Annotated in this window: 52 protein-coding genes, 1 pseudogene and 1 riboswitch; of the genes and pseudogenes, 50 read left to right on the forward strand and 3 right to left on the reverse strand. The window is 31.7% G+C overall.

Features of this window, described 5'->3' with window-relative positions; genetic code table 11:
• Together KA878_RS11685 and holA are read left to right on the forward strand one after the other, a co-directional pair.
• A partial coding sequence (locus KA878_RS11685; RefSeq protein WP_194378037.1) for a ComEC/Rec2 family competence protein occupies window positions 1–1,015 on the forward strand: 1,015 nt, incomplete at its 5' end.
• A gap of 69 nt (window positions 1,016–1,084) precedes the next feature.
• Window positions 1,085–2,059, forward strand: coding sequence for a DNA polymerase III subunit delta (gene holA / locus KA878_RS11690; protein WP_075108373.1), 975 nt, complete (start codon window positions 1,085–1,087; stop codon window positions 2,057–2,059).
• Window positions 2,060–2,132: 73 nt separating this feature from the next.
• On the opposite strand, the gene rpsT is transcribed toward holA, so the two are convergent.
• Window positions 2,133–2,384 (reverse strand): 30S ribosomal protein S20, encoded by a 252-nt coding sequence (rpsT, locus tag KA878_RS11695; RefSeq protein ID WP_053029533.1) that lies wholly within the window; start codon window positions 2,382–2,384, stop codon window positions 2,133–2,135.
• Window positions 2,385–2,719: 335 nt separating this feature from the next.
• On the opposite strand from rpsT, the gene lepA reads away from it, so the two are divergent.
• From lepA to recO, 19 genes are all read left to right on the forward strand, one after another.
• On the forward strand, window positions 2,720–4,543 hold the full coding sequence (lepA, locus tag KA878_RS11700; RefSeq protein WP_070854947.1) for a translation elongation factor 4: 1,824 nt from the start codon (window positions 2,720–2,722) through the stop codon (window positions 4,541–4,543).
• A gap of 132 nt (window positions 4,544–4,675) precedes the next feature.
• Window positions 4,676–5,797 (forward strand): radical SAM family heme chaperone HemW, encoded by a 1,122-nt coding sequence (hemW, locus tag KA878_RS11705; RefSeq protein ID WP_193839276.1) that lies wholly within the window; start codon window positions 4,676–4,678, stop codon window positions 5,795–5,797.
• A gap of 101 nt (window positions 5,798–5,898) precedes the next feature.
• On the forward strand, window positions 5,899–6,876 hold the full coding sequence (gene hrcA, locus KA878_RS11710) for a heat-inducible transcriptional repressor HrcA (protein ID WP_075108699.1): 978 nt from the start codon (window positions 5,899–5,901) through the stop codon (window positions 6,874–6,876).
• A gap of 31 nt (window positions 6,877–6,907) precedes the next feature.
• The gene (gene grpE, locus KA878_RS11715; RefSeq protein WP_053029529.1) at window positions 6,908–7,534 is read left to right on the forward strand and encodes a nucleotide exchange factor GrpE; all 627 of its coding nucleotides are present in this window, start codon (window positions 6,908–6,910) and stop codon (window positions 7,532–7,534) included.
• A gap of 50 nt (window positions 7,535–7,584) precedes the next feature.
• Window positions 7,585–9,420, forward strand: a complete 1,836-nt coding sequence (dnaK, locus tag KA878_RS11720; protein ID WP_053029528.1) for a molecular chaperone DnaK — start codon at window positions 7,585–7,587, stop codon at window positions 9,418–9,420.
• 151 nt (window positions 9,421–9,571) lie between these two features.
• Complete coding sequence (gene dnaJ, locus KA878_RS11725; RefSeq protein WP_193839277.1) at window positions 9,572–10,705, forward strand: molecular chaperone DnaJ; 1,134 nt, start codon at window positions 9,572–9,574, stop codon at window positions 10,703–10,705.
• Between the two features lie 4 nt (window positions 10,706–10,709).
• Window positions 10,710–11,648 carry a 50S ribosomal protein L11 methyltransferase gene (prmA, locus tag KA878_RS11730; protein ID WP_193839278.1) on the forward strand — a complete coding sequence of 313 codons (939 nt, stop codon included), beginning with the start codon at window positions 10,710–10,712 and terminating at the stop codon, window positions 11,646–11,648.
• A 1-nt stretch (window position 11,649) separates the two neighbouring features.
• On the forward strand, window positions 11,650–12,402 hold the full coding sequence (locus KA878_RS11735) for a 16S rRNA (uracil(1498)-N(3))-methyltransferase (RefSeq protein ID WP_053029525.1): 753 nt from the start codon (window positions 11,650–11,652) through the stop codon (window positions 12,400–12,402).
• 5 nt (window positions 12,403–12,407) lie between these two features.
• Entirely contained in the window at window positions 12,408–13,754 is a 1,347-nt protein-coding gene (mtaB, locus tag KA878_RS11740; RefSeq protein WP_193839279.1) for a tRNA (N(6)-L-threonylcarbamoyladenosine(37)-C(2))-methylthiotransferase MtaB, read from the forward strand.
• A gap of 129 nt (window positions 13,755–13,883) precedes the next feature.
• Window positions 13,884–14,060 carry a 30S ribosomal protein S21 gene (gene rpsU, locus KA878_RS11745; protein ID WP_000048060.1) on the forward strand — a complete coding sequence of 59 codons (177 nt, stop codon included), beginning with the start codon at window positions 13,884–13,886 and terminating at the stop codon, window positions 14,058–14,060.
• Between the two features lie 196 nt (window positions 14,061–14,256).
• Window positions 14,257–14,928 (forward strand): NfeD family protein, encoded by a 672-nt coding sequence (locus KA878_RS11750; RefSeq protein ID WP_398577052.1) that lies wholly within the window; start codon window positions 14,257–14,259, stop codon window positions 14,926–14,928.
• A 12-nt stretch (window positions 14,929–14,940) separates the two neighbouring features.
• A complete protein-coding gene (gene floA, locus KA878_RS11755) occupies window positions 14,941–15,927 on the forward strand; it encodes a flotillin-like protein FloA (protein ID WP_053029522.1) in 987 nt (328 codons plus the stop codon).
• An 18-nt stretch (window positions 15,928–15,945) separates the two neighbouring features.
• Window positions 15,946–16,635, forward strand: a complete 690-nt coding sequence (locus KA878_RS11760; protein ID WP_075108705.1) for a hypothetical protein — start codon at window positions 15,946–15,948, stop codon at window positions 16,633–16,635.
• A 278-nt stretch (window positions 16,636–16,913) separates the two neighbouring features.
• Complete coding sequence (locus KA878_RS11765) at window positions 16,914–17,861, forward strand: PhoH family protein (RefSeq protein ID WP_193839281.1); 948 nt, start codon at window positions 16,914–16,916, stop codon at window positions 17,859–17,861.
• On the forward strand, window positions 17,862–18,323 hold the full coding sequence (gene ybeY / locus KA878_RS11770; protein ID WP_070854954.1) for an rRNA maturation RNase YbeY: 462 nt from the start codon (window positions 17,862–17,864) through the stop codon (window positions 18,321–18,323).
• Entirely contained in the window at window positions 18,319–18,663 is a 345-nt protein-coding gene (locus tag KA878_RS11775) for a diacylglycerol kinase family protein (protein WP_053029518.1), read from the forward strand. The genes ybeY and KA878_RS11775 overlap by 5 nt, the downstream gene beginning before the upstream one ends.
• Window positions 18,664–18,682: 19 nt before the next feature.
• Window positions 18,683–19,087 carry a cytidine deaminase gene (gene cdd, locus KA878_RS11780; protein WP_070854955.1) on the forward strand — a complete coding sequence of 135 codons (405 nt, stop codon included), beginning with the start codon at window positions 18,683–18,685 and terminating at the stop codon, window positions 19,085–19,087.
• Window positions 19,088–19,987, forward strand: coding sequence for a GTPase Era (gene era, locus KA878_RS11785; RefSeq protein WP_193839282.1), 900 nt, complete (start codon window positions 19,088–19,090; stop codon window positions 19,985–19,987).
• Between the two features lie 29 nt (window positions 19,988–20,016).
• Window positions 20,017–20,769, forward strand: a complete 753-nt coding sequence (recO, locus tag KA878_RS11790) for a DNA repair protein RecO (protein ID WP_075108708.1) — start codon at window positions 20,017–20,019, stop codon at window positions 20,767–20,769.
• Between the two features lie 78 nt (window positions 20,770–20,847).
• Here recO and KA878_RS11795 read toward each other — a convergent pair whose 3' ends face one another.
• Window positions 20,848–22,239: a glycine--tRNA ligase gene (locus KA878_RS11795; protein WP_193839283.1), complete on the reverse strand. Its 1,392-nt coding sequence runs from the start codon at window positions 22,237–22,239 to the stop codon at window positions 20,848–20,850.
• A gap of 338 nt (window positions 22,240–22,577) precedes the next feature.
• Here KA878_RS11795 and ccpN point away from each other — a divergent pair, with 338 nt between their 5' ends.
• The 28 genes and pseudogenes from ccpN (at window position 22,578) to gcvPB (ending at window position 49,922) form a co-directional block, all read left to right on the forward strand.
• Window positions 22,578–23,201, forward strand: a complete 624-nt coding sequence (gene ccpN / locus KA878_RS11800) for a transcriptional regulator CcpN (protein ID WP_193839968.1) — start codon at window positions 22,578–22,580, stop codon at window positions 23,199–23,201.
• Between the two features lie 11 nt (window positions 23,202–23,212).
• Window positions 23,213–24,028: a pyruvate, water dikinase regulatory protein gene (locus tag KA878_RS11805; protein ID WP_193839284.1), complete on the forward strand. Its 816-nt coding sequence runs from the start codon at window positions 23,213–23,215 to the stop codon at window positions 24,026–24,028.
• 59 nt (window positions 24,029–24,087) lie between these two features.
• Window positions 24,088–25,893 carry a DNA primase gene (gene dnaG, locus KA878_RS11810; RefSeq protein WP_193839285.1) on the forward strand — a complete coding sequence of 602 codons (1,806 nt, stop codon included), beginning with the start codon at window positions 24,088–24,090 and terminating at the stop codon, window positions 25,891–25,893.
• 307 nt (window positions 25,894–26,200) lie between these two features.
• On the forward strand, window positions 26,201–27,307 hold the full coding sequence (gene rpoD, locus KA878_RS11815; protein ID WP_053029511.1) for an RNA polymerase sigma factor RpoD: 1,107 nt from the start codon (window positions 26,201–26,203) through the stop codon (window positions 27,305–27,307).
• Window positions 27,308–27,495: 188 nt separating this feature from the next.
• On the forward strand, window positions 27,496–28,185 hold the full coding sequence (locus KA878_RS11820; protein WP_193839286.1) for a tRNA (adenine(22)-N(1))-methyltransferase: 690 nt from the start codon (window positions 27,496–27,498) through the stop codon (window positions 28,183–28,185).
• Window positions 28,175–29,275: a Nif3-like dinuclear metal center hexameric protein gene (locus KA878_RS11825; protein WP_075108713.1), complete on the forward strand. Its 1,101-nt coding sequence runs from the start codon at window positions 28,175–28,177 to the stop codon at window positions 29,273–29,275. Before KA878_RS11820 ends, KA878_RS11825 begins: the two co-directional genes overlap by 11 nt.
• A gap of 47 nt (window positions 29,276–29,322) precedes the next feature.
• Window positions 29,323–30,669 carry a DEAD/DEAH box helicase gene (locus tag KA878_RS11830; RefSeq protein ID WP_193839287.1) on the forward strand — a complete coding sequence of 449 codons (1,347 nt, stop codon included), beginning with the start codon at window positions 29,323–29,325 and terminating at the stop codon, window positions 30,667–30,669.
• A 9-nt stretch (window positions 30,670–30,678) separates the two neighbouring features.
• Window positions 30,679–31,569 (forward strand): deoxyribonuclease IV, encoded by an 891-nt coding sequence (locus tag KA878_RS11835; protein WP_053029507.1) that lies wholly within the window; start codon window positions 30,679–30,681, stop codon window positions 31,567–31,569.
• Between the two features lie 231 nt (window positions 31,570–31,800).
• On the forward strand, window positions 31,801–32,577 hold the full coding sequence (locus KA878_RS11840) for a metal ABC transporter ATP-binding protein (protein WP_053029506.1): 777 nt from the start codon (window positions 31,801–31,803) through the stop codon (window positions 32,575–32,577).
• Between the two features lie 62 nt (window positions 32,578–32,639).
• A pseudogene (locus tag KA878_RS11845) lies at window positions 32,640–33,502 on the forward strand (metal ABC transporter permease).
• Window positions 33,489–33,905: a Fur family transcriptional regulator gene (locus tag KA878_RS11850; protein ID WP_075108718.1), complete on the forward strand. Its 417-nt coding sequence runs from the start codon at window positions 33,489–33,491 to the stop codon at window positions 33,903–33,905. Before KA878_RS11845 ends, KA878_RS11850 begins: the two are co-directional and overlap by 14 nt.
• 308 nt (window positions 33,906–34,213) lie before the next feature.
• Window positions 34,214–34,813 (forward strand): superoxide dismutase, encoded by a 600-nt coding sequence (locus KA878_RS11855; protein ID WP_193839288.1) that lies wholly within the window; start codon window positions 34,214–34,216, stop codon window positions 34,811–34,813.
• 127 nt (window positions 34,814–34,940) lie between these two features.
• Entirely contained in the window at window positions 34,941–36,986 is a 2,046-nt protein-coding gene (locus KA878_RS11860; RefSeq protein ID WP_075108719.1) for a peptidoglycan D,D-transpeptidase FtsI family protein, read from the forward strand.
• 116 nt (window positions 36,987–37,102) lie between these two features.
• Window positions 37,103–37,252, forward strand: coding sequence for a 50S ribosomal protein L33 (rpmG, locus tag KA878_RS11865; RefSeq protein ID WP_011275661.1), 150 nt, complete (start codon window positions 37,103–37,105; stop codon window positions 37,250–37,252).
• A gap of 226 nt (window positions 37,253–37,478) precedes the next feature.
• Window positions 37,479–38,015 (forward strand): 5-formyltetrahydrofolate cyclo-ligase, encoded by a 537-nt coding sequence (locus KA878_RS11870; RefSeq protein WP_193839289.1) that lies wholly within the window; start codon window positions 37,479–37,481, stop codon window positions 38,013–38,015.
• An 18-nt stretch (window positions 38,016–38,033) separates the two neighbouring features.
• Window positions 38,034–39,491, forward strand: a complete 1,458-nt coding sequence (locus tag KA878_RS11875; RefSeq protein WP_193839290.1) for a rhomboid family protein — start codon at window positions 38,034–38,036, stop codon at window positions 39,489–39,491.
• A complete protein-coding gene (locus KA878_RS11880) occupies window positions 39,475–39,678 on the forward strand; it encodes a YqgQ family protein (RefSeq protein ID WP_053029500.1) in 204 nt (67 codons plus the stop codon). Before KA878_RS11875 ends, KA878_RS11880 begins: the two co-directional genes overlap by 17 nt.
• Window positions 39,675–40,661, forward strand: a complete 987-nt coding sequence (locus KA878_RS11885) for an ROK family glucokinase (RefSeq protein ID WP_075108722.1) — start codon at window positions 39,675–39,677, stop codon at window positions 40,659–40,661. Before KA878_RS11880 ends, KA878_RS11885 begins: the two co-directional genes overlap by 4 nt.
• The gene (locus KA878_RS11890; RefSeq protein WP_193839291.1) at window positions 40,661–40,984 is read left to right on the forward strand and encodes an MTH1187 family thiamine-binding protein; all 324 of its coding nucleotides are present in this window, start codon (window positions 40,661–40,663) and stop codon (window positions 40,982–40,984) included. Before KA878_RS11885 ends, KA878_RS11890 begins: the two co-directional genes overlap by 1 nt.
• Before the next feature lies 1 nt (window position 40,985).
• Entirely contained in the window at window positions 40,986–41,612 is a 627-nt protein-coding gene (locus KA878_RS11895) for an MBL fold metallo-hydrolase (protein ID WP_193839292.1), read from the forward strand.
• A 51-nt stretch (window positions 41,613–41,663) separates the two neighbouring features.
• A complete protein-coding gene (comGA, locus tag KA878_RS11900) occupies window positions 41,664–42,638 on the forward strand; it encodes a competence type IV pilus ATPase ComGA (protein WP_193839293.1) in 975 nt (324 codons plus the stop codon).
• Window positions 42,610–43,674: a competence type IV pilus assembly protein ComGB gene (gene comGB, locus KA878_RS11905; RefSeq protein WP_070854969.1), complete on the forward strand. Its 1,065-nt coding sequence runs from the start codon at window positions 42,610–42,612 to the stop codon at window positions 43,672–43,674. The genes comGA and comGB overlap by 29 nt, the downstream gene beginning before the upstream one ends.
• Before the next feature lie 13 nt (window positions 43,675–43,687).
• Entirely contained in the window at window positions 43,688–44,008 is a 321-nt protein-coding gene (gene comGC, locus KA878_RS11910) for a competence type IV pilus major pilin ComGC (RefSeq protein ID WP_193839294.1), read from the forward strand.
• Complete coding sequence (gene comGD / locus KA878_RS11915) at window positions 43,989–44,441, forward strand: competence type IV pilus minor pilin ComGD (protein WP_247878265.1); 453 nt, start codon at window positions 43,989–43,991, stop codon at window positions 44,439–44,441. Before comGC ends, comGD begins: the two co-directional genes overlap by 20 nt.
• Before the next feature lie 893 nt (window positions 44,442–45,334).
• Window positions 45,335–45,808 carry a shikimate kinase gene (locus KA878_RS11920; protein ID WP_075108732.1) on the forward strand — a complete coding sequence of 158 codons (474 nt, stop codon included), beginning with the start codon at window positions 45,335–45,337 and terminating at the stop codon, window positions 45,806–45,808.
• A riboswitch (glycine riboswitch) is annotated at window positions 45,805–45,920 on the forward strand. It overlaps the preceding gene by 4 nt.
• A 76-nt stretch (window positions 45,921–45,996) precedes the next feature.
• Entirely contained in the window at window positions 45,997–47,088 is a 1,092-nt protein-coding gene (gene gcvT, locus KA878_RS11925) for a glycine cleavage system aminomethyltransferase GcvT (protein WP_075108730.1), read from the forward strand.
• Between the two features lie 16 nt (window positions 47,089–47,104).
• The gene (gene gcvPA, locus KA878_RS11930; RefSeq protein ID WP_193839296.1) at window positions 47,105–48,457 is read left to right on the forward strand and encodes an aminomethyl-transferring glycine dehydrogenase subunit GcvPA; all 1,353 of its coding nucleotides are present in this window, start codon (window positions 47,105–47,107) and stop codon (window positions 48,455–48,457) included.
• Entirely contained in the window at window positions 48,444–49,922 is a 1,479-nt protein-coding gene (gene gcvPB / locus KA878_RS11935) for an aminomethyl-transferring glycine dehydrogenase subunit GcvPB (protein ID WP_053029489.1), read from the forward strand. Before gcvPA ends, gcvPB begins: the two co-directional genes overlap by 14 nt.
• 194 nt (window positions 49,923–50,116) lie before the next feature.
• Here the strand turns inward: gcvPB and KA878_RS11940 are convergent, their stop codons facing one another.
• A complete protein-coding gene (locus KA878_RS11940; protein ID WP_011275678.1) occupies window positions 50,117–50,503 on the reverse strand; it encodes a rhodanese-like domain-containing protein in 387 nt (128 codons plus the stop codon).
• Between the two features lie 150 nt (window positions 50,504–50,653).
• Here KA878_RS11940 and KA878_RS11945 point away from each other — a divergent pair, with 150 nt between their 5' ends.
• Complete coding sequence (locus KA878_RS11945; RefSeq protein ID WP_053029488.1) at window positions 50,654–51,484, forward strand: lipoate--protein ligase family protein; 831 nt, start codon at window positions 50,654–50,656, stop codon at window positions 51,482–51,484.
• Window positions 51,485–51,711 lie beyond the last annotated feature (227 nt).

Consider the following 51,711-nt stretch of genomic DNA (forward strand, 5'->3'; position numbering starts at 1 on the left):
ACAATTATACGGACTTTATCCGATAATCGATAATCTCTTAGAATTATTTTTGAAATTTAAATTTTATCAAGTTTTTATTGCACCAAAATCATCTTTTGAATATGTGCTTTTTGTAGTATTGATAATACTAATATTCATCTTTTTATGCCATAAAAAAATAAAATCACTCGTATTACTATGTGTCTTGTTTATATCTTTATGCGTTTTTAATATCCAACCTAACACGAGTACAATTACTTTTTTTAATGTTGGGCAAGGGGATAGTTTAATATTTCAAACAAGCATGAAAGAAACTGTTATGGTTGATACTGGTGGCAAGGAAATTAGAGACGGTACGATAGATAATCATAATATAGCCAAATATCATATTTTACCTACATTAAAACGTAAAAGGATTACCTCAATAGATCATTTAATTATTACGCATCCACATGCAGACCATATTGGCGAGCTTCCTTACATCGTTCAACACATAAGAATCAAAAAGTTATATATTCATGTATATAGCTATTCAAAAGTAGAACTAACAAGACTCATACGTTTGTGTAAAAATAACAATATCCAATTAGTAGATGCTAAAGAAATAGATTCTATCCAATTCAATAACGGTAAAATTTCATTCCTTCACGGAGATATTTCTTCAAGTGATGATAAAAATGAGCATAGCATTATCTTACTTATTGAATATCAAAACTACAAAATGATTTTATTGGGTGACGCTACGAAAAATAATGAAGCTAAATTGATGAAATTATATCAACTTCCCACCGTTGATATATTGAAAGTAGGACATCACGGAAGTAAAACAAGTAGTTCGGAAGTATTTATAAAGTCTATTAAACCGACTATTAGTATTATTTCAAGTGGTAAAAACAATAAATATCATTTGCCAAATAAAGAAACGTTGCAGACGTTAACATCGGTAAACAGTAAAATTTTGAACACTCAAGACCTTGGAGAAATAACAATAGATTTGGATCACAATATGAATATTACATCTAATCAAATTGATTGAACTGGTGACGCTTTACCCAAGCATGATATAATTATCAATGTTTGATATTTTAAAAGGGAGTTCACAATTATGACAAACAATATTATGGCTATATATGGTGAAGTGCCTGAATTAGTAGAAAAGAAAAGTAATGAACTGACAAATGCATTCTTAAATGAGGACAGAGATGACTTTAATTTTATAAAATTTAACCTTTATGAAACAAATATTTCGACAATTATTGAAGAAGCCTTAACAATGCCATTTATATCTGAAAAGAAAGCAATTGTTGTTAAAAATTCATTTATATTTACTGGCGAAAAAGTTAATAAAGATTTACAGCCGAACAATGAGCAAGTTATAGAATTTTTAGAGAAGTATGATGGTGATAATTTAGTCATTTTTGAAATCTATAGTAATAAATTAGATGAAAGAAAGAAATTAACTAAATCATTAAAAAAGACCAGTAAGCTAACCAAAGTAGAACAAATGTCAGAACAAGAAATTAAATCCTGGATTCAAAATCAACTACATGAGAATTTCAAAGATATAAAGCAAGATGCGCTAAACCTATTTATTGAATTAACTGGTGTGAATTTCAATATCGTTTCTCAAGAGCTAGATAAACTCATTTTATTCTTAGGTGATAGATCTACTATTAATAAAAATGATGTAGGTTTAATTATTAACAGAAGCTTAGAACAAAATGTTTTTCTATTAACAGAATATATTCAAAAAAATGAAAAAGACAAAGCTATACAACTTGTAAAAGATTTAATCGTTATGAAAGAGGAACCCATTAAATTACTTGCACTTATTACAAGTAATTATAGATTGTATTACCAATGTAAAATATTAGCTCAAAAAGGGTATAGTGGGCAACAGATTGCTAAAACAATTAATGTGCATCCATATAGAGTTAAGTTAGCATTAAACCAAGTCCGTTATTATGAGTTAAAAGAATTATTAAATATAATAGATAACTGCGCAGAAACAGATTACAAACTAAAGTCGTCATATATGGACAAACAACTAATACTTGAGTTATTTATTCTATCCCTTTAAATTTGTAATCAATCCCTAGTTATATATTTAAATGCAAAAAAGCACGGAACATAGTTCCGCGCTTTTTTACACATTATTTACTTGATGACATTAATTGTGATTTAATGCGATCAGCTTTGTTTGAGTGAATTAAGTTACTTTGTGAAGCTTTATCAACTGATTTGATTGCGAAGTTAACTAATTCAGCTTTGTTATCAGCGTTATTGTTGATTGCTGTTTTAGCATTTTTCACAGCAGTACGCATAGCGTTTTTTTGTGAAATATTACGAGCTTCTGCGTTTTCAGTTGTTTTAACACGTTTAATAGCAGATTTAATATTTGGCATTACTGTCACCTCCTAAAAGTGATCTTAAGCATATCAAATTTTATTTTGATTACAACAAGAAATATTTTATCAAAACTAACATACTTGTGCAATCATTAATTAAATATAGCATAATTAAAATCTCAATTAAATCATAATTACTGTTGGAATGCGCACTTTAACACTTTATAATTAGGATATATTCTATAATTATATACGAATAACGCAAGTGATTTTATAATCACGTTTTAACATTTAATAGTAAGGATACGTTTGCAATTAATCATTAAAAACGATATCATATCAAAGATGTATACATATACGGGCTAATTTTATGAAAGCGAGAATGATAGGCTATGGATATGCAAGAACGCTATAACAGAAGAGAAAATATACGAAATTTTTCTATTATTGCTCATATTGATCATGGTAAATCAACATTAGCAGATAGAATATTAGAAAATACTAAATCTGTAGAAACAAGAGAAATGCAAGATCAATTATTAGATTCAATGGATCTTGAAAGAGAACGTGGTATTACAATCAAATTAAATGCCGTACGATTAAAATATGAAGCTAGTGATGGACAAACTTATACTTTCCATTTAATTGATACACCTGGACACGTAGACTTTTCATATGAGGTCTCTAGATCCCTAGCTGCATGTGAAGGTGCAATTTTAGTAGTAGATGCAGCACAAGGTATTGAAGCACAAACATTGGCAAATGTGTATCTAGCACTTGATAACGATTTAGAATTATTACCAGTCGTTAACAAAATCGATCTCCCTGCTGCTGAACCTGAAAGGGTTAAACAAGAATTAGAAGATGTGATTGGTTTAGATCAAGATGATGTCGTACTTGCTAGTGCTAAATCAAATATTGGTATCGAAGATATTTTAGAGAAAATTGTAGAAGTAGTGCCACCACCTGAAGGTGATCCTAGTGCCCCATTAAAAGCTTTAATTTTCGATTCTGAATATGATCCTTATAGAGGCGTTATTTCATCAATTCGCGTGATGGAAGGCGTTGTTAAAGCTGGAGATAGAATTAAGATGATGGCAACAGGTAAAGAATTTGAAGTTAGTGAGGTAGGTATTAATACACCTAAACAATTACCTATTGAAGAACTAACTGTAGGTGATGTTGGTTATATTATTGCAAGTATCAAAAATGTCGATGATTCACGTGTAGGTGATACGATAACACATGCAAACAGACCAGCTGAAGCACCGCTAAAAGGATATAAAAAAATGAACCCAATGGTTTATTGCGGTTTGTTCCCAATTGAAAATAAAGACTATAATGATTTAAGAGAAGCTCTTGAAAAGTTACAATTAAATGATGCGTCATTAGAGTTTGAACCAGAATCTTCTCAAGCACTCGGTTTTGGTTTTAGAACTGGATTTTTAGGCATGCTTCACATGGAAATCATTCAAGAGCGCATTGAAAGAGAATTTGGCATTGAATTAATTGCTACTGCGCCATCAGTTATTTATCAATGTGTAATGAAAGATGGTTCAGAAGTCACAGTAGATAATCCCGCACAAATGCCAGAAAGAGACAAAATTGATGCGATTTATGAACCTTATGTGAAAGCAACCATGATGGTTCCAAATGACTATGTAGGAGCAGTAATGGAATTGTGTCAACGTAAACGTGGTCAATTTATTAATATGGATTATTTAGATGATATTCGAGTGAATATCGTTTATGAAATACCACTTTCTGAAGTTGTTTTTGATTTCTTTGATCAACTTAAATCTAATACTAAAGGATACGCTTCGTTTGATTATGAGTTTATTGAAAATAAAGAAAGTAATTTAGTGAAGATGGATATTTTATTAAATGGTGATAAAGTAGATGCATTAAGCTTTATCGTTCATAAAGATTTCGCTTATGAACGAGGCAAAGCATTAGTTGAAAAATTAAAAACGCTTATTCCGCGTCAACAATTTGAAGTTCCAGTCCAAGCTGCAATTGGACAAAAAATCGTTGCAAGAACTAATATTAAATCAATGGGTAAAAATGTTTTATCTAAATGTTATGGCGGGGATATTAGTCGTAAGCGTAAATTACTTGAAAAACAAAAAGCAGGTAAAGCGAAAATGAAAGCAGTTGGTAGTGTTGAAATTCCACAAGATGCATTCCTAGCTGTACTAAAAATGGATGATGAATAGAACATAAAAGAGGTCGAGACGAATATAAATTGGTAGATACCATAACAATAATGAATATTATTGATAAAGAAACTACTAACTTATATTACTAAGTCTCAATCTCTTTTTTTAAGTTATAGAAGGGGTGTAACATTGGAAGTTAAAAGTGCGTATATACACATACCTTTTTGTGTCAGAATTTGTACTTATTGTGATTTTAATAAATATTATATTGATAAACAGCCAGTAGATGAATATTTATCCGCATTAATAAAAGAAATGTCGTTTAGTAAAACAAAACAACTTGAGACAATGTACGTTGGAGGAGGTACGCCAACAGCACTGAATGACATGCAACTTGAAAGATTATTACAAGCTATTACTTCAACTTTTTCAATCAATGGAGAGTTCAGTTTTGAAGCAAATCCAGATGAACTAACTTTTAATAAAGTAAAGTTACTTAAACAGTATGGTGTTAATCGTATTTCAATGGGTGTTCAAACATTTAAACCAGAGCTATTAAAAATATTAGGCCGAACACATCATACTCAAGATATCTACAATGCAGTAAATAATGCTAGGAAAGCTGGTATCAACTCTATAAGCCTTGATTTAATGTATCATTTGCCTGAACAAACGATAGAGGATTTTGCAGACAGTTTAAATCAAGCAATCAATATGGATATTGACCATATTTCAAGTTACGGTTTAATACTTGAACCTAAGACACAATTTTATAATATGTATCGAAAAGGGAAACTAAAATTACCAAATGAAGATTTAGGTGCTGAAATGTACCAATATCTAATGAAAGCATTAAGTCAAACTGACTTTAAGCAATATGAAATTTCTAACTTTGCTAAAACGAATCATGAATCTGAACATAATAAAGTGTATTGGTTAAACGAAGAATATTACGGTTTTGGAGCAGGTGCAAGTGGATACGTTGAAGGCGAACGCTATACAAATTTAAATCCGGTTCAACATTATATTAATGCAATTAATGATGGCAAACGGCCCATACTAACTTCTAATCGACCAACCTTGAATGAAAAGATGGAAGAAGAAATGTTTTTAGGTCTGAGAATGAATCAAGGTGTAAATCGCGAACGTTTCGAGTTGAAATTTGGTCAATCACTTGATGCAATATTTGGAGAAACGGTTAAAGATTTAAAATCAAGACACCTTCTAATTGAAACGAATGGAAATATCTCACTTAGCCCAAGAGGAAAGGTTATAGGAAACGAAGTATTTGAGGCTTTCTTACTAAACTAATAAAAAATTAAAAAAGTAAGGCTTTAACGTTGACTTACTTTGACCAATTTGATAAATTATAATTAGCACTTAGGACAAAAGAGTGCTAATGAGGTGAAAACATGATTACACAAAGACAATTAAGCATTTTAAATGCAATTGTTGAAGATTATGTTGATTTAGGACAACCTATAGGTTCTAAAGCTTTAATTGATAGACATCATTTAGATGTCAGTCCTGCAACAATAAGGAATGAGATGAAGCAACTTGAAGATTTGAACTTTTTAGAGAAGACGCATTCTTCTTCAGGGCGTTCACCTTCCGAAGAAGGGTTTAGACTTTATGTCGATCAATTGTTAAAACAAACCTCTCGTCAAAACAAAAATAAAATACAACGTTTAAATCAACTTTTGATTGAGAATCACTATGATATTTCTTCAGCATTAAGTTACTTTGCAAATGAGTTATCAATGAAATCTCATTATGCAACATTAGTTGTTCGTCCAAAACATAGTGAAGAAATGATTAATAATGTTCATTTAATTAAGGCAAATGATTCAATCATGATTTTAGTAATTATTTATAATTCTGGTCATGTTGAGCATTTTCACTTGAATTCTTCACTTGAGTTATCATCCGATAGATTAATCGCCATTTCTAATTTTATTAGTAATAATAATATAGAAATAAGCGCTAAACTATCAGATAAAATTCGTTCTTTCGCCAACTCAAATGAAGAAAATCAATTCATTAATGACATTGTTAAGATGATAAATTCTCATATTAGCAAACAAAGTAATAGCATTTTCTTAGGTGGAAAGGTTAAACTAATTGATGCGTTAAATGAATCTAATGTTTCGTCAATTCAACCAATTTTGCAATATCTAGAATCTGAAAGAATCACTGAATTACTACAGACAATTTCAACTAATGATATTAACGTTAAGATTGGAAAAGAGATTGATGAAAGCCTTAGTGATATATCGATTGTAACGAGTCAATATCACTTCGACAATTCATTGAAAGGTCAAATTGCGGTTATTGGACCTACAGCAATGCGTTATCAGAATGTGATTCAATTACTTAACCAAATATGGTGATTTTAATTGTAATTATATTGGAGGGTAAAAAATGACAGAAAAAGATGAATCAGTAAAAAGTAATTCTGAATATACTGAAGAACAAGAAGTAAAGAATGAAGAAACATCAACAGTTGAAAATGTTGAAGATACTACTTCTGATAGTGATAATTCATCTAACGACAGTTCGAACGAAGAAAGTTCTGAAGAAACTGCAGTTGATCCTAAAGATGAAGAAATTCAGCAATTACAATTAAAAGCTAATGAAAATGAAGAAAAATATTTAAGATTATACGCTGAATTCGAAAATTATAAAAGACGAATTCAGAAAGAAAATGAAACAAATAAAACTTATCAATCTCAACGTGTTTTAACGGATATTTTACCAACGATTGATAATATTGAACGCGCACTACAAATTGAAGGTGATGATGAATCATTTAAATCACTTCAAAAAGGTGTTCAAATGGTACACGAAAGTTTACTAAGAGCACTTAAAGATAATGGTTTAGAAGAAATTGAAACAGAAGGTCAAGCTTTTGACCCTAACTTCCACCAAGCAGTAGTTCAAGATGATAATCCAGATTTCAAATCTGGTGATATTACTCAAGAATTACAAAAAGGTTATAAGTTAAAAGATAGAGTATTAAGACCATCAATGGTAAAAGTAAATCAATAAATTGACGAAAATACCATTTATTAAATTTTTAAAATTGGAGGAATTTTATTATGAGTAAAGTAATCGGTATTGACTTAGGTACAACAAATTCATGTGTAGCTGTATTAGAAGGCGATGAACCAAAAGTAATTCAAAACCCAGAAGGTGCTAGAACAACACCATCAGTTGTAGCATTTAAAAATGGTGAAACACAAGTTGGTGAAGTAGCAAAACGTCAAGCTATCACTAATCCAAATACTGTTCAATCAATTAAACGTCATATGGGTACTGACTATAAAGTAGATATTGAAGGTAAATCTTATACACCTCAAGAAATTTCAGCTATGGTATTACAAAACCTTAAAAACACTGCTGAAAGTTATTTAGGAGATAAAGTAGATAAAGCTGTTATTACAGTTCCTGCATATTTCAATGATGCTGAACGTCAAGCAACTAAAGATGCTGGTAAAATTGCTGGTTTAGAAGTTGAACGTATTATTAACGAACCTACTGCTGCAGCATTAGCATATGGTTTAGATAAAACTGATCAAGACCAAAAAGTATTAGTATTCGACTTAGGTGGCGGTACGTTTGACGTATCTATCCTTGAATTAGGTGACGGTGTATTCGAAGTACTATCAACTGCTGGTGATAATAAACTTGGCGGTGATGACTTTGACCAAGTAATTATTGACTACCTAGTGTCTGAATTCAAAAAAGAAAATGGCGTAGATTTATCTCAAGATAAAATGGCATTACAACGTTTGAAAGACGCTGCTGAAAAAGCTAAAAAAGACTTATCTGGCGTTTCACAAACTCAAATTTCATTACCATTTATTTCAGCTGGTGAAAGTGGTCCATTACATTTAGAAATTAGTCTTACTCGTTCTAAATTTGAAGAATTAGCTGATTCATTAATCAGAAGAACTATGGAACCAACTCGTCAAGCATTAAAAGACGCTGGTTTATCAACTTCTGAAATTGATGAAGTTATTCTTGTTGGTGGTTCAACACGTATTCCAGCAGTTCAAGAAGCTGTTAAAAAAGAAATCGGTAAAGATCCTCATAAAGGTGTAAACCCAGACGAAGTTGTAGCAATGGGTGCTGCAATTCAAGGTGGCGTTATCACTGGTGATGTTAAAGATGTTGTATTATTAGACGTAACACCATTATCATTAGGTATTGAAATTATGGGTGGACGTATGAATACGTTAATTGAACGTAATACTACAATCCCAACTTCAAAATCTCAAGTTTATTCAACTGCAGCTGATAACCAACCAGCAGTAGATATTCACGTATTACAAGGTGAACGTCCAATGGCAGCTGATAACAAAACATTAGGAAGATTCCAATTAACTGATATTCCACCAGCTCCACGTGGTGTTCCACAAATCGAAGTAACATTTGATATTGATAAAAATGGTATCGTAAATGTTACTGCGAAAGACTTAGGTACTAATAAAGAACAAAATATTACTATTCAATCAAGCTCTGCGCTTTCTGATGAAGAAATCGATCGTATGGTTAAAGATGCCGAAGAAAACGCTGAAGCAGATAAAAAACGTCGTGAAGAAGTAGATTTAAGAAATGAAGCAGATAGCTTAGTATTCCAAGTTGAAAAAACAATTACTGACCTTGGCGACAATATTAGTGAAGAAGATAAATCTAATGCGGAAAGCAAAAAAGATGCTTTAAAATCTGCGCTTGAAGGACAAGACATCGAAGATATTAAAGCGAAAAAAGAAGAACTTGAAAAAGTAATTCAAGATTTATCAGCAAAAGTATATCAACAAGCTCAACAAGCTCAGCAACAAGCACAAGATGGTGCTCAACAAACTCAAAACGATAGTAATGTTGAAGATGCTGAATTTAAAGAAGTTAAAGATGATGAAGATAAAAAATAATTGCTAAGCGTTTATAGTGTATGCTTATATTAGCAAACTATTATGAATGTGAGCCAAAAAGTCAAAGTCAATTGAACATTGGCTTTGACTTTTTCTTTTATAACTTCGTTCTTTCAAACATATTAAATAATTAAGTTAAGGAGAGATGGTCGTGGCTAAAAGAGACTATTATGAAGTCTTAGGTGTAAGTAAAAGCGCATCTAAAGATGAAATCAAAAAAGCATATCGCAAATTATCAAAAAAATATCACCCTGATATCAATAAAGAAGAGGGTGCAGATGAAAAATTCAAAGAGATTTCAGAAGCTTACGAAGTTCTAAGCGACGATAATAAAAGAGCAAATTATGACCAATTTGGCCATGATGGACCTCAAGGTGGTTTTGGTGGCCAAGGATTTAGCGGCCAAGACTTTAGTGGATTTGGCGGAGGTGGATTTGAAGACATCTTCAGCTCATTCTTTGGTGGTTCACGTCAAAGAGATCCTAATGCACCTAGAAAAGGTGACGATTTACAATATACGATGACTCTAGAATTTGAAGAAGCTGTCTTCGGAACTAAGAAAGAAATCTCAATTCGTAAAGATGTGACATGCCATACATGTAATGGTGATGGTGCTAAACCAGGTACTAGTAAAAAAACATGTAGTTATTGTAACGGCGCAGGTCACGTATCAGTAGAACAAAATACAATTTTAGGCCGTGTACGCACGCAACAAACATGTCCAAAATGTGATGGAACAGGTCAAGAATTCGAAGAACCATGTCCAACTTGTCATGGTAAAGGTACCGAAAATAAAACAGTTAAATTAGAAGTAACTGTACCTGAAGGTGTAGATAATGACCAACAAATCAGACTTGCCGGTGAAGGAACACCAGGAGAAAACGGCGGACCTCATGGTGACTTATATGTCGTATTTAGAGTAAAACCGTCTGACAAATTTGAACGTGATGGTGACGATCTTTATTACAAACTTAATGTTAGTTTCCCACAAGCAGCACTTGGTGATGAAATAAAAGTTCCTACACTTAACGGAAACGTAATGTTAACTATTCCTTCTAGCACTCAAACTGGTAAGCAATTCCGCTTAAAAGATAAAGGTGTTAAAAATGTTCATGGATATGGTCATGGTGATTTATTTGTTAATATTAAAGTAGTTACACCTACAAAATTAACAGATAGACAAAAAGAAATTATGAGAGAGTTTGCTGAATTAAATGGTGAGTCAATTGAAGAACAACCATCTAATTTTAAAGATAGAGCACGCAAATTCTTTAAAGGAGAATAACTAAATGAACTGGACAGAACTTTCGATTGTTGTAAACCATGAAGTTGAACCTTTAGTTACTGATATATTAGAAAATTATGGATCAAACGGCGTTGTAATTGAAGATTCTAATGATTTAATTAATCAGCCTGCCGATAAATTCGGTGAAATATATGAACTGAAACAAGAAGATTATCCTGAAAAAGGTGTTCGATTAAAGGCTTATTTCAACGAATTAAAGTTTGATGAATCTCTAAGAAATAAAATTGAAACAGATGTTACAAAACTTGAAAATATTGATTCATCTGTATTGGATTTTTCTGAGAAAACAATAGCTGAAGTAGATTGGGAAAATGAATGGAAAAATTATTTCCATCCCTTTAGAGCATCAGAAAAATTCACAATTGTTCCAAGTTGGGAACAATACACTAAAGAAGATACTTCTGAAATGTGTATTGAATTAGACCCAGGCATGGCATTTGGAACTGGAGATCATCCAACAACAAGCATGTGTCTTAAAGCAATTGAAACCTACGTTAAACCAGAGCATTCCGTTATTGATGTTGGAACAGGTTCAGGTATTTTAAGTATTGCCAGTCACTTACTTGGCGTAAAACGGATTAAAGCTCTGGATATTGATGAGTTAGCTGTTAACGTTGCTAAAGAAAACTTTGCTAAAAATCATTGTGAAGATGCAATTGAAGCTGTACCAGGAAACTTATTAAAAAATGAAACAGAAAAATTTGATATTGTTATTGCAAACATTTTAGCTCATATTATTGAAGATATGATTGAAGATGCTTATAATACTCTAAATGAAGATGGTTATTTTATAACATCAGGAATTATAGAGGAAAAGCATGAACAAATATTAAATCAAATGGAAGATGTAGGATTTGATATTATATCAGTAAATCATGACAATGGTTGGGTATGTATTGTAGGTCAGAAAGTGAGTGAATAATTTGCAAAGATACTTTATCGATCAAAACGCTGATGACAGTCAGCGTTTTTTTATAACAAATAAGGAAGATATACATCATATTACTAATGTGATGAGAAATACAGTTGGTAACCAGATTATTGTAACGTTTAAAGATAAAACCGTGTTTAAATCGGAAATCATTACTGTTGAGAATGAATCAATTGAAATTAAATTGATTGAGCACATTGATATCAATTCAGAGTTACCTGTACAAGTTACTATATGTAGTGGCTTAATCAAAGCAGACAAATATGAATGGTTAATTCAAAAAGCAACAGAATTAGGTGCTGATAGTTTCATAGCTGTAGAAATGGACAGATCTGTAGTCAAACTTAATTCAAATAAAGTTCAAAAAAAATTAGAACGTTGGCAAAAGATAATTAAAGAAGCAGCTGAACAAAGCTACCGTTTAATTATTCCTAAAATCAATTTTAAGTCGAATTTAAATGAAATTTGTGATACTATAAATCATTATGACTATATTTTGTTAGCATATGAAGATGAAGCAAAACGTGGTGAAGTTAGTCTTTTTAAAGAAACCTTGAAAAAATTTAAGACTAACGATCGTATTTTATTAATATTTGGTCCTGAAGGTGGCTTTTCAGAGAAAGAAATCTCTTTGCTTAAAGAAACGAGTGTTAATGTTGGTTTAGGACCTCGAATTTTACGGGCAGAAACGGCGCCACTTTATGCTTTAAGTGCTATCAGTTATGAAAATGAATTAATGGGGTGAATATTATGTCAACAGTTGCGTTTCACACATTAGGTTGCAAAGTAAACCATTATGAAACTGAAGCAATTTGGCAATTATTTAAAGACGCTGATTACGATAGAGTTGATTTTGAAACGAATGCAGACGTCTTCGTAATCAACACTTGTACAGTAACAAATACTGGAGATAAAAAAAGTAGACAAATCATTAGAAGAGCAATTCGACAAAATCCAGACGCAGTAGTATGTGTTACAGGGTGTTATGCGCAAACATCTTCTGCAGAAATTATGGAAATTCCTGGCGTAGACGTAGTGGTAGGTACGCAAGATAGACACAAATTATTAGACTACATCCAACAATTTAGAGAAGAACGCCAACCAATTAATGGTGTTGGTAATATTATGAAAAATCGTACATATGAAGAATTAGATGTACCTTATTTTACAGATAGAACAAGAGCTTCACTAAAGATCCAAGAAGGGTGCAATAATTTCTGTACATTTTGTATCATACCATGGGCTCGTGGATTAATGCGTTCACGTGATCCTGAAAAAGTGGTTGAACAAGCTACACAATTAGTTAATGCCGGCTATAAAGAAATTGTTTTAACTGGAATTCATACTGGTGGTTATGGTCAAGATTTAAAAGATTATAATTTAGCACAGTTACTTCGTGATTTAGAAGAAATTGATGGTCTTGAACGAATTAGAATTTCATCTATTGAAGCTAGCCAATTAACTGATGAAGTTATTGATGTTTTAAAACGTTCAAATAAAGTTGTTAGACATTTACATGTTCCATTACAATCCGGTTCTGATACTGTATTAAAACGAATGAGACGTAAATATACTATGGAACATTTTTCAGAGAGAATCACAAAATTACATGGTGCGTTACCAGATTTAGCTGTTACAAGTGATGTGATTGTAGGATTCCCAGGAGAAACAGAAGAGGAATTCCAAGAAACTTATGACTTTATTGTTAAACATAAATTCTCTGAATTACATGTTTTTCCATATTCAGCTAGAATTGGTACGCCTGCTGCGCGTATGGATGATCAAATTGACGAATCTATCAAAAATGACCGTGTGCACAAATTAATCGCGTTAAGTGATCAATTAGCTAAAGAATATGCATCTAAATTTGAAGACGAAGTTTTAGAAGTTATTCCTGAAGAAGCTGGCGAAGTAGAAGGCACATTAGTTGGTTATGCTGACAACTATATGAAAGTTCAATTTGAGGGTAATGATTCTTTAATCGGACAAATTGTAAAAGTAAAAATCGTTAAAGCTGATTATCCTATTAATACAGGTAAAGTTGTTAGAATTGTAGAACACGCAACAAACAAGTCTGAAGAAGGCGTATTATTATAATTTTTAAAAATTATAATAATTTGGAATTGACCATAATAAATTCATATATTATACTAAGTAAAGCATAGTTGTATATTACTATGTATTGACTTTAAAGTTCCGTTGATATTTGGAGGGAGGGAAATACAGATGTCTAAAACAGTAGTACGTAAAAATGAATCACTTGAAGATGCATTACGTAGATTTAAACGTTCAGTATCTAAAAGTGGTACTATCCAAGAAGTACGTAAACGTGAATTTTACGAAAAACCAAGCGTAAAACGTAAAAAGAAATCAGAAGCTGCACGTAAACGTAAATTCAAATAATTAATAACTCTGTTGACTCCCTCAACAAGAATATTAATTATATATATGCTCTCGATTAGTTAAACTAGTCGAGAGTTTTTTTATATTAAAGCGTCTACTATCACTATTATAACTAAGTGTATTCATGTATAATCGGAATTGAGAGCGAGGTGAAATTGTGAACTATTTCAATGCGATACATACAGTTATCAATTCCATTTTAACTACTAATCATTTATTCAATAATCTATCTCAGATTGTAACGAGTCCATTAATATCACTTATATTAACATGTATCATTTTTTTAGGCTTTTTATATCAATTGTATTCGAAGCGTATTAATTTTGCGGGAATTATCGCGATGCTTGCACTTTTAATTCTCTTCCTCGGCTTTTTAATTAACGGTGATGTTAATCTTATTTCTGTATTGCTATTCTTCGTTGGAGCAATACTCGTTATTATCGAATTATTTGTCATTGGCGCAGTCATAGGTATTATTGGCATATTATTGATTATACTTAGCATCATTATGTTAGGAGATAACATTCTTTTAATGCTATTAAATGTTGTGATTGCATCAATATTGGCAATTATTGAATGGGTGATATTAGTGAAATGGTTTAAAAGGAAAATTCCGTTTTTAGATAAAGTTGTGTTAAAAGATTCTACTAATTCAGAAGCAGGATATAGATCTCACGATGATCGTTCTCATTTAGTTGGTCAAACAGCTCGTACTGTGACAGATTTAAGACCTGCAGGAATTATAACGCTTGATAATGAAAGAATAGATGCCGTATCAGATGGCGCTTTCATTTTAAGAAATAAAGAAGTTAAAATTCTTGAGGTAGAAGGATCTAGAGTTGTTGTTAGAGAAATTGAAAACACATAAAGGAGTGGTTAAATGTTTGGATTAGGCATTATAGTGATTGCAGTTATCATAGTTATTGCATTATTAGTGCTATTCTCATTTGTTCCAGTAGGACTTTGGATATCTGCAATTGCTGCTGGAGTTAAAGTAGGTATTGGAACATTGGTAGGTATGAGATTACGTCGAGTATCTCCACGTAAGGTAATTGGTCCATTAATTAAAGCACATAAAGCTGGGTTAAACCTTACAACAAATCAATTAGAATCACATTATTTAGCGGGTGGTAATGTCGATAGAGTCGTTGATGCGAATATAGCTGCTCAACGTGCAGATATTAACTTACCATTCGAACGTGGTGCAGCGATTGACTTGGCTGGACGTGACGTATTAGAAGCTGTTCAAATGTCTGTTAATCCTAAAGTAATTGAAACACCGTTTATAACTGGTGTAGCAATGAATGGTATAGAAGTAAAAGCGAAAGCTAGAATTACAGTACGCGCCAACATCTCTCGTTTAGTTGGTGGTGCAGGAGAAGAAACAATCATTGCTCGTGTAGGTGAAGGTATTGTTTCTACTATTGGTTCTAGTGAGCATCATACACAAGTACTGGAGAACCCTGATAACATTTCTAAGACTGTCTTAAGTAAAGGGCTTGATTCAGGTACTGCGTTCGAAATTTTATCTATCGATATAGCTGACGTAGATATTGGTAAAAATATTGGTGCTGATTTACAAACTGAACAAGCACTTGCAGATAAGAATATTGCGCAAGCGAAAGCTGAAGAACGCCGTGCTATGGCCGTAGCTTCTGAACAAGAAATGAAAGCGCGTGTTCAAGAAATGCGTGCTAAAGTGGTTGAAGCTGAATCTGAAGTGCCACTTGCAATGGCAGAAGCTTTACGTGAAGGTAACATGGGTGTCAAAGATTACTACAATCTAAAAAATGTAGAAGCTGACACTGGCATGAGAAATGCGATAAATAAACGTACTGAACAAAATGAAGATGAATCACCAAAGTAAATGTTAAGGGGTGATTAGATGAATATTGGTATTATAATTTTTATAATATCCATTATTGTAACAGGTATTAGTGCGATGAGGGATAAGAGTCATGAGCAAAGAAAAAATCAGAGACCACCACAACATAAGCCAACAACGTCTGATAAAAAAGAGACGCAAGGGAAAGGTTTCTTTGAGCAAATAGAAGAAGCATTTAGTGAATTTGAAAAAGAATTTACTAATGATGATGAACCCTCTAAACAACAAAAGAAAACCGCACAACAAGAATCAAAACGTGTTTATCAAGATAAAGAACTTGAAAAAGAAATTATTGAGGAAAGTGTACCTGAAGAATTAGAGCGTTCTACTAGGCAACGTAATAGATTTGAAAAGGAAGCGCGCCAATCAACCAATACACGAGAGCGTACTAGAGATGTTAATCATCTCCAAAAAGAACTTGAAAAGCAACTCGTAGACGACTTATATAATGTACGCTCAGAAATTGATCGTGAAAAAGAAAAGCAACTTACAAGAATTGAAAATAAAGCAAGAGCGATTATTAATGATAAAAATTTATCTGAACGTACTAAACGTTATAGATTGAAGCAATTGTTAAATAGTAAGTTAATTGAACAAGATATGACACATCAAAAATTTCAATTCGATAATGATCCAGTCGTCAATGGTATTCTTTGGCAAGAAATTCTCAATAAACCTAAGCAATTATAATTAATATTTTAACCCGAAATTCATTTTCACATGATTTTCGGGTTCTTTTTCTAATAAATATTAGAAGCTTATACTACAATTTAATAAAAAAAGCACACTAAGCCAAATAAATTTGTATACTTTAACAGACTTTAGTAAAATTTAAATGAAAGTTAATTTACTAAAGTAACTTAAATCTTAGCTTTTTAAAGATTGATATATCATGTTTTATTTTTAAAACATAAGTGAACTAATATAATCTAAATATATACATTGTTTTAGTGAAAAGGAGCGCTTATATGCCAGGAATAATTCAAATAGACGACATTAATCATTCTCAAGCACTGTTAGGTAATAATGATGAACATATTAATGCGATTGAGGAAGCGTTTGATGTCGAAATACACGCTCGTGGCCAAGAAGTAGCAGTTAAAGGTCAAAAATTAGAGCTTGTAGAAAAATCAGAATTAGTTCTTAAAAATTTATTAAAAGTCATTGAAATGGGCAACACCATAACTTTAAAAGATGTTGAAGCCGCTATAAAAATGGCTGAAAATGATACTATACATCATCTCATTGATTTATATGATGAAGAGATTACAAAAGATGCTTTTGGAAAGACAATAAGAGCAAAAACGATGGGCCAAAGATTATACGTTAATGCTATGAAAAATAATGACCTAGTCTTTGGTATTGGGCCTGCAGGTACGGGTAAAACATTTTTAGCGGTGGTGTATGCGGCTAAACAACTTAGAAAAGGTGCGGTTAAACGTATTGTATTAACAAGACCTGCTGTAGAAGCTGGGGAGTCTCTAGGATTTTTACCTGGTGATTTAAAAGAAAAAGTAGATCCTTATTTGAGACCTCTTTATGATGGATTGAATACAGTATTGGGTAGAGAACAAACTGCACGATTTATCGAGAGAGGCACAATCGAAATTGCACCATTAGCCTATATGCGTGGCCGTACACTTGATGATGCTTTTGTCATTTTAGATGAAGCTCAAAATACAACACATGCGCAAATGAAAATGTTCTTAACACGATTAGGATTCGGCTCTAAAATGGTAGTTACAGGAGATCAAACTCAAATTGATTTACCTAAAGGCGTCAAAAGTGGATTAAAAGAAGCAGTCAAAAAATTACATGGGGTTAAAGGAATTAATATTATGCAATTAGATCAAAGTGATGTTGTAAGACACCCATTAGTAAGTAAAATAATTGATCGCTATGAAGGAGACATTTAAATGTTTACAATTGATTTTAATGATCATACAGACCTTGTAGAAGAAACTTGGTATCAACAAATTGATGACTTACTTAATTTTGCTAAAGAACAAGAACAAATCGAAGAAGACGCTGAGCTTTCTGTTACTTTTGTTGATAAGAGTGAAATTCAAGAAATCAATAAAACATATCGAGATAAAGATAAAGTAACTGATGTAATTTCGTTCGCACTTGAAGAAGATGAACCTGAAATTATTGGTTTAGACATGCCAAGGGTGCTTGGAGATATCATCATCTGTACAGATGTAGCTAAAGACCAAGCTGATTCATATGGCCATTCTTTTGAAAGAGAATTAGGCTTTCTAGCACTACATGGTTTTTTACATTTACTAGGTTATGATCATATGAACGAAGAAGATGAAAAAGAAATGTTTGGACGCCAAGAGACAATATTAAATGCATACGGATTGACTAGAGATTAAGCAATTAAAACGTTTCAAATATACGTTTGATGGGTTTAAGACACTTCTTCTAAAAGATCATAATTATTTACTACATATTGTAATTGCGATTATAACTATCATTTTAGGTTATATCTGCCAATTAAGTGCAACTGAATGGTTATTTATAATATTGGCTATCTTCTTAGTACTTACGATAGAAGCAGTTAATACTGCAATAGAATGTGTAGTTGATTTAGTCACAAGTGACTATCATGAACTTGCTAAACAAGCTAAAGATATAGCTGCGTTTAGTGTTATGTTAGCATCAATTTTCGCATTAATAACTGGATTAGTTATTTTTTTACCACATATTTTCTAATATTAAAGGGGATGTTTTGATGAGTTATCAATCACATTATTTTCAAGAGGCACGAGAAGCGCAAAGTCGAGCATATGTGCCATATAGTCAATTTAAAGTAGGTGCTTATTTAAAGACTAAAGATGGTCGAACATTTTATGGTGCCAACGTCGAAAATGCAGCCTATCCTGCTACAATTTGTGCTGAACGTTCAAGTTTAGTAGCAGCCATATCTGAAGGTTATCGACCTGGTGACTTTGAATCAATAACTGTAACGGTTGATGCTGAAAAGCCATCATCACCTTGTGGAACATGTAGACAAGTTCTTAAAGAATTATGTGATGATGATATGCCAGTGTATATGACGAATCATAAAGGGGAATTACTTGAGTCAACTGTGGGCGAACTGTTACCACATGGCTTTTCAGGAAAGGATTTAGAATAGATGACAGCACATAAGTCAGGATTTGTATCAATTATAGGAAGACCCAATGTAGGTAAATCTACATTTATGAATAGAGTAATCGGACATAAAATTGCAATTATGTCTGATAAAGCACAAACTACACGTAATAAAATCCAAGGTGTAATGACTCGAGACGATGCGCAAATCATCTTCTTAGATACACCTGGCATTCATAAACCTAAACACAAATTAGGTGATTATATGATGCGTGTAGCTAAAAATACATTATCTGAAATTGATGCAATCATGTTCATGGTTAATGTAAATGAAGAAATTGGGCGTGGCGATGAATATATCATGGAAATGCTAAAAAATGTTAAAACACCAGTTTTCTTAGTGCTAAATAAAATTGATTTAGTACACCCAGATGCTTTAATGCCTAAGATAGAGCAATATCAACAGTATATGGATTTCACTGAAATCGTGCCAATCTCCGCATTAGAAGGATTGAATGTCGATCACTTTATAGATGTACTGAAACGTTATTTACCTGAAGGTCCAAAGTATTATCCGGACGATCAAATTTCAGATCACCCTGAACAGTTTGTTGTAAGTGAAATTATACGTGAAAAGATTTTACATTTAACGAGTGAAGAAATTCCTCATGCAATCGGCGTTAATGTAGATAGAATGATTAAAGAAAGTGAAGAACGTGTCAGAGTAGAAGCTACTATTTTCGTTGAGAGAGATTCACAAAAAGGTATAGTCATCGGAAAGGGTGGCAAAAAATTAAAAGAAGTAGGTAAAAGAGCAAGACATGATATCGAAATGTTATTAGGCTCAGAAGTGTATTTAGAACTTTGGGTAAAAGTTCAGAAAGATTGGCGTAATAAAGTTAATTTCATCCGTCAAATGGGATATATTGAAGATCAAGATTAATGGATCGAAGTTAGAAGGGTCGTGATACTATGCTCGAAAAACAAAAGGGAATCATTATAAAGTCCGTAGATTATGGAGAATCTGATAAAATTATTACAATTTTAAACGAGCATGGTGCCAAAATACCATTGATGGTTAGACGAGCCAAAAAATCAAAAACAGGTTTACAAGCCCATACGCAACTCTTTGTGTATGGCTTATTTATTTATAATAAATGGAAAGGTATGGGGACTTTAAGTTCAGTAGATGTAATTAATCAATATTACGATTTACGGTTGGATATATTTAATAGTAGCTATGCAACATTGTGTGTTGAGGCCATTGAGCGTTCAATGGATAGCGATGACATTTCTCCATTCCACTATAAACTGTTACACTTTGTACTCGAAAAAATTTCATCTGGTAATTCAGCGCAACTTATGTCCATTATAGTAATGTTAAAATGTATGAATCGCTTCGGTTTTACAGCATTTTTTAATCATTCAGCTATTTCAGATAGTTATGATCAATCACAATTAGCTGCATATAGTTTTGTTTATGATGGAACAATTCTTGAATCAGAATTATATAAAGATCCACATGCTTTACGAATATCTAACAAAACATTATATTTATTAGATGTCTTACAAAAATTGCCTATAGATAAAATGAATCAATTTAATATTAGTCAAGGTATTCTGGATGAAATGTCGGAACTGCTTCTATTAATATACAAAGAATATGCAGGTATGTACTTTAAAGGTCAAAAGTTAATCAATCAATTGAAACGAATTGAATATTGATAAATCTTCCAATATAAACATAAAAAACCCACCTCAAAAAATGATTTGAGGTGGGTTTTGTACTTTATATAATTATAGTTAGAAAGCAACTTTTTCAGCTAAGAACGTTTCCAATTCAGAGATAGGCATACGTACTTGTTCCATAGAGTCACGGTCACGCACTGTTACTTGATTATCTTCTAATGAATCAAAGTCAAATGTAATACAATATGGCGTACCAATTTCATCTTGTCTACGGTAACGTTTACCAATTGATTGAGATTCATCGAAGTCTATTGCAAATTTAGAACTTAATTGTTCGAAGATTTTAATCGCATCTTCAGATAATTTTTTGCTTAATGGTAAAACTGCAGCTTTATATGGTGCAAGGGCAGGGTGGAAGTGCAATACTGTTCGTGAATCTTTACTTCCTTCAACGCCTTCTTCTTCATATGCGTCACATAAGAATGCTAATGTAACACGGTCTGCACCTAATGATGGTTCAATACAATATGGCACATATTTTTCATTTGTTTCAGGATCATGGTATTTGAAATCTTCGCCTGAATGTTCACTGTGTTTTTTCAAGTCAAAATCAGTACGGCTTGCGATACCCCATAATTCACCCCAACCAAATGGGAAGCGATATTCAACATCTGTAGTTGCGTTTGAATAGTGTGATAATTCTTCTTCATCATGATCACGTAGACGCATATTATCTTCGTTGATATTTAAATCTTTTAACCATTGGCTAGCAAATGTTTTCCAATAATTTTGCCATTCAATTTCTTCACCTGGTTTACAGAAGAATTCCAATTCCATTTGTTCAAATTCTCTAGTTCTGAAGATGAAGTTACCTGGTGTAATTTCATTACGGAATGATTTACCAATTTGACCAATACCAAATGGTAGTTTTTTACGCATTGAACGTTGAACATTTTTGTAATTTACAAAAATACCTTGTGCAGTTTCAGGTCGTAAGAAAATTTCATTTGTAGAATCTTCGGTAACACCTTGGAATGTTTTGAACATAAGATTGAATTGACGAATATCTGTCCAATTAGCAGTGCCACTTACAGGACAAACGATACCTTCATCGTCAATAATACGTTTCATTTCATCAAAACTTAAACCATCGGCGATAAAGTTTTCATCACCTTTTTCTTTTTGCATGTAATCTTCAATTAACTTATCGGCACGATAACGGATTTTACTATCTTTATTATCAATCATAGGATCATTAAAGTTACCTAAATGACCTGATGCTTCCCATGTTTTTGGGTTCATTAAAATCGCTGCATCAATACCTACGTTAAATGGTGATTGTGTGATGAACTTTTGCCACCATGCTTTTTTTACATTATTTTTTAATTCAACACCTAATGGGCCGTAATCCCACGTATTTGATAATCCACCATAAATATCACTACCAGGAAAAACAAATCCTCTGTGTTTTGCTAATGATACAATTGTTTCCATATCTTTAACCATATAATCTCTCCTTATTAAATACATAAAAACGCCCCAAGACAATAAATAAATGAAAATATCACATTTATCATTATCTTGGGACGAGTTAATTTATTTCACTATATCAATTAAATATAGTTGATAACTTAATAACCCGCGGTTCCACCCAAATTAGTGTAGCCACTCACTTTTATCAAATTTTACGATTAGCCAAATTGAAGTTGTTAAGCTTACACCATCCTTAACTCGCTTACCATTAGTTTAATAGATTGATTATTTAATAGCAAGAAATTATATGTATTTGTAGGTACATTAATAAATAGGTATAATAGACGTGAACAATAAAGGGGTGAAGACCTATAGAACTTAGTAAAAGACAAGAACAAATTATTGAGATAGTCAAAAGTGGAGGACCTATTACCGGGGAACACATTGCCGAAAAACTAGACTTGACACGTGCTACATTGAGACCTGATTTAGCAATTTTAACAATGTCAGGATTTTTAGAGGCTAGACCTCGAGTGGGGTATTATTATTCTGGCAAATCTAAAAATAAGTTAATGACTGATAAATTACGTCAATATGTTGTTAAAGACTATATGTCTCCACCAGTCATTGTAAAAGAGGATATGTCTGTTTATGATGCTATTTGTACGATTTTCTTAGAAGATGCTAGTACATTATTTATTATTAACGAACACAATGATTTTATTGGTGTTTGTTCTAGAAAAGACTTGTTACGTGCATCTATGATTGGTGAAGATATTCATACCATGCCAATCAGTGTTAACATGTCGAGAATGCCAAATTTAACTTATCTTGAAGAAGATGAACTTATCATTTATGCAGCAGATCAAATGATAGAAAAAGAAATTGATTCAATACCAATTGTTAAAAGTAAAGGTAATCATAAATATCAAGTAACAGGTAGAGTATCAAAAACAACAATCGCAAAATTATTTGTATCATTATTTAAAGAATAGGTGGTAAAACGATGGAAAATATAAAGATAATCATCGCATCTGATTCAATTGGAGAAACTGCTGAATTAGTAGCTAGAGCGTGTATTTCACAATTTAATCCAAAAGAATGCAAACATGATTTTTTAAGATATCCATATATTGAAACTAAGGAAGATATAGATGAGGTTATTCAAGTAGCTAATGATAGAGAGGCAATTATCGTTTATACATTAGTAAAACCAGAAATGAAAACGTATATGGAACGCAAGATTGATTCCAATCAGTTACGCTCTATTGATATTATGGGACCATTAATGGAATATTTGAAAGAAGCATTCGAAGAAAATCCATATAATCAACCTGGTAGAGTACATCGTTTGGATGATGCTTACTTCAAAAAAATTGATGCGATTGAATTTGCCGTAAAGTATGACGATGGCAAAGATCCTAAGGGTCTACCTAAAGCTGATATCGTATTAATTGGTGTTTCTAGAACCTCAAAAACGCCGTTATCACAATACTTAGCCCATAAGAGTTATAAAGTGATGAATGTTCCAATAGTACCTGAAGTAACACCTCCAGACATGTTATTTGAGATAGATCCAGCGAAATGTATCGCGTTAAGAATTAGCGAAGAAAAGTTAAATCGTATAAGAAAACAGCGTTTAAAACAACTGGGACTAGGAGATTCAGCGAGATATGCAAATGAGTTGCGTATTAAAGAAGAGATTAAATATTTCGAAGACATCGTAAACAAAATCGGTTGCACTGTGATTGATGTTTCCGATAAAGCAATTGAAGAAACTGCTAATGACGTTATTAATATAATAGAACGTCAATCAAAATAGTTTCAATTTAAACTTCAAAAATGTATAATATTATGATAAATATTTATGGGTGATGTACTTTGCGCATTGAACAATCAGTAATTAATGAAATTAAAGATAAAACAGATATTTTGGATTTAGTAAGTGAATATGTAAAATTAGAAAAAAGAGGACGCAATTACATCGGTTTGTGTCCTTTTCATGATGAAAAGACACCTTCATTCACTGTTTCTGAAGATAAACAAATTTGCCATTGTTTTGGGTGCAAAAAAGGTGGTAACGTCTTTCAATTTACACAAGAAATTAAAGATTTATCATTCGTAGAAGCTGTTAAAGAACTAGGTGAACGTCTAAATATATCTGTTGACATTGGTAATTCAAGTGACTATACAAGTCAAATTGCGTCTGATGACTTAGCTATGATAGAGATGCATGAATTAATGAATGAGTATTATCAGTATGCTCTACTTAAAACGGTTGAAGGTGAAGACGCCTTAAACTATTTGACAAATAGAGGCTTTACTGAAGAACTTATTAAAGCGCGTGGAATAGGTTATGCACCGAATCACACGCATTTCTGTCATGACTTTTTACAACAAAAAGGTTATGATATTGAACTCGCATATGAAGCAGGCCTTTTATCTCGAAACGAAGAAAATTTTAGCTATTTTGATCGCTTTAGAGATCGCATTATGTTTCCATTAAAAAATGCGCAGGGTCGTATCGTTGGCTATTCTGGTAGAACTCACAATAATCAAGAACCTAAATATTTAAACAGTCCGGAAACACCGATATTTCAAAAAAGACGATTATTGTATAATCTTGATCAAGCTAGAAAATATATACGTAAAAATGACGAAGCCATTTTACTTGAAGGATTTATGGATGTTATAAAATCTGATTCCTCCGGCTTAAAACCTGTTATTGCTAGTATGGGTACAGCGCTATCAGATGAACACATTACCGTTCTCAAGAAATTAACATCTCATATAACACTAATGTTTGATGGTGATTTCGCAGGGCAAGAAGCAACGATTAAAACAGGACAACACCTTCTTCAACAAGGGTTAAATGTTTTTGTGGTTCAATTACCTAAAGACATGGACCCAGATGAATATATTACAAAATATGGTAATGAAAAATTTCTAGAATATGTTAATAATGAAAAGAAATCATTTATTTTATATAAAGTAAATAGACATAAAGACGAAATTACTAATAATGATTTAGCTTATGAACGTTACCTTAAAGAAGTTACACAAGACATTGCAATGATGAATTCACAAATATTACAAAATAAAGTCATCAAAGATGTTGCTAATATATTTAACGTAGATCCTAGTACATTAAATGGTAATGTATTAGGCCAACAGCAATATGTTCATAATGATCCTTATTTTAACGATTATCAATCGTATAATAGTGAGATCCAACAAAACGTAAATGCAATGTTCTCAAATTTATCAAAGCAAGAGAGTGCTGAGAGAGCGCTACTTAAACATTTTATGCACGATAAAGATTTGTTTTTAAATTATCATAAGCAACTTGAAAGCGAAGATTTTAGCAATCAATTTTTCAAGCGCATCTTTAGTATTTTAGAAGAATTTTACGCAGAAAATGACAAATATTCGATAAGTGATATGATATTATACACAGACAACGATGATTTAAGAGATGCGATTATTGCATTAGACAATTATGATTTAAATGAAGAGCCTTATGATAGCGAAATTGAAGATTATATGAATGTTATAAATGAAGCTAAATATGGTGACACAATTGAAGAATTAAATCACAAGTTGCGCGAAGCATCGCGACTAGGTGATGTAGAATTACAAAAATATTATTTAGAACAAATCGTTAATAAAAATAAAGCAAGAATGTAACATCATTATTAAAATAAATGCGTATTTGAAGCATACAGGTTTAAACAAATCATATAAATTGTATTTCTATTTAATAACCATTATTGTATAATGGTTATTATGCGTTTTTAACGGGTAGAAATGGAACATAAGTAATATTTAATGAATGTAGTAGTTTTGAAACCAATTTAGTATTTAACATTCAAATATTGAATATGAAATGTTACCATTGTTATGAATTTTTATTAATACTTTTCTTATTATATTGAAATATTATATAATTAAATATCTTGTTTGAAAGCATATATTACTATTGGGAGGCCTTTTCATGTCTGATAACCAAGTTAAAATTAAAAAACAAACAATAGATCCGACATTAACATTAGAAGATGTTAAAAAACAATTAATTGAAAAAGGGAAAAAGGAAGGTCACCTTAGCCATGAAGAAATAGCCGAAAAATTACAAAATTTCGACATGGATTCTGATCAAATGGACGATTTCTTTGACCAATTAAATGATAATGATATCAGTTTAGTAAATGAGAAAGATAGCTCAGATACTGATGAGAAATTAAATCCTAATGATTTAAGTGCCCCTCCTGGCGTTAAAATAAATGACCCTGTCAGAATGTATCTAAAAGAAATCGGGCGAGTAAATCTACTTAGTGCTCAAGAAGAAATTGAACTCGCGAAACGTATTGAGCAAGGTGATGAAATTGCTAAGTCTCGTTTAGCAGAAGCTAACCTACGTCTTGTTGTAAGTATTGCAAAAAGATATGTAGGCCGTGGCATGTTATTCCTTGATTTAATTCAGGAAGGTAACATGGGATTAATCAAAGCAGTAGAGAAATTTGACTTTAGTAAAGGGTTTAAATTCTCAACATATGCTACTTGGTGGATTAGACAAGCAATTACTAGAGCGATTGCCGACCAAGCCCGTACAATCAGAATTCCAGTACACATGGTTGAAACTATCAATAAATTAATTCGTGTTCAAAGACAATTATTACAAGATTTAGGTCGTGATCCAGCACCTGAAGAAATTGGGGAAGAAATGGATTTACCACCAGAAAAGGTACGCGAAATTCTTAAAATTGCTCAAGAACCGGTATCTCTTGAAACACCAATTGGCGAAGAAGATGATAGTCATTTAGGTGATTTCATCGAAGACCAAGAAGCACAAAGTCCATCTGATCATGCTGCATATGAACTATTAAAAGAACAACTTGAAGATGTATTAGATACACTTACGGATCGTGAAGAGAATGTTCTACGATTACGTTTCGGCTTAGATGATGGTAGAACGCGAACACTTGAAGAAGTGGGTAAAGTCTTTGGTGTTACGCGTGAAAGAATACGTCAAATTGAAGCGAAAGCTTTAAGAAAGCTTAGACATCCAAGTCGTAGCAAGCGACTAAAAGACTTTATGGATTAATAAATAAAATAATTCGAGTTTAAATTGATTTATTTTTCATTGCTCATTATAGATTTAACGCTTATATACGAGTCGAATTAGTAATGATTACACTTTGTTATAGGTGTTACTATAATGTGCTTTAGAAAAATGCTAGACTGAGACACTTAACTTTGTCCCAGTCTCTTTTTATAGTAAAGGAGATATCTATGATAACTTTAAACCAAAGATTAACTACTGTGTGCAACCATCTTGTTCCAGGAAGCTTAGCCGACATTGGTTCAGACCATGCCTATCTTCCCATCTATGCGATTCAACATGGTCTAATTACACATGCTATTGCAGGTGAAGTCATAAAAGGACCTTTTGAAGCAGCGAAAAAGAATGTGTCAGAAAATCAGCTCAATGATGTTATCGATGTTCGATTAGGGGACGGATTAAGTGTACTTCGTCAGAATGAATCTATTCAAAATATAACCATTTGTGGCATGGGTGGTCCGCTTATAGCAAGAATATTGAATGAAGGACGCATTCATTTAGCAAATGGTCCTAGATTAATCTTGCAAAGTAATATTCAAACTGAAGTATTAAGATACACGCTCATGACACTGAATTACCAAATCATAGAAGAAGTCATTATGGAAGAGAAAGGACATATCTATGAAGTTGTGGTTGCAACGCATATGGATCATCAGGATCATTTAGACAAAAAAGAATTAAAATTTGGGCCGAAATTATTACAAAATAAAAATGAAATATTTTATAAAAAATGGCGTCATGAATTAGAAGCTTTAAATCACATTCGTAATCAATTGAATTCAGAGTTACATCATGAGAGACTTAAAGAGATAGATAATGATATATCATTAATTACAGAGGTGTTAAATAATGAAAATTAAACAATTAATGTCTATTATCGATACACATGTGCCATTAGAGACAGCTGAGAATTGGGACAATGTTGGATTACTTATAGGTAATCATGAATCTGAAATCAATGGTATATTAACGACGTTGGATTGTACAGATGCAATTGTTAACCAAGCTATCGACAAAGGCTATAATACGATTATCGCTCACCATCCTTTAATTTTTAAAGGGGTTAAATCAATCATTGATGATGGCTATGGTCAATTAATTCAAAAAATAATTCGTCACAATATCAACCTTATTGCGTTGCACACAAATCTTGACAATTACGTTTACGGTGTTAACCAAATGTTGGCTAATAAATTAAAATTGCAAGATATACAATTTTTAAATCAAGAGAATGAAACGTATTATAAAGTTCAAACATATATACCTAAGGATAATGTAGAAAACTTTAAAAATAGTCTTGATAAACATGGACTTGCCAAAGAAGGTAATTATGAGTATTGTTTTTATGAAACTGAAGGTAAAGGCCAATTTAAACCTGTAGGAAATGCTAATCCACATCTAGGTCAGCTGAATAACATAGAATATGTGAATGAAGTTAAAATTGAATTCATGATTAAAGCTAGCCAGTATGCATTAGCTGAAAAAGCAATTATCGACAATCATCCTTATGAAACTCCTGTCTATGATTTTATTAAAATGACTAAAACAGCAAATTATGGTCTTGGCAAAATTGGCACTTTAGAAGATGCGATGTCATTAACAGACTTTGTAAAATTTGTGAAACATGAACTTGATATCCCAAGTGTTCGATACACAGGCGATGCGAATAAACGTATCCAAAACGTAGCTATCATCGGTGGTGCCGGAATTGGTTATGAGACACTTGCATTTAACAAAGGTGCAGACATCTTTATAACTGGAGATGTTAAACACCACGATGCACTTGATGCACAAACGTATGGTATGACCATTTTAGATATCAATCATTACAGTGAGTATGTGATGAGAGAGGGACTTAAAGAATTATTAGAACAATGGCTATATGATGAAAGTATAGATTTTCCAATTGATGCTTCTAATATCAATACCGATCCATTCAACTACATGTAAATTGAACTAAAACAACTTCAACTGAATATTTTAAGGAGGCCAAATCGATGGCAACTCACCCATTTGAATTATTTAATTTAGACTCAAAACTTATAGAAGCAATTAAAGACTTAAAATTTGATAAACCAACTGAAATACAAAATAGAATAATTCCAAGAATTAAAAAAGGCGTCAATTTAATAGGTCAATCTCAAACAGGTACAGGAAAATCACATGCATTTTTATTACCACTTATGGATAAAATAGACGAAGAAAACAAAGAACCTCAATCTATTGTGGTAGCGCCAACTAGAGAATTAGCGCAGCAATTATATCAAGCAGCTAGTCATTTAGCTCGTTTTAAACAAGGGGTTAAGGTAAGCCTTTTTATAGGTGGTACAGATATTGAAAAAGATAGACAACGAACTAATAATCAACCTCAATTAGTTATTGGAACACCGACTAGAATTAATGATTTAGCTCAAAGTGGGCATTTACATGCGCATTTGGCATCATACCTCGTTGTTGACGAAGCTGATTTAATGATTGACTTAGGCCTTATCGAAGATGTAGATTTAATTGCTTCACGCTTAGATGAAAATGCGCATATAGCAGTTTTCAGTGCTACGATTCCTAAATCATTACAACCATTTTTAAATAAATATCTAAGCAATCCGGAATATGTAGAAGTGGATTCCAAGTCTCAAAATAAAAAAAATATTGAATTCTATTTAATTCCAACTAAAGGAACTGAAAAAGTAGATAAAACACTTCAATTAATCGATATTTTAAATCCATACTTATGTATCGTTTTCTGTAATAGTAGAGATAATGCGGATGAGCTGGCAAATTCACTCAATGCTGCTGGAATTAAAGTTGGCATGATACACGGAGGTTTAACACCAAGAGAACGTAAGCAACAAATGAAACGTATACGCAATTTAGAGTTTCAATTTGTAATCGCAAGTGATTTAGCTTCTCGAGGTATAGACATTGAAGGCGTTAGTCATGTTATTAATTTTGACGTACCTAAAGATATCGACTTTTTCACTCACCGCGTTGGTAGAACAGGTAGGGGTAACTATAAAGGTGTAGCAATCACACTTTATAGTCCTGATGAAGAGAATCTAATTACGTTAATTGAGGATAAAGGCTACCATTTTGAAAATGTTGATGTAAAACATAATGAATTAACACCAATTAAAGCGCATAACACACGACGTAAACGTGAAAGAAAAGATGACCACTTAACAAACGAAGTCAAACATAAAGTACGTAGTAAGACTAAAAATAAAGTAAAACCAGGTTATAAGAAGAAATTTAAACAAGAAGTTGAACGAATGAAAAGACAAGAAAGAAAACAATTTAGTAAGAGACAAAATAGACAGCAACGAAAAAATAATAAAAAAGGTTAGGTGAACATCATGTTAATTGGATCACATGTATCAATGAGTGGGAAAAAAATGTTAGAAGGCTCTGCTGAAGAAGCGCATAAATTAGGTGAATCAACATTTATGATTTATACAGGTGCACCTCAAAACACGCGACGAAAAAGCATTGAAGATCTAAATATTGAAAAAGGCCACGAAGTTATGAATAAATATGGTTTATCTAATCTAGTGGTTCATGCACCATACATTATCAACATTGCAAACACTACAAAGCCCGAAGTTTTTCAGTTAGGTGTAGACTTCCTTCAAAATGAAATAGAACGAACACAAGCACTTGGTGCCAAAGATATCGTTCTGCATCCAGGTGCCCATGTTGGTGCGGGTGCTGAGAAGGGTATTCAACAAATTATCAAAGGGTTAAATGAAGTTTTAACTCATGATAATGATGTGCGTATTGCATTAGAAACTATGGCTGGAAAAGGTTCTGAAGTAGGACGCACGTTCGAAGAAATTGCTCAAATCATTGATGGTGTCACACATAATGATCGATTATCAATCTGTTTTGATACATGTCATACTCATGATGCAGGGTATAATATCAAAGATGATTTTGATGGCGTATTAAATGAATTTGATAAAATTATTGGTTTAGACCGAATAAAAGTAGTTCATGTCAATGACAGTAAAAATGAACAAGGTGCGCATAAAGATAGACATGAAAATATTGGTTTCGGACACATTGGTTTCGATGCACTTAATTATGTAGTGCATCATGATGCTTTTAAAGATATTCCTAAAATTTTAGAAACGCCTTATGTCGGTGAAGATAAGAAAAATAAGAAAGCACCTTATAAATTTGAAATTGAAATGTTAAAGGCACAACAATTCGATTCTGAATTAAAAAATAAAATTCTTCAGCAATAGTTGATTTTACTGATTTGTAGTTAGCGATAGTATTAAGCATATACTTTGTCATTGCTTAATACCTAACTAACTCTAAAAATAAAACTTCATTGCTCTAGTTAGCCATATGGGTGGTACAATCAATTCTAAATGAATTTTGTATCACCCTTTTCTAAATAACAAAAACAAGTCGTAAACATTACTATTTACAATATATGAACTTAATTGTATAGTATTAAACGAGGTGAAATAATGAGCCAACCTGTATTTGAATTAAAAAACATAGATTATTATTTTGAAAATAAGCAAGTATTAGATAACATCAACATTCACATAAATAAAGGTGAATTTTTGGCAATTGTCGGCCCAAATGGCGCTGGTAAGTCAACTTTACTTAAAATCATATTAGGATTACTACCTTTACAAAAAGGCGAAATATATATTGATGGCAAATCATATAAGAAGCAAAATCAATCGGAATTAAAAATTAGTTATGTATCACAAAAAGCTACAGCTTTCAATGCTGGATTTCCAGCTAGCGTTAAAGAAGTTGTTCTCAGTGGACTTACAAAAACGAAAAAGTTATTCCAAAGATTTAATAAAAAGGATGAGGCATTAGTTGATACCGTATTAACGAGATTGAATATTCAACATCTTATCAATAAAAATATTGCAGAACTTTCAGGTGGACAACAACAACGTGTATTAATTGCTAGGGCATTAATATCTAATCCCTCAGTACTTGTATTAGACGAACCTACAAATGGTATCGATGCTAAACATGTTAGTGAATTCTATGAAACACTTGAGCAATTAAAGCATGAGGGCATTACAATTATACTAGTTACTCATGACATTGGTGTTGTAGCAGATACAGCAACAGAAGTAGCATGCTTAAATAAACATTTACATTTCCATGGATCGACTGAAGAATTTAAAAAGTTAGATGAAGTTGAAATTTCTAAAATATATGGTCATCCCGTTAAATTTGTAGATCATCAACATAATAGAGAATGTTGCGAAGCTTAAAATTTAATATATTAGGAGTTTAAAAATGAACAGTTTTATCAAACAAGTTAGTGGTGATATCCATGATTGATGCGTTATTAAATTTTGACTTCATGAGATATTCATTACTTAGTGGGATTTTAATAGGGTTTATTGCACCTTTGATTGGTGCTTTTATTGTTGTAAGAAGATTATCTTTGATTGCAGACGCATTAAGTCACGTCACATTAGGCGGCATTTCCTTTGGTATGTTTGTATTGACTTTATCACCTGCACTCGCTATTATCAATCCAATGTGGTTTGGAATATTATTTGCCATAATAGGTGCAATACTAATCGAAAAGTTAAGAACATCATACTCTAATTATCAAGAGATTGCTATTCCTATTATTATGAGTGCTGGGATAGCGCTCAGCGCCATTTTCATCTCTCTTGCTGACGGATTTAACCAAGAGATCGTAGGCTTATTATTTGGTTCAATAAGTGCAGTAAGTCTTAGCGATTTATTAACGGTTGTCGTTATTGCTATAGTTGTCGTGTTATTCATCGTATTATTCTATAAAGAACTATTTATTCTTTCATTTGATGAAGAATATAGCAAAGTTATAAATATTCCCAAATGGATTCAATTCCTATTTATAGTTATTGTTGCTATGGTTATCTCGGCTTCAATGAGAGTTGTTGGGATTTTATTAGTCAGTGCTTTAATAACATTACCAATTGCTATAGCTATGCGAATTACTAAAGGTTTCAAACAATTAATCATTTTAAGTGTTATAATTGGTGAATTCTCAGTAATATTAGGACTTATACTTGCATTTTATATGAATATTTCACCTGGTGGTGTTATTGTAGTACTATTAGTTTTATTATTAGGACTTACAATGTTATTCCAAAAATCAACCGTAAGACTTAAAAAGGGGAAATAACTTATGAATACAAATGATGCAATTAAAATTTTAAAAGATAACGGTTTGAAATATACAAAAAAACGTGAAGATATGATAAATATTTTTGTTAATGAAGATAAATATATCAATGCTAAGCATATACAAAAACAATTAGACAAAGATTACCCAGGCATATCTTTTGATACTATTTACCGTAACTTACACTTATTTAAAGATTTGAAAATTATTGAAAGTACTGAATTAGATGGAGAAATGAAATTTAGAATTGCTTGCATGAATCATCATCATCATCATTTTATTTGTGAAAATTGTGGTGACACTAAAGTTATTGACTATTGCCCAATCGATCAAATTAAATCTTATTTACCAAATGTTGATATTCATACGCATAAGTTAGAAGTTTATGGTGTATGTGAAGCATGTCAAAAATCAAAATAAATTTTAAATTAATACATTCTATAAACTAAGCAAGCCGGGAGTGGACGACGAATTGAAAACAATTCTGTCCACTCCGCTTTTTTAATCTATTTAAGTGGAAAACCAGTTGAAATATAGGCCAAAAGTAGGATTTATTTAAAAATGACGAAATATTGACTCGTATTATGTTTAAAAGCTACCTTTTTGAGATATATTATATAAGTAAGTTGATAATAAGCGTATTAATATTAGTTGCAAGCAAATATTTTGTTGCTTTGTTAATAACTTGTTATTATAAATGTAACGAATTTTTAGGAGGATGATTAAATATGGCTTTTGAATTACCAAATTTACCATATGCAGCAGATGCATTAGAACCACACATTGACAAACAAACTATGGAAATCCATCATGACAAACACCACAACACTTATGTTACTAAATTAAATTCTGCAGTTGAGGGTACAGATTTTGAATCTAAATCAATTGAAGAAATTGTTGCTAACTTAGATAGTGTACCTGAAGATATTCAAACAGCTGTTCGTAATAATGGTGGCGGACACTTAAATCACTCATTATTCTGGGAATTATTAACTCCTAATTCTGAAGAAAAAGGTACTGTTGTTGATAAAATTAAAGAACAATGGGGCTCTTTAGACGAATTCAAAAAAGAATTTGCTGATAAAGCAGCAGCTCGTTTCGGTTCAGGTTGGGCTTGGTTAGTAGTTAATAATGGTCAATTAGAAATTGTTACTACACCAAACCAAGATAACCCATTAACTGAAGGTAAAACACCTATCTTAGGCTTAGATGTTTGGGAACACGCTTATTACCTTAAATATCAAAACAAACGTCCAGATTATATCAGTGCTTTCTGGAATGTTGTTAACTGGGAAAAAGTTGACGAATTATATAATGCAACAAAATAATTCTGCTTTTTCAATTTAGCAAGTGGTCTCTTTATGAGGCCACTTTTTTTATGAAAATGATGGTAATATGTCTCATTTTCATATATCATTTATGAGTAAACATGTTTAATAATTGAGGTAGGTTATCTTGCTTAAAAGATTAAAAGAAAAGTCAAATGATGAAAAAATAAAGCACACAATGAATAAACGAATTAGCTTCGTATTTGGTGCTATTATAGTTATATTTGGAATTATAGTTTTAAGATTAGGATATTTACAGATTGCACAAGGTTCACATTACAGTCAATTAGTTAAAAATGACGAGAACATAACTGTAAATGAATCCGTACCTAGAGGGCGAATTCTAGATAGAAATGGAAAAGTCTTAGTAGATAACGCATCTAAACTAACGATTACATACACTAGATCTCGAAAAACAAGTCAAAAAGATATGTTAGATACTGCTAAAAAATTGTCATCTTTAATTTCTATGAAGACAAATAAAATCACTGAAAGAGATAAACAAGATTTTTGGATTCAGAAACATCCTGATGAAGTTGATACATTGATGAAAAAAGAAATGTCGATGCTAAATGAAGGCAGTATCTCTCAAGATCAATATGATAAACAGTTATATAAGAAAGTCGGCGATAAACAAATTGAGAGTTTATCAAAAAAAGACTTACAGGTTTTAGCAATTTATCGTGAAATGGCTGCTGGTTCTACAATGAATCCACAAACAATTAAAAACGAAGATGTAAGTGAAAAAGAATATGCTGCAGTATCACAACAGTTAGATAATCTTCCAGGTGTCAATACAACAATGGATTGGGATCGTCGCTATCCATATGGAGATACTTTGAGAAGTATATTTGGAAGCGTCTCTACGTCGAGTGAAGGTATTCCTAAAGAATTAACTGAACAATATTTAGCTAAAGGCTATTCTAGAAATGACAGAGTCGGCAAATCTTATTTAGAGTATCAATATGAAGATATTTTACGTGGTAAAAAGAAAGAAATGAAATATACAACTGATAAATCTGGAAAAGTTATCAATTCTGAAGTCATCAATCCTGGATCTAGAGGTGATGATTTACAATTAACAATCGATATAGATTTACAGAAAAAAGTTGAATCATTATTAGAAAATCAAATTAAAACATTACGTAGCCAAGGTGCTAAAGATATGGATAATGCGCTAATTGTGGTCCAAAATCCTAAAAATGGTGATATTTTAGCAATGGCAGGAAAACAGATTGATAAAAATGGTAATCTTACTGATTATGATTTAGGTAACTTTACCGGCCAATTTGCAGTTGGATCTTCTGTCAAAGGTGGAACTTTACTAGCAGGATATCAAAATAACGCTATAAAAGTAGGCGAAGAAATGATAGATGAGCCATTGCATTTCAAAGGCGGATTAACTAAGCGTTCATACTTTAATAAAAATGATAAAGTTAGAATTAATGATAAAGAGGCTTTAATGCATTCATCTAACGTTTATATGTTTAAAACCGCACTGAAATTAGCTGGTGATCCTTATTATAGTGGTATGGGCTTACCATCAGATATAAGGGAAGCTGGTCAGAAGTTAAGAAAAGGGCTAAACCAAGTTGGATTAGGTGTTAAGACAGGTATTGATTTACCGAATGAAACAATAGGTCAAATTGAACCCTTAACCAATAATTCAGGAAATTACCTTGATTTGTCAATTGGACAATATGATACGTATAGTCCAATCCAGTTATCACAATACGTTTCTACAATTGCAAATGATGGATATAGAATCCAACCACATATAGGTTTGGCCATTCATGATGCTACAAATAGTGATGACATCGGTCCAGTTAAACAAAAAATTAAAGGTAATGTCTTAAACAAAGTAAATAATTCAGAAGATGAAATTAAAGAAGTACAAAAAGGATTTGAAATGGCATTCAATGAAAAAGATGGAACAGGCTATTCAAGTTTCCACAAAACAAAAGTACCTTCTGCAGGGAAAACTGGTACTGCCGAAGTATTCCAAGATGGTGAATCAAGAGTTAATTCAACTTATATAGGTTATGCACCAATCAAAAATCCTAAGCTATCATTTTCAATTGTATACACGAATCAACCCGTTCCACCACCATGGTTAAATGGCGGAGATTTAGGTAGAGACGTCATTAATTATTATTTTGATGATAAAAAGTAACCCATTCACTTTTAATTGATTGAAATTATTAATGTATAAAAAATAATACTTTTCAATTATTGTACTAAGTGGTATGATAATAAAGTCGTATTTAGAAAAGGTAAGGAGGATTTAACATGCGCGTAAATGTAACATTAGCTTGTACAGAATGTGGAGATAGAAACTATATTTCTACTAAAAACAAAAGAACTAATCCTGAACGTGTTGAAATGAAAAAATATTGTTCACGTGATAATAAACACACTTTACACCGTGAAACTAAATAATAGCTAACTAAAGCTTTATAAAAATAATTTAAAGCTACAATGCAAATTTGTAGTAGCTAACTAAGCTGATAAGAACTTGTTTAGAGTTTTTATCAGCTTTTATTACTTTAAGGAGGCAAGACAATCATTCATAAGAATGCCGTCTACCTCCTTTTTTATTTCATCTAAATGACATCACCTTTTAATAACGTTATAATATATATAGTGTTAAAAGGGTGGGGATTTTATGAGTAAAAAAGAGATTAGAAAAGATATATTATCTCGAATGAAACAATTAAACAAAGAACACAAACAACAAGCAGACACTTGGTTAAAAGATCAATTGATTAATAGTCAATTATATAAAAATGCTAATAGAATAGGTATTGTCTTATCTATGCCTCATGAGGTTGATACATACCCAATTATCGAATCGATGTTAGCTGATAATAAACATGTCTTCGTTCCTGACACAAACTATAAGTTGAAAGAAATGAATTTTAAAGAAATATTATCTTTTAATAGTCTTGAAAAAGATGAAAAAGGCTTATTATATGTTAATGAAGATACTGAAATCACTGATAACCTAGATTTGATAGTTGTTCCTGGTGTAGCATTTAGAAATGATGGCTATCGTATAGGCTATGGTGGGGGATATTATGATCGGTTTTTAAGTCAGTCTGAAGCTAGTACTGTTAGCTTACTCTATGACTTGCAACTATCACAGTTCGATATTGAGTCTCATGACCAACCTGTTGACGAACTAATCATCTTTAATACTTAATTATATTTGGAGGAATTAATGGATACAGAAAAATACTTCTGGAAGTCTATCTATTATTTTATTAAATATTATAACTTTGACCTTGTTAATATTGATAAAAATGATAGTGAAGTCTGGCTAATACATAAAAAAAAGAATACGCTAGCGATATTTAGAAAAGAGATCGTCTCTAACCAAGAAATTCAGTTTGATAAAGCGAAAATGATTGATAATTACAAGCAATTTGAAAATGAGCTTAATTGCAAACTAAAAAACATTAAATACTATTATTTTACTGAACAAGCATTTCAGTATGATGAATTTGCTAAATCTAGTCCAATTAAAATAGAGTGTCTACGCATCGCTAATAACAATGATTTACACAAATTGATTCATCATCACTTATTAACTAAGTTATTATTCAAAAAAGATAACAAGCTTTCTACTTATTATAAAAGGCGCGTATTATCAAATAATCCAATTGATAAACATATGTTACGTTTCACCCCAATGACATACGGCTTAATCACAGTCAATGTATTGATATGGTTAATTATGATACTCTATTTAAACCATTTTTCAGACGTTAAATTATTAGATTTAGGTGGTTTAGTACACTTTAATGTCGTTCATGGCGAATGGTATCGACTGATTACCTCCATGTTTTTACATTTTAATTTTGAACATATTTTAATGAATATGTTGTCATTATTTATTTTCGGGAAAATTGTTGAATCAATCGTTGGTCCATTGAAAATGTTAGGTATATATATAATTTCTGGTTTACTTGGTAATTTTATATCCCTATCATTTAATATTCATACTGTTTCAGTTGGAGCGAGTGGCGCAATTTTTGGTCTAATAGGCGCTATTTTCGCGATGATGTTTGTTAGTAAGACGTTTACTCGAAAGGTAATTGGCCAAATGTTAATCGCCTTATTAGTGTTGATAGTCTTATCATTATTTATGTCTAATATTAATATAATGGCACATCTAGGCGGATTTATTGGTGGCGTTTTAATTACCTTAATTGGCTATTATTTTTGGACAAATCGAAATTTATTTTGGGTTTTCTTAATTATATTACTTGTTTTATTTGTAGCTTTACAAGTAAGAATTTTTACTATTAAAGAACAAAATATATATGATAAATTAATCGAAGATGCCATCTTAGATTATGACTATAAAGAGGCTAGTTCAATCGTTAATCATACGATTGATAAAGGTTATGATGATGATCGAACTTATTATTTAAAAGGATTAATAACAGCTACAACAAGTTCAAGAGCAGAAGGAATGGCAGATTGGGAACGCGGACTAAAAAATCATCCTAATTCCGGTCTTTTAAATTATGAATTGGCAATAGCTAATAGAGCGCTTGATGATAATGAAAAAGCACTCACTTATGTAAAAAAAGCTCTAGCTATTGATTCTAATAATAATAATTATAAAAATTTAAAAAAAGAGTTGGAAAAGACAAATGAATCGAGAAATTAATAATTTCTATGATGTATTACAACTTCTGAAACGTTATGGTTTTATAATTTATTTTAAAAATCCAAACGATATGTATGAAATGATGTTACAAGAAATCAAATCATTACATCATTACGAATTATTATCTAAAGATGAATATCTAAAATGTATTTTACTAATTAACCAAAGAAGGAATGAGCATAAATGAAAAATATTATTTTAGCAGCTGATATTGGTGGGACAACTTGTAAACTTGGTATATTCGACGGTGAGCTTGAGCAACTACACAAATGGTCAATCAAAACAGATACGTCTGATCATACGGGTAAAACCTTATTAAAGAATATCTATGATTCATTTATAGAAACACTTGCAACACATCAATTAAGTATCGATGATGTGATCGGTGTCGGGATAGGTGTGCCTGGTCCTGTTGATTTCGAAACAGGTATTGTTAATGGGGCAGTCAATTTACATTGGCCTGGAAATGTTAATGTTCGTCAAATATTTAGTGAATTTGTTAACTGTCCAGTTTATGTAGATAATGATGCTAACGTAGCAGCCTTAGGAGAAAAGCATAAAGGTGCAGGTCAAGGTGCTGATGACGTCGTTGCAATCACTTTAGGTACAGGTTTAGGTGGCGGTATTATCTCAAACGGTGAACTTGTACATGGTCATAATGGTTCTGGCGCAGAAATAGGTCATATCCGAACTGATTTTGACCAACGCTTTAATTGCAATTGTGGTAAATCTGGTTGTATAGAGACCGTTGCCTCAGCTACGGGTGTTGTTAATTTAATTGATTTTTATTATCCTAAATTAACATTTAAATCATCAATATTACCGTTAATTAAAGAAAATAAAGTGACAGCTAAAGCTGTATTTGATGCGGCTAAAGCAGGAGACCAATTCTGTATTTTTATTACTGAAAAAGTTGCAAATCATATTGCATACTTATGTAGTATTATTAGCGCAACAAGTAATCCAAAATATATTGTTTTAGGTGGTGGTATGTCTACTGCTGGATTAATTTTAATTGAAAATATTAAAACAGAGTATCACAACTTAACATTCACTCCTGCTCAGAAGGATACAGAAATTGTACAAGCACAACTAGGTAACGACGCTGGCATCACTGGTGCAGCAGGACTTATTAAAACATATATACTAGAAAAGGATGGTGTTAAATAATGGCAATTGTCGATGTTGTTATTATTCCAGTTGGAACTGAAGGTCCAAGTGTTAGTAAATATATTGCAGAAATACAAATGAAGCTTGAATCATTTAAGCAAGAAGGTAAAATTGATTATCAATTAACACCTATGAATACACTTATTGAAGGTGATCTAAAAGACTTGTTTGAAGTAGTACAAGCAATTCATGAATTACCATTCAGCAAAGGTATAGATAGAGTTTGCACAAACTTGCGAATAGACGATAGACGAGACAAAACACGTAAAATGAACGATAAATTAAAGTCTGTGCAGAAACATATCGATAAACAAGGAGAATAATATGAGAATCTCAAGCTTGAGTTTAGGACTAGTAGATACTAATGCGTACTTTGTCGAAAATGAAGACAGTGTTATTTTAATTGATCCGGCTGGTGAATCAGATAAAATCTTTAAAAAATTAAATCAAATTAACAAACCATTAAAAGCAATTTTATTAACACATGCGCACTTTGATCATATTGCAGCTTTAGATGAAGTAATTAATAAATATAATGTTCCATTATACATGCATAAAGAAGAATTCAGTTTTCTGACTGATTCTGAAAAAAATGGTTCTGCTAAATTCAAACAGTATGGTATGCCTTTAATCACTAGCGAAGCCAAACCATTAGCATTAGACGAAGGCAAACATAACATTGCTGATTTTGAATTTAATGTACTTCATACACCTGGTCATTCTCCAGGAAGTTTGACGTATGTGTTTAAGGAATTCGCAGTAGTTGGTGATACTTTGTTCAATAATGGAATTGGACGTACAGATTTATATCGTGGCGATTATGAAACACTTGTTGATTCAATTAAAGATAAATTATTTGAATTAGAAGGTGATTTGCCATTATTCCCTGGTCATGGTCCGTATACAACTGTGGATGATGAACAGTTAAATCCATTTTTAGATGGACAATAAAATAAAGTAATTTCTTTTCCTCCTACGTTTATATATGTAGGAGGTGTTTTTTTGAAGTTACTATTCAGAGAAATTGTAAATAAGGCCATTTCAAAAAATGCGAGTGATATACATTTCATCCCTTCAGTAGATGAAGTACATATTAAGTTTAGAATTAATGACTCTCTTGAACTATATGAAACCTTTAACTTAGATGTATACCAAAAATTACTCGTATTTATGAAATTCAGATCTGGCTTAGATGTTTCTTCACAACAAATTGCTCAAAGTGGTCGATATACTTATCAAGCTAAATCTACATACTATTTAAGAATTTCAACTTTACCATTATCATTAGGGCTAGAAAGCTGTGTAATAAGGATAATTCCTCAATATTTTAAAGCTAAGAAAGAATATAAAGCGTTTGAAGATTTTAAGCATTTAGTAAATAAAAAGCAAGGTTTAATTTTATTCACTGGTCCAACAGGATCTGGTAAAAGTACATTGATGTATCAGATGGTGCTACACGCTTACAAAGAGCTAAATTTGAACGTCATCACTATTGAAAACCCGGTAGAACAATTACTTAAAGGCATTACTCAAGTATCTATCAATAAAAAAGCAGGAATTGATTATGTTAGTTCATTCAAAGCAATATTGAGATGTGATCCAGATATAATTTTAATAGGGGAAATACGCGATGCTGAAGTAGCTAAATGTGTAATTCAAGCAAGTTTAAGCGGGCACCTTGTTCTATCGACAATGCATTCTGCTAATTGCAAAGGCGCTCTATTAAGGTTAATTGAAATGGGAATTTCAAAACAAGAATTAACGCAATCTATCAATATCATTTCAAATCAAAGGTTAATTACAACAACACAGAACGAACGACGTCTGATTTGTGAAACGATTGATAGGCATCAAATTGAATATTTTTTTGATCATAAACAAACTTTACCGCATAATTTTAATAATTTAGAACATCAATTAAATTTATTATCCAAAGAGGGAACGATTTGTGAAGATACTGCAAACAAATATTTTTAATTTTCCATCAAAGAATTTAACTAGTGCTCAAATGATACATTTACTAGAAACGCTGACGAACTTATTAAAAAGTGGGTTTACATTACTTGAAAGTTTTGAATTTATCAATTTATATTTTAAATACAGAGATAAAGAATTAAATAATAAAATTATGACATCTATTAAAACAGGTAAAACATGCTATGATATTTTACAATTAATAGGTTATCCTAATTCAATCACCACTCAAGTATATTTTTCACAAAAATATGGAACTCTAGAAGATGCTTTAGAAGAGTCTATAAAATATATGAAAACAAACTTATCTGCAAAACAAAAAGTGATTAAAGCTGTTCAATATCCATTGTTATTATGCACCGTTTTCATGTGCATGATTATTGTTTTGAATTATACTGTAATCCCTCAATTTGAACAATTATACGTATCTATGGATGTTAATTTATCATTCTATCAAAAATTTTTAACATCTATGATTACCTCTTTACCAACAATTATCTTTATAAGTTTCATCATCTTACTTATAACGATTTCATCGTTCATCATCATTCTATTTCGCTTGAATACCTCAAAAAAAGTACTTATTTTATCGTCATTACCATTAATCAACAATTATTATAAAATTTTTAAAACGTATCAACTCTCTAATGATTTAAGCTTATTTTATAAGAACGGTGTGAGTTTACAGGACATCGTTACAACTTACTTAGCTCAAAAAGAGAATGACTATTTAACTTATCTAGGAGATTTTCTAATGGATAAAACTAATAATGGCCTTTCTTTGGCAAATAGCCTGGCTATGATGCCTTGCTTTCAAGATGACTTGATTAAATTTATACAGCAAGGAGAAAAAAGTGGCAAATTAGATGTTGAACTAAAAATATACGCAACTATACTCATTAACCGATTTCAGGAAAAATCTGTTCAACATACTAAAGTGATTCAACCCATTATTTTTCTATTCTTAGGCATATTCATTGTTAGTTTATATTTAGTTATAATGCTACCTATGTTTCAATTAATGCAAAATATTAAATAATAAGGAGTTTTATATGAAGAGAACCGTTAAAAATATGAAGAAGTTAAAAGCCTTTACACTTATTGAAATGTTATTAGTATTGCTCATTATTAGCGTTCTATTAATATTAATCATTCCCAATATTGCTAAACAAACTGCTCATATACAGTCCACAGGCTGTGAGGCACAAGTAAAAATGGTAAATAGTCAGATAGAAGCCTATACTCTAAAGCATAATCGTGCCCCAACTAACATAAATGAACTTGTTGCAGAAGGTTTAATAAAAGACGGACAAAAACAATGTCGCTCTGGAGAAACTATTGCTATATCAAATGGTGAGGCAATTGCGAATTAATAAATTGCCTGGATTTACACTACTTGAAACATTACTCACTTTAATTATTTTAATCATTTTCTTAAACATTTCCCCATATATTTATAAAACAAATCATTTAAATTTATTTGAGAGTAGATTAAAAATCAATAATATTATTGCTCAATTTGAATATCTTAAATCAAAAGCAATTGCCGAAAATCAATCTATCACATTAGTGCTTAATAAGAATGCTTCAGAAATGAAAGTGATAGAACAGAACGGAAAAAAATATACATTAAGTTTATTTGGAACAAAGATAATCTCTGTTGCAAAAGTACAAACACTCACATTTAATAATGAAGGGAAAATAAATCATTTTGGATCAATTATTTTAAAATATAAAACACACTTTTACAGAATAATTTTCCATATAGATAAAGGAAGGATACGTTTTGTCAAATTATCAAGTTAAAGGAAGTCTATTAATTGATAGTTTATTTAGTTTTATGGTGATGTCAGTCATTACTTTAACTTTTTTGCCACTATTACAACAATTCAATGTCAATTTGCGAAACCAATACGATATGCTAGATATGAAACAAGCAATCATGACTAGTCATAAATATTACAGCCATAATGAACTCAAAAAAGGAATTAACATAGGGAAATATGAAATTAAACTTTACAAAAATACGATATGTAATAACAATAATTCAGCAAAGAGAAAAGTTTGCATCCGACTTAGTAATTAAAGGTTTTACATTTATTGAAATGCTTATTTCTTTATTCATTACGATCCTCATTTTAACTGTAATGCCAAATTTAATTCGTTTAACCGATACATATTTAATTAACGCTTATGAATTTGATCAGTCAGAATATTCTTTTTTTCAAGTAGACCTAAATAAAATGACTAATTCTAAAACAATTACTATGAAATTGATAAACAATCATACTATTATGATTCAACGACAACATCAAAATGACTATATTAAGTTCCACAATCATAAGATTATTTTTGAAAGCAATAGTAAAGGAAATATCACGCTCTTAAATAATGTACTAGACGCGAATTTTATATCTAGGCAACGAGGAATTATAGAAGTAATTTTAAGAATTGGAAATGAGGTGAATTATTATGACAAAACACTCTTTATATAAGTTTAGTGGATTCATGAGCACTTACACTTTGCTAATTTTTATTATTTATTTGTCTGTCATCACTTTTTATACAACTCAATATAGTTTAAAATTGAAGACAATTCATAACATGAGTAGTTTTTATGACCAAAAAATTAATCAACTATTTGACAAAAGGTGAGGCTATTGAATAAGAAAAATTCACCAATAATACTTATTGGCTTTATGGGTACAGGTAAAAGCACTATAGGAGAATATTTATCCTTAGAGGAACAATTGAGTTTCATAGATTTAGATATTTACATTGAAATCAGAGAAAATAAAACAATACCTGACATTTTTAAAGATGTCGGAGAAATAGGATTTAGAGAATTAGAGTATAAATATTTATCGGAATGTACACAAAAATATGATGTCATTGCTACTGGTGGTGGTATTATCGAATACTCTAAATCATTAAATTATTTAAAACAGTATAAATACATTTTTTGGCTAGATTGTGACATAGATATTATCTTCAAAAGAGTTTTGAACGATAAACATAGACCAAATGCAATTGATAAATCTAAAAAACAGTTAAATAACTTGTATTTATCAAGGATTTCAAGATATAATGAAATCGCATTCATGAAAGTGAATAGTGATAAAACAATCAAAGAAATTTATAATGATATTATAAATTATCTATCTTGCGGTTGATCAGTATTAGAGAGAATAAAAATATTTTACTTAATTTAAAGTATCATCATTTTTATCGCCGAAGGTGCAAGTTAACTACTAAACTCTCAGGCAAAAGGATAATACTGTTACGCATTCCTGGATTAAGTGTATAAACAGGGTAGCTATTTGCTACTCTGTTTTTTATAAAAAATATAGGGGGTTTTCTAATGACAAGCGAATTAAAAAAAACACCATTGTATCAAAATTATGTAGATAGTGGTGCAAAAATTGTAGAATTCGGTGGATGGGCAATGCCTGTTCAATTTACAAGTATCAAAGAAGAACATAACGCAGTTAGATATGAAATAGGTATGTTCGATGTAAGCCACATGGGAGAAATCTCTATTAAAGGCAATGATGCTAGTAAATTTGTCCAATACTTACTTTCAAACGATACTAATAACCTAACTGACACTAAAGCTCAATATACTGCTTTATGTAATGAAGAGGGTGGTATTATTGATGATTTAGTAACATATAAAGTTGGCGATAATGATTATTTATTAATCGTTAATGCTGCTAACACAGATAAAGACTTTGCTTGGGTTGAAAAACATGCACCTAACTTTGATGTTGAAGTGTCAAATGTTTCTGATCAATTTGGTCAATTAGCAGTTCAAGGACCTAAAGCAAGAGATTTAGTTAGTGAATTAGTCGATATTGATGTAAGTGAAATGAAACCATTTGATTTCCAACAAAATGTTACTCTATTTGGAAAAAATGTTATTTTATCTCAATCTGGTTATACAGGTGAAGACGGGTTCGAAATCTACTGTGATGCTAAAGATACTGTAGATATTTGGAACGGCTTTATTGAACATAAAGTAGTACCATGTGGTCTTGGTGCACGAGATACTTTAAGATTAGAAGCTGGCTTACCTTTACATGGTCAAGATTTAACTGAATCTATTACACCTTATGAAGGCGGAATTGCCTTTGCTGCTAAACCATTAATCGAAGAAGATTTCATTGGTAAATCAGTATTAAAAGACCAAAAAGAAAATGGTTCAGAACGTAGAACTGTTGGTTTAGAATTACTTGATAAAGGTATTGCTAGAACAGGCTATCCAGTATTAGACCTTGACGGTAATGAAATTGGTGAAGTTACTTCAGGTACACAAGCACCATCTTCAGGTAAATCTATCGCAATGGCAATCATTAAGCGAGACGAGTTTGAAATGGGTCGTGAACTATTAGTTCAAGTACGTAAAAGACAACTCAAAGCTAAAATTGTTAAGAAAAACCAAATTGAAAAATAATTAAGGGGTGTGTATTGTGAGTCATCGTTATATACCATTAACAGAAAAAGATAAAAAAGAAATGTTAGAGAAAATTGGTGCTAGTTCAATTAATGAATTATTTGGAGATGTGCCAGAGGATATCTTATTAAATAGAGACTTAAATATTGCTAGTGGTGAAGCTGAAACTTCACTTTTAAGAAGATTGAATACAATTGCTAATAAAAACGTAACTAAAGAAACTCATACGTCTTTCTTAGGTGCAGGTGTGTATGATCACTATGCTCCAGCAGTTGTAGATGCTATGATTTCTCGTTCAGAATTCTATACAGCTTATACGCCATATCAACCTGAAATATCTCAAGGTGAGTTACAAGCTATTTTTGAATTCCAAACATTAATTTGTGAATTAACAGATATGGATGTAGCAAACTCATCTATGTATGACGGCATCACAAGTTTTGCTGAGGCTTGTATCTTAGCATTTAATCACACTAAGAAAAATAAAATCGTAGTTTCTAAAGGACTTCATTATCAAGCACTTCAAGTACTAAAAACTTACGTTAAAGTTAGAGAAGAATTTGAAATTGTAGAAGTTGACTTAGATGGTACAATTACAGACTTAGAAAAATTAGAACAAGCAGTAGATGATGAAACTGCAGCTGTTGCAGTTCAATATCCAAACTTCTATGGTTCAATTGAAGATTTAGAAAAAATCCAATCATTTATCGAAGGTAAAAAAGCATTATTTATCGTTTATGCTAATCCATTAGCTTTAGGATTATTAACACCTCCAGGTTCATTCGGAGCAGATATCGTAGTCGGAGACACACAACCATTTGGTATCCCAACACAATTTGGTGGACCTCATTGTGGTTACTTTGCTACAACTAAGAAATTAATGCGTAAAGTTCCTGGTAGATTAGTAGGACAAACTCAAGATGATGAAGGTAACCGCGGATTTGTTCTTACTTTACAAGCTCGTGAACAACATATCCGTCGTGATAAAGCTACTTCAAATATTTGTTCTAACCAAGCCTTAAACGCACTTGCATCATCAATTGCTATGTCAGCACTTGGTAAACAAGGTATTTATGATATTGCAGTTCAAAACTTAGAACACGCAAATTATGCTAAAAAACAATTTAAAGACAACGGTTTTGAAGTTCTTGATGGTACTTCATTCAATGAATTTGTTGTTAAATTCGACCAACCAATCAAAGATATAAATAAAAAGCTAGCTGAGGAAGGTTTCATTGGAGGCTTTGACTTAGGAGAAGCTTCAACAGACTTCGAAAACCATATGCTAATTGCTGTTACTGAATTAAGAACTAAAGATGAAATTGATACATTTGTTAAGAAAGCTGGTGAGCTAAATGGTAGTAAGTAAATCAAGTCCATTAATTTTTGAAAGATCAAGAGCAGGTAGATATGCATACTCATTACCTCAAAGCGATATTAAAACAGATTCAGTTGAGAGTATTCTTGACGATAAATTTATCCGTAAAAACAAAGCGGAATTCCCTGAAGTTGCTGAATTAGATTTAGTACGTCACTATACTGAATTATCTAATAAAAACTTCGGTGTTGATTCAGGTTTCTATCCATTAGGATCATGTACTATGAAATATAATCCAAAAATCAACGAGAAAGTAGCTCGTATTCCTGGATTTGCTGAATCACATCCATTACAAGAAGAAGATCAAGTTCAAGGTTCTTTAGAAGTTGTATACAGTTTACAAGAAGAACTTAAAGAAATTACTGGTATGGATGAAGTGACATTACAACCAGCTGCAGGTGCCCATGGTGAATGGACGGCTTTAATGATTTTCAAAGCATACCATTTAGATAATGGTGAAGGTCACCGTGATGAAGTAATTGTTCCTGACTCAGCACACGGTACAAACCCTGCATCTGCGTCATTTGCTGGATTTAAAGCTGTTACTGTTAAATCAAATGAACGTGGCGAAGTTGATATCGAAGACTTAAAACGTGTTGTTAACGAAAACACTGCTGCGATCATGTTAACAAACCCAAATACACTAGGTATTTTCGAGAAAAACATCATGGAAATCCGAGAAATTGTGCATGAAGCTGGCGGATTATTATACTATGATGGTGCAAACTTAAATGCCATCATGGATAAAGTACGTCCAGGAGACATGGGATTTGACGCAGTACACTTAAACTTACACAAAACATTCACTGGCCCTCACGGTGGCGGTGGCCCTGGTTCAGGACCAGTTGGTGTAAAAAAAGAATTAGCTAGTTATTTACCAAAACCAATGGTAATCAAAGATGGAGATACATTTAAATATGATAATGATATTAAAAACTCTATCGGAAGAGTTAAACCATTCTATGGTAACTTTGGTATCTATTTAAGAGCATACACATATATTAGAACAATGGGTGCAGAAGGTTTAAGAGAGGTTTCTGAAGCAGCAGTTCTAAATGCTAACTATATTAAAGCTAGCTTAAAAGACCACTACGAAATTCCATATGAACAATATTGTAAACATGAATTCGTATTAAGTGGATCAAAACAAAAAGAACATGGTGTTCGTACTTTAGATATGGCTAAACGTTTATTAGACTTCGGTGTACATCCACCAACAATTTACTTCCCACTAAATGTAGAGGAAGGTATGATGATTGAACCAACTGAGACAGAATCTAAAGAAACATTAGATTACTTTATTGATTCAATGATCCAAATTGCTGAAGAAGCTAAAAATGAACCTGATACAGTCTTAGAAGCACCACACAGTACAATCATTGATAGATTAGATGAAACTACTGCTGCACGTAAGCCTGTATTGAAATTTGAAAACCTTCACGAAGAAAAAGAATAATATTCATTTCTTGTCCCTGTAACCTTATAAATGGTTATAGGGACTATTTATATACATAGATTTGTACTTTGAAATTATACGTATTGTTAACACAATTTAAGAGATATTATTATAATACGCATAGATGTGTTGCATTAAAGGCGTAAAAAAACTCTTAAAGATTTTATCTTTAAGAGTTCATAACAGACATACGATTATTTTTTTGTTTTAATCTTACCAGTCCATTTTTTGTATCCGCCTTTTAACATATAAATATCTTTATAGCCATTCTTTTTTAGAATACGGGCTGCACGATAACCTGCAACACCATTTGCATCACAAAGATAAATTGGTTGATCTTTACGTAAACCTTGATATCTTTGACTAAACATTGATATTGGAATGTTACGAGCGCCGTTTATATGGCCGTAATCATAGTCTACTTTTTCACGAACATCAATCACTTGAGCTTTTCTTAAACCTTTATGAAATTCATTTTGCTCAAGTTCAGTTACTGCTCGTTTATTCATAAACCAATTTCCAAGCATATATAAAATAATAATGACTATAATAGCTAAAGCTATAATCAAAGATACATTCATATTGCATCCTCCCTAATTAACCGATATTATAATTATAAGACTGTTAGCTAAATTTATCAAAATTTTTTATTAGCTATTTTTATCAAAGTTTTATATGTAAAATTTAATATTTTCTTTAGTTAATTATATATTGTGATTGGAGTTTGTTTTATGACAGAGACATGGAATTTTATAAATACAGGAAGTCACGATCCATATTATAATATGGCAATGGATGAAGCGCTTTTAAACTTTGTATCAAGAGGGGAAATCGATCCTGTTGTTAGATTTTACACTTGGAATCCCGCAACATTATCAGTGGGATATTTTCAAAGATTAAAAAAAGAAATCGACATTGATAAAGTAAAAGAAAAAGGATTCGGGTTAGTTCGAAGACAAACGGGTGGTAGAGGTGTACTTCATGATAAAGAATTAACATATAGTGTTATTGTGTCAGAAGAACATCCTAATATGCCTTCTACTGTAACTGAAGCGTATCGTGTTATTTCTGAAGGGTTACTTGAAGGATTTAAATTACTAGGATTTGAAGCATATTTTGCGATTCCGCGTTCAAAAGAAGAACGAGAAAAATTAAAACAACCAAGAAGTGCCGTATGTTTTGACGCGCCAAGTTGGTATGAATTAGTTGTTGAGGGTAGAAAAATTGCAGGAAGTGCTCAAACTAGACAAAAAGGCGTCATTTTACAGCATGGTTCTTTATTACAAGATGTTGATGTTGATGAACTTTTCGACATGTTCACTTTTAAAAATGATCGTCTTAAAGATAAAATGAAAAAAGCATTTGTAGATAAAGCAGTGGCAATCAACGATATTGCTGATAGACATATAACAATTGAGGAAATGGAAAAAGCATTTGAAGAAGGCTTTAAAAAAGGATTAAATATTGAATTTAAACCACTTATTTTATCTGATAAGCAAATGGAAGAAGTAAAAGAATTAGAAGAAAAATATCGTTCTGATGAATGGTTATATAAAAAATAAAAAGACAGTAAATGTGTTTTTAAATTGATGTGCACTCTAAAAATTGGAATTAAATTCTGACTTTATAGGGTGCACTTTTATTTCAGTCAACTACTGCCAATATATATTTATAGAGTCCGGGACATAAATAATATAATGAGGCTATATTGCAAATTCGCAGTAGCTGACTGAACTGAGAAGGCGCTTTAATCAAGCTTTTCTCAGTTCTAGTCATCCTTGCGGGCGGG

It is taken from the genome of Staphylococcus sp. GDY8P57P (assembly GCF_017892585.1).
GTDB lineage: Bacteria > Bacillota > Bacilli > Staphylococcales > Staphylococcaceae > Staphylococcus > Staphylococcus borealis.

Coding starts and splice junctions, on each gene's coding strand:
- KA878_RS11870 (WP_193839289.1), top strand. CDS start 37,479: ATGAGTAAAAAAGAGATTAGAAAAGATATATTATCTCGAATGAAACAA.
- KA878_RS11825 (WP_075108713.1), top strand. CDS start 28,175: ATGAAAATTAAACAATTAATGTCTATTATCGATACACATGTGCCATTA.
- rpmG (WP_011275661.1), top strand. CDS start 37,103: ATGCGCGTAAATGTAACATTAGCTTGTACAGAATGTGGAGATAGAAAC.
- gcvT (WP_075108730.1), top strand. CDS start 45,997: ATGACAAGCGAATTAAAAAAAACACCATTGTATCAAAATTATGTAGAT.
- rpoD (WP_053029511.1), top strand. CDS start 26,201: ATGTCTGATAACCAAGTTAAAATTAAAAAACAAACAATAGATCCGACA.
- KA878_RS11895 (WP_193839292.1), top strand. CDS start 40,986: ATGAGAATCTCAAGCTTGAGTTTAGGACTAGTAGATACTAATGCGTAC.
- holA (WP_075108373.1), top strand. CDS start 1,085: ATGACAAACAATATTATGGCTATATATGGTGAAGTGCCTGAATTAGTA.
- KA878_RS11850 (WP_075108718.1), top strand. CDS start 33,489: ATGAATACAAATGATGCAATTAAAATTTTAAAAGATAACGGTTTGAAA.
- grpE (WP_053029529.1), top strand. CDS start 6,908: ATGACAGAAAAAGATGAATCAGTAAAAAGTAATTCTGAATATACTGAA.
- lepA (WP_070854947.1), top strand. CDS start 2,720: ATGGATATGCAAGAACGCTATAACAGAAGAGAAAATATACGAAATTTT.
- gcvPB (WP_053029489.1), top strand. CDS start 48,444: ATGGTAGTAAGTAAATCAAGTCCATTAATTTTTGAAAGATCAAGAGCA.
- mtaB (WP_193839279.1), top strand. CDS start 12,408: ATGTCAACAGTTGCGTTTCACACATTAGGTTGCAAAGTAAACCATTAT.
- KA878_RS11855 (WP_193839288.1), top strand. CDS start 34,214: ATGGCTTTTGAATTACCAAATTTACCATATGCAGCAGATGCATTAGAA.
- KA878_RS11875 (WP_193839290.1), top strand. CDS start 38,034: ATGGATACAGAAAAATACTTCTGGAAGTCTATCTATTATTTTATTAAA.
- dnaK (WP_053029528.1), top strand. CDS start 7,585: ATGAGTAAAGTAATCGGTATTGACTTAGGTACAACAAATTCATGTGTA.
- KA878_RS11940 (WP_011275678.1), bottom strand. CDS start 50,503: ATGAATGTATCTTTGATTATAGCTTTAGCTATTATAGTCATTATTATT.
- KA878_RS11795 (WP_193839283.1), bottom strand. CDS start 22,239: ATGGTTAAAGATATGGAAACAATTGTATCATTAGCAAAACACAGAGGA.
- KA878_RS11945 (WP_053029488.1), top strand. CDS start 50,654: ATGACAGAGACATGGAATTTTATAAATACAGGAAGTCACGATCCATAT.
- era (WP_193839282.1), top strand. CDS start 19,088: ATGACAGCACATAAGTCAGGATTTGTATCAATTATAGGAAGACCCAAT.
- KA878_RS11920 (WP_075108732.1), top strand. CDS start 45,335: ATGGGTACAGGTAAAAGCACTATAGGAGAATATTTATCCTTAGAGGAA.
- KA878_RS11880 (WP_053029500.1), top strand. CDS start 39,475: ATGAATCGAGAAATTAATAATTTCTATGATGTATTACAACTTCTGAAA.
- prmA (WP_193839278.1), top strand. CDS start 10,710: ATGAACTGGACAGAACTTTCGATTGTTGTAAACCATGAAGTTGAACCT.
- KA878_RS11765 (WP_193839281.1), top strand. CDS start 16,914: ATGCCAGGAATAATTCAAATAGACGACATTAATCATTCTCAAGCACTG.
- KA878_RS11890 (WP_193839291.1), top strand. CDS start 40,661: ATGGCAATTGTCGATGTTGTTATTATTCCAGTTGGAACTGAAGGTCCA.
- recO (WP_075108708.1), top strand. CDS start 20,017: ATGCTCGAAAAACAAAAGGGAATCATTATAAAGTCCGTAGATTATGGA.
- rpsU (WP_000048060.1), top strand. CDS start 13,884: ATGTCTAAAACAGTAGTACGTAAAAATGAATCACTTGAAGATGCATTA.
- rpsT (WP_053029533.1), bottom strand. CDS start 2,384: ATGCCAAATATTAAATCTGCTATTAAACGTGTTAAAACAACTGAAAAC.
- KA878_RS11805 (WP_193839284.1), top strand. CDS start 23,213: ATGGAAAATATAAAGATAATCATCGCATCTGATTCAATTGGAGAAACT.
- KA878_RS11885 (WP_075108722.1), top strand. CDS start 39,675: ATGAAAAATATTATTTTAGCAGCTGATATTGGTGGGACAACTTGTAAA.
- ybeY (WP_070854954.1), top strand. CDS start 17,862: ATGTTTACAATTGATTTTAATGATCATACAGACCTTGTAGAAGAAACT.
- cdd (WP_070854955.1), top strand. CDS start 18,683: ATGAGTTATCAATCACATTATTTTCAAGAGGCACGAGAAGCGCAAAGT.
- KA878_RS11760 (WP_075108705.1), top strand. CDS start 15,946: ATGAATATTGGTATTATAATTTTTATAATATCCATTATTGTAACAGGT.
- KA878_RS11830 (WP_193839287.1), top strand. CDS start 29,323: ATGGCAACTCACCCATTTGAATTATTTAATTTAGACTCAAAACTTATA.
- KA878_RS11835 (WP_053029507.1), top strand. CDS start 30,679: ATGTTAATTGGATCACATGTATCAATGAGTGGGAAAAAAATGTTAGAA.
- comGC (WP_193839294.1), top strand. CDS start 43,688: ATGAAGAGAACCGTTAAAAATATGAAGAAGTTAAAAGCCTTTACACTT.
- hrcA (WP_075108699.1), top strand. CDS start 5,899: ATGATTACACAAAGACAATTAAGCATTTTAAATGCAATTGTTGAAGAT.
- KA878_RS11840 (WP_053029506.1), top strand. CDS start 31,801: ATGAGCCAACCTGTATTTGAATTAAAAAACATAGATTATTATTTTGAA.
- floA (WP_053029522.1), top strand. CDS start 14,941: ATGTTTGGATTAGGCATTATAGTGATTGCAGTTATCATAGTTATTGCA.
- KA878_RS11820 (WP_193839286.1), top strand. CDS start 27,496: ATGATAACTTTAAACCAAAGATTAACTACTGTGTGCAACCATCTTGTT.